The following is a 57,671-nucleotide window of genomic DNA, read 5'->3' on the forward strand; positions in this document are numbered from 1 at the left end:
ATTAGATAACTTTCATATTATACCACACATCCTCTTTAAAAGCGTCACGTTTTTCTGTAAACTGAAAGTATGACGTTAAAGGGGATGGAAATATGAAAAAATTGAATTGGCTCTTATTATTATTTGCATTCGCAGCAGTCTTCAGCATGATGCTGATCGGCGTATCAATCGCTGAGAAAAGCGCATGGGGTGTCATCGGAAGCATTGTTCTCGTTATCGCCATGATGGGAAGCGGTTTCACTGTAAAGAAAAAAATGCGCGAACAGGGACTGCTTGATTAAAAGCATGACCCTTTGCAAAATTCCGTAAACATGAAAAGCACAATATTGTATGAAGCCTGAATGAAAAATTCAGGCTTTTTTGCATCCTCAAAACCGGCGGGATGTAAGGCTTATCTCCCCCGCCGCCTAGTCAGGAAGCCGGAAACAGCGGCATGCATCCTAGTGACAACAGCAGAGTCCGTCAGAAAAGGCAGCCGGAATTAGTCCGGCATCGTTATGCAGAAAATACCAAACTTCCTATTTCAATTCCATCACTGGCTTTTTATACTTGTGGCTGTAAGCAAATACACATAACAAGGAGAGAACGAAATGAAAACATCTTTTTTGAAGAAAACCGCTGTAACTGCCGCTGCAACCGCTTCAGCCGCCTTGCTTGCATTCAGTCCGCTTGAGTCTGCCGGTGCAAAAACAATTCAGGCAAATGAACCGCCTGTCTTGCAGGCTTTTGCCGAGAAAACACCGGAAGATGCGGCAAAGCTTTTAGACATCATCAGCCAATCCATTTACGAAAAAGACGGCGTCTATTATTTTGACAGTGAAAAAGCGGTTGAATTGGGATTAGATAAAGAAGCCGCACAGACCATTCAAAAGCTGTGGGACAGCTCAACGGAATTTTTAACCGTCCTTTCCCAATGTATCGAGAAAACGGACGGCGAATATACATTTAATAAAGAAAAAGCAGTGGAGCTCGGCTTTACGGAAAAAGAAGCTCTTATCGTTGATCAGCTGTTCACCGCTTTCTCCCAGAGTCTTCATATTCTTCAATCTGCACTGGTTGAAGAAGACGGCGTGTATACGTTTGATCAGGAGCTTGCTGAAAAAGCAGGTGCAGGTAAAAAAGAAGCAAAGCTGTGTGCCGGATTCTTTAATTCACTGCCGCAGGAATTACTTGAAGGCATTTATACAGCCTTTCACCCGGCTGAGTAAACGAAAAAACGCCCGGTCATTCGGGACTGACCCCCGTTTTTGAGACAGGGATCAAAACACCTTTAAGCAGCCAGCTGTCGGTATGTGACCGGCGGCTGGTTGTTTAGTTTCGTTTGAATACGAATGTGGTATAATAGTGTATATAGGTTTCGACAGTTTGTTCTACGATGGTCGTCGTAGTGCTTTCCAACCTGTCGAGGTAGAACGTTTCAGACTTTAGTGAGGAATGAAACGATTCGATGGAGGCATTATCAGCGGGCGTCCCTTTGCGGGACATGCTCATGGTAATGCCTTTTGTTTTAACAGCTTTCTGATACTCATAAGATGTATAAACAGAACCTTGGTCACTATGTAACACGCAGTTCTCTGGCAGTGCAGGCAGCTGATCAAGTGTGTGTAAGACAAAGTCTGTGTCCTGTCTATCGCCAATCGTAAAAGCAATCACTTCTCCATTGTATAAATCCAATATACTGGAAAGATACAATTGTTTCTGCCCATAAGGCAAATATGTGATATCCGTTACTAGCTTTTCCAGAGGGCGATCAGACTGAAAGTTCCGATCCAATATATTCTCGGCCACGGCATATGGCTGCCCATTCTTCTTGCGCTTTTTCACCTTAACCCGGCATTGCCACTGATTCTTCTGCATAATGCGCTGAACCGTTTTATGATTTATACGCATTTCCTTTTTTAATATGGCTGTGATTTTCCGATAGCCATATCGATACTTGTGTTCTCGGCACAACGTGCCGATTTGTTTTTCTAAATGGTATTTAGGGTTATCTTTCATCAGATTCTTCTTCCAACGATAATAAGATGCTCGTGAGATACCTAAATGAATACAGATATCCTTTATGGTCATTGTGCCGCGCAATGCTTCTACAAGCTCGACTGGCGTTTCGCTATCAGCTTCCTTTCCAATTCGTTGTACTTTTTTAACACTTCATTCTGTTGTCTCAGATAACGATTTTCTGCCTGCAGTTTCTCTAATTCGGAAGAATACTCTGGACCTTTTCCATAAGAATATTGCTTTCCGACGGGTTGTTCGAATCGATGTGTATCCCCAGCTTTATACCACCTGACCCATGTCTGCACCTGCGTCTTATTCTTTATATTCAATTCCTGCATGATCTCCTTCACAGGCACGCCCGCCAATCTCATTTCTACAGCCTTCTGTTTGACTTCAACCGGATAACTCACTCTTGTCCTCATAGAAAAACACCTCCAAGTCTAATTTCGGATAACAACGATCCGTTTTCAAACTTGAAGGTGTTTTTTGTTTGTCTCATATTATGGGGTCAGTCCCATTCAGCCGGGCGTTTTTTTAATTCAGCAGTTTAAGCGCAAGCATGATGAGAAATACAGCCCCGAACATACAGGCGGCTTTTGTCAGCAGCCTCCCGTAATATCTTTCCTGAAACCGCCTCTCCTCCTCTTCATAACCGTCTGGCGCCTTCATCTCAGCTTCGCCAAAGTCAAGCGGCTCCTTCATCATATGATATACCCTTTTGCACTCACCGCATGTATCAAGATGGCGGGAAATATACCGCTCTGTTTCTGTTTCACAATCGCCTTCAATATATAAAGGGAGTAAATCTCTCACTAAACAGCAAGTCATATGTGTCCGTCCTTCCTTTTTACCGCCAAGTGCTGTTTCAGCTGCATTCTCGCCCTGTATAAGGTGCTCTTCACCTTCGGCAGGCTCCAGCCCAAAATATCAGCAATCTCTTCGTATGACAGCTCTTGAAATTCCCTTAAAATTAAAACGGTCTGCTGATCGTTTTTCAGACGCTGAATCTGCCCGGCCAGCGCGTTCTTTGTCTCTGTCCGGTCAACGTAATGCTCCGGCAGTTCATATGTTGTTTGCTGAATCCCTTCATTCAAGGTGATATCTGAAAATTGGTATTTTCTGTCCCGTCTGTACCAATTGATGAAGGTATGGTGGGCAATTGCATAGAGCCACGTACGGATAGACGAGTGCCCCTTAAACGACTCAAGCCCGTTAAATGCTTTCATAAATGTATCCTGAGCGAGATCTTTAGCTGTCTCAGCTTGATGTGTGCGTCTGTAAAGGTAATACATAATATCTTGATAATGTTCACGGTACAACTGTTCAATTGACATCTTGTTTTTCATTTAAAAATAAAACCACACTGTCATCCAGATTGAGAGCACAATGAAGAAACCATACAGTCCATACGTCAGGCATTTCATATATTTAATTTGGCGGATGTCGTCCGGCGGCGGCTTTATACCATGTCCATTCTGTCTTTTTCTGTTTTCCGCCTCTGCTCCGAATTCCGGTTCATGTTCTTTCATCCATTGAAGCGTGCCGCCTTCAAGTTCCCCTTCCTTATACAGGTCGTATAAATCGAAGAAGACAGCCTTTCTTTCTTTATTGTTCATAAAGGTTCACCACCTCGTAAGTATCCGCATTCACCACATATGCGTCATGGCGGTTTGAACCGAACGGCTGAATAATAACAAGCCATGCGTTATATGTTACGCCGTCTTTCACCGCTATGACAGGCTTTACCCGCTTTTTGTAAATGATGCCGTTATATGCCCCCGCCACTCTTTTGAAGGCTGTTTCCCCGTCTCTGTATGTATGCGGGAATGTTTTGGCGCTTACCTGTCCGCAGGATGAGGCCTCTATCATGCCTTCTTCATTCCGGAGCGTAAAAACGGACGTTCCTTCAGGTTTTTCAAAAACGAGGCCGTCTTCCGATTTGTCCATTTGTTTAAGCTTTGAAGTATCCGCGCCCAGCAATGTAAAAAGCCTCTTCTGAAGTTCTTTTTTTGTCAAAACGGTGCTGCCTGATGAGATTCTGATTTTCATAAGGCGTCCGGATTCGGCATTAAATCTCAGCTCCGCCCCGTTATTCGCTGTTACGGTCACACTGCTGCCGATCAGGCTGTTGATATCTGTATTTATGATTTCAAATGTCTGATCAGGCATTTGCAGCGTATGAAAGGCGGCTTTTGATGCTTTCATTATGTCTTTTTCCGTCATGTGCACCTGCGGCAGCGACTGAAGCTGATAACTAGACGGGTCTTCTGAAAAACCCATGATGGTTTCTTTTTCCCAGTAAAATACAGAACCCGTTTGTTCGTGATGCTTCCCTTGTCTTTTCGGCGCGATCTCCACGACAAACTGTCCGTCTTCTTTTCTCACTGTTGTCTGAATGCCTTGTGTTTTTAGTTTTCGGCCGTGCGCCGACAAGAAATCCAGCGACTTTTTCCGGTACTCATCTTCTGTTAATGTCCGGCCTTCCGGTTTTTTAAGATATTGATAATTTGTAATCATTCGGGAAACCTCGTCCACTTCCGCTTCATAATCTTCCGTTTTAAAGCGGTAAAAGTAATGGAGATCCTGATTGGTTTCTGTCAAATAAATCGGATTCTCCGCCGGAAAAAATGACGTAAGGATCCGTTCCGCCTGGTCTGAAGTAATATGTTCGCCCACATAATCAACAGAATCTTCAGCTATCGGTTTCGAAACCGCAAATGCGGCATCTCCCGCGTTGTACACCGGATTCAAAAAGACGATAAAACCAGCGGCAACGGCCGCCGCAAGAAAGCTTTTCGTCCGCCGTCTGATCCTGTCTGACCGATGAAATAAATGATGGGTCATCAGAAAACCCGCCATTGTTAAATACACCGTAAACGGGAGAAGCCTGCCGTAATCTTTTGATACCCCGGCCGAGGACGGAGAGAGCACCCACACCAATAGCCCGATGACCGCTGCATAAAACACGCCGATAAAAACCGGCCTCGGTTTCCAATACATTTTAAAAAATAAAACATTCATAGAAATCAGAAGGAGTAAAACAACCGCAACGGAACAAAGCGAGGAGACTATATCCTCTGCAGCCATCGTGTCACGATTGCTGTTCCAGAAAGCAAAAAAACTGAAAATCAGCTGAATGACGGGCAGTGTCACCACAGTGAGATCAAACGTATAAAACATGCCCCTTCCTCTCTGCTCCTGCGGCATCAGCATATAGTGAAACGCAGTGAGCAGCACATATCCGTACATTAAGAGATGAACGATCGGAAGAAGCTCTCTTTCTTCCGTTGTCAAATAGTGAGCGCTAAAATGAGTGCTCTGCACCTGATGAACCAATTCAATCGTTATGCCAGCCAATAATACGGCCCGGAGCATGATCCCGCCATAAAACCAAACTCTTTCAGGGCTGATTTTCGGATGGAAAGTCAGCCCGTATAAAACAGCAAGGCAGACGGCCGACCACTGGATGATCAACACACTCTGTCTGCTCAAAATGAAATATCTGTCGAAGTGCTGAATAAAATGACTGAAAATCTCTGACATCTGTAACAATCCTTTACGTTTATTAAGGCCTCACCCATTTAGACAACCGGCATTAAAAAAAGTTTTAAAGATCCTAACATTTTTCCCCTATCATTTTTCCCGTCTTCATCTGTCATTTTTTTCAGAAGAAATCGCGTCATTCGACTCATGTCTATTCCGACACGTGCCTCTCGGCTTATCCCCTGACACCGCCTCCCAGGAGCCTGTACGGGACGATTCTATCAATTCAGCTGCGGAGTCTAGTTTTATATTGCAGAATGAGAGATTGCTGGTTTATTATAACAATATAAGTTTTCATTATTTTCAAAAAGGGGGATTTATTGTGGGTTTAGGTAAGAAATTGTCTGTTGCTGTCGCCGCTTCTTTTATGAGTTTAACGATCAGTCTGCCGGGTGTTCAGGCCGCTGAGAATCCTCAGCTTAAAGAAAACATGACAAATTTTGTGCCGAAGCATTCTTTGGTGCAATCTGAATTGCCTTCTGTCAGTGACAAAGCAATCAAGCAATATTTGAAACAAAACGGCAAAGTCTTTAAAGGCAATCCTTCTGAAAGGCTGAAGCTGATTGACCAAACGACCGATGATCTCGGCTATAAACACTTCCGTTATGTGCCTGTTGTGAACGGTGTGCCTGTGAAAGACTCTCAAGTCATTATTCACGTTGATAAATCCAACAACGTCTATGCGATTAACGGTGAATTAAACAACGATACTTCTGCCAAAACGGCAAACAGCAAAAAATTATCTGCAAATCAGGCGCTGGACCATGCTTTTAAGGCAATCGGCAAATCACCTGAAGCCGTTTCTAACGGAAACGTCGCAAACAAAAATAAAGCCGAGCTCAAAGCAGCAGCTACAAAAGACGGAAAATACCGCCTCGCCTATGATGTAACGATCCGCTATATCGAACCGGAACCTGCAAACTGGGAAGTAACCGTTGATGCGGAAACAGGGAAAATCCTGAAAAAGCAAAACAAAGTGGAACATGCGGCGGCAACCGGAACAGGTACGACTCTTAAAGGAAAAACGGTCTCATTAAATATTTCTTCTGAAAGCGGCAAATACGTGCTGCGCGATCTTTCTAAACCTACCGGAACACAAATTATTACGTACGATCTGCAAAACCGCGAGTATAACCTGCCGGGCACACTCGTATCCAGCACCACAAACCAGTTTACAACTTCTTCTCAGCGCGCTGCCGTTGATGCGCATTACAACCTCGGCAAAGTGTATGATTATTTCTATCAGAAGTTCAAACGCAACAGCTACGACAACAGAGGCGGCAAGATCGTATCCTCCGTTCATTACGGCAGCAAATACAATAACGCGGCCTGGATCGGCGACCAAATGATTTACGGAGACGGTGACGGTTCATTCTTCTCGCCTCTTTCCGGTTCAATGGACGTAACGGCCCATGAAATGACACACGGCGTTACACAGGAAACAGCCAACCTGAACTATGAAAATCAGCCGGGCGCTTTAAATGAATCCTTCTCTGATGTATTTGGGTACTTCAACGATACTGAGGACTGGGATATCGGTGAAGATATTACGGTCAGCCAGCCGGCTCTCCGCAGCTTATCAAATCCGACAAAATACGGACAGCCTGACAACTACAAAAATTACAAAAACCTTCCGAACACTGATGCCGGCGACTACGGCGGCGTGCATACAAACAGCGGAATTCCGAACAAAGCCGCTTACAATACGATTACAAAAATCGGCGTGAACAAAGCGGAGCAGATTTACTATCGCGCCCTGACGGTATACCTCACTCCGTCATCAACCTTTAAAGATGCAAAAGCAGCTTTGATTCAATCAGCACGGGACCTTTACGGCTCTCAGGATGCTGCAAGCGTAGAAGCGGCCTGGAATTCAGTCGGCTTGTAAATAAGAAAAGAGACCGGATGTCCGGTCTCTTTTTTATATCTGATACATTTCACAATGGCTTCACCATGATCATATATGTCTTTTCCCGATCGTCTTTTTCAAGCTTCAGCTGTTCAAAACCGCATTGGCTTAAAAACAGAACCCATTCCTGCCTGTCCAGGGGAACGGCTGCAAACATCGCTTTATGCGCCGCTCTCAGCCGGCCGGCAATTTCTTCAATGACCGCCCGGCCGATTCCTTTCTCTTTTGCCTCTGGAGCGACGGCCACAGTCCCGAGCCACGGTTTTCCGTTTGAGGGCGCCCATTCTAAGTGAAAGCTGACGGCGGCAGGAGCGCCGTCAAGCTCCCATACGAGCCACGTTCCATTGTACATGGAGTATGCAAGCATAAACTCCGCCGCATTTTTTGTTCCGAATTCTTCGGCTCTCCACACCGGGTGTGCCGCCGCCAGCTGCTCCAGAAATTCCAGATCTTCTTCTTCAAACTCCCTATCTGTCAGCATGTAAATAGTCGTCAAAGATGATTTTATGTATCGCCGGATTTCCCGCAAGCACGCTGTGGTTATCTAAAAACGTAAACGGTTCGCCGTCTGTTGTCGTGTAAATGCCGCCGACTTCGTTCAGCAGCACGCAGCCGGCAGCGTAATCCCACGGCGCGAGCCTCATTGTGATGTATGCGTCAATGCGGCCGGCCGCAACACTGGCCAGCTCAAGTGCAGCCGAGCCGTAGGAACGCGTTCCTCTTACCCGTTTTACGAGCGGCGCCAAAATACTCGGGTCGATTCTTCTGTTTTCCGTCACCCATGTGGCATTGATTGCAATAATCGATTCTTCAATGGAAACCTTTTTTAAAGGAGCAAGCGGCGTGTCGTTCAGATATGCCCCTTTTCCGCTGAATGCATGATACAGCTCGTCCTGCATCACATCATAAATTAAGCCGATTTTGCCTTTTCCGTCTTCAAAAATACCGATGGAGATTGCGAAATGCCGCTTTTGATGGACAAAATTCATCGTCCCGTCAATCGGATCAATGATCCAGACAATTCCTTCAAGGGAGCGGAGCTTATCTCCCTGCCCTTCTTCGCCGAGGATGCGGTGTCCGGGAAAAGTTCCCTGTATACGGTCAATGAAAAAGCGTTCCGTCTCTTTATCCATATTTGTGACTAAATCATTCGGATTTGATTTTGTTTCAATCGTCAAGCTTTCCTGCATGGATTGTCTGATTCTCGTTCCGGCTTCTTTTACCCATTGTTTTGCGATATCATCAATTTCCGTCCAATTTGTCATACCGTGTACCTCTTTTCTATGTATAGCTTACTCTATAGCATACTGATAAAAACGATTAAAAAGCAAGGAAAATGAAAAAAATGCCTTCTCACGTAAAAACGAACCATTTCCTGCGGTTCGTTTTTACTATTCTTTATCCGTTAAGACGAATCCATTCTTTTCTGAGACGTTCCAGTTTTCTTTTACTGAGATCGATTTGATCTTCATTCTCTTTTTGCATGGCCTCATAAAGGGTTGCCAATTCATAATCAACCTCTAGTCTCCAGACAGCTACACGGTTATTTTTTTCCTCCCTGAATCCTTCCTTCACCACTTGCCTCATTGTCTTTCGCCCCTTCCAGAGATCATTTGTTAAAAAAGCATCCCATTTTCCAATTCATTATTAATGATACTTCTTATATCCTATGGAAACTTATATTCGGCTGTAACAACATTCTTAAAATTGTGTGTTTACCTATTCATTTTTTACCACCACTCCCCTCCGCTCAAACGTTCTCAATGTTTTTGCGGCCGGCAGGGGCTGTGGTAAAATATGAATACTTACGATAAGGAGGAAAAAGATGACTCAGATGCGTTTTACAAAAGAAGACTTTGACACATTTACAATAGAAGGATTAGATCCGCGCATGGAGGTGTTAAAAGAACAAGTGCGTCCGAAGCTGACTCTGTTAGGAGAACATTTCGCACCGACATTGTCGGCATTGACGGGAGATGAAATGTTCCCGCATGTCGCCAAGCACGCGAGAAGATCTGTCAACCCGCCGGCTGACAGCTGGGTTGCCTTTGCAAACAGCAAACGCGGCTATAAGAAGCTCCCCCACTTTCAGATCGGACTATGGGACACTCATATGTTTGTATGGTTTGCCATCATTTATGAGTCTCCGATAAAAGAGGAGTACGGCAGATTGCTGGAAGCGAAGCAGGATGAAATCACAAAACAGATTCCCGGTCATTTCGTATGGTCGCCGGATCACACGAAGCCCGGTGCGTACAAGCAGTCGGAGATGGATCGGGAGCAGCTGAAAACATTATTTGAACGTCTGCAGACCGTGAAAAAAGCAGAGCTTTTGTGCGGCATCCAGCTTCAAAAAGAAGACGTGATCAACATGAACAACAATGAATTCCTGCAAACCATTGAAGATACTTTTAAGAAGCTTTCCTTTTTATACACGCTGACTCAGAAAGTCTCATAACATAAAAAGCGGGCCGGTTTCCGGCTCGCTTTGTTTACATTTTGATAACCGCTTGATCTGATTGTTTCGCCTCTTTCACAGTCCGATACGGGGAATAGGTGCTGTCCGCTTCAAATTGGCTGCAGATTTTCTTTTCCTCCGCCTTTCCGGGAACGATTTCTTTAAAGCGGCGGTACGCATCCAGAAGTTTGTTGCGGTCAGCTCCTTTTTCATAGGCGTTTTCCACCTGCTGAAAAAACGCGATGACATCCACGGCCTCCTCTGTCGTCCAGTCTTCATTCATCGGATATTGATATTCCAAATGTCTTCACTCCTTTATAATCATGCTCAAAATAAGCATCTTCCATAGATCATAAATTGTTCTTTACTTTCTTTCAAGTTCATAATATAATTCATTTGTTTTACGTTTAAAAAACGGGTAATCATACTGAATGTAATACAAACTAATCCGTAGGTATTATGATAAAGGTGGGAAAACAATTGCCGCAACATGAAACACCCCTGTACAGCGGACTGAAAAAGCACGCGGACAGACAGCCTGTCCAATTCCACATTCCGGGCCATAAAAAAGGCGCGGGAATGGATCCGGAATTCAGACAATTTATCGGAGAAAACGCGTTAAGCATAGATTTAATTAATATTGAACCTTTGGATGATTTACATGCGCCAAAGGGCATCATTAAAGAAGCGCAGGACCTGGCCGCGGAAGCATTCGGCGCAGACCACACCTTCTTTTCCGTACAAGGGACGAGCGGCGCCATTATGACGATGGTCATGGCCGTATGCGGACCCGGAGATAAAATCATCATCCCGAGAAACGTTCATAAATCTATTATGACGGCCATTGTATTTTCCGGAGCGGTGCCGATTTTTATACACCCTGAAATTGACGATGAGCTCGGGATTTCTCACGGCATCACGCTTGAGTCTGCCGAGCGGGCTTTGACTGAGCACCCAGACGCAAAAGGTCTGCTTGTCATCAATCCGACGTATTTCGGTGTGGCGGCTGACCTGAGCAGCATCGTCAAGCTCGCGCATTCTTTCAATGTGCCTGTTCTTGTCGATGAAGCGCACGGCGTGCATATTCATTTTCATGATAAGCTTCCTTTGTCCGCCATGCAGGCGGGCGCTGATATGGCAGCCACAAGCGTGCACAAATTAGGCGGCTCTCTGACGCAGAGCTCCATTTTAAATGTGAGAGAAGGCCTTGTGTCCAAAGAAAGAGTCCAGTCGATTTTAAGCATGCTGACGACAACGTCAACATCCTATCTGCTGCTCGCTTCACTGGATGTCGCAAGAAAGCGGCTCGCTACAGAAGGCCGCGGCCTTCTTGAAGATACGATTCTGCTGGCGAATCAGACACGGGAACGCCTCAATCAAATTGAAGGCATCCGCTGTGTCGGCGAAGAAATCACAGGATCTAAAGCCGCCTTCAGTTATGATCCGACTAAATTAATCATTTCGGTCAAAAATCTCGGCCTGACGGGGCATGACGTTGAAAAATGGCTGCGCGAATCATATAATATCGAAGTCGAGCTGTCCGATTTGTATAACATATTATGTATTTTCACCCCCGGAGACAGAGCAGGAGATGCCGACCGCCTCGTAAACGCGCTTACAGACATTTCAAAGCAAGCTGCTGCCAATGAATATGCTCATCAGCAAACAGAGGTTCTGCTTCCTGAAATTCCTCTCTTAGCGATGACGCCAAGAGACGCGTTTTACGCAAATACGGAAGTCATTCCGTTAAAAGAATCCGCGGGACGGATCATCGCAGAGTTTGTCATGGTGTATCCGCCGGGAATTCCGATCTTTATTCCGGGCGAAATCATTACTGAAGAAAACATCAGCTACATTTTCAAAAACCTGGACGCCGGCCTTCCCGTGCAGGGTCCTGAAGACGCGACGCTTGAAATGATCAGAGTCATCAAAGAACAAAAAGCCATCCAATAAACATAAAGAAGCCCGAAACGAAATCGTTTCGGGCCTTTTTTACGCTTTTTACTCTTCTTCAAGATGACACCGGCATTGTCCGCAGCATGTTCCGTATAACGTCGTTACCTTCTCATCCTCAAAGTAATGAATCGCTTCGTTACAGTCTTGGCAAACAATCGTACCCATCTCTCATTCCCCATTTCTCAGAATTTGAAAACGCTTAACTCTTACTTGTTGTTATTATATTATTATGTCACATTTAATATGTCAACCGATAAATTGTATAACACATTTATTTTTTACGGTCTTTTTATAGCTCGAGGATCAATCACGGTATATCCTTTAGTACGCAATCCTTTTACAATGTCCGGCATGGCTTCGGCCGTCCACTTCCGGTCATGCATCAATATGTTGGCCCCGTCCCGCAGATAAGGGCTGCTCAGCGTGATATCGGTAAGCGCTTTTTTGGATTGATATTTCTGATCCCAATCGTAGCCGAAGGTCCAGTTCATTTTCACCATACCTTCTTGTTTTATAAGTTTGTCACTATAGTCCGTATTGCTTCCGAAAGGCGCCCTGAAAAAAGCTGGTTTCTCCCCGGTTATCTTTTCAACGGCTTTATTGACGCCGATGATTTCTTCCCGTTGTTTTTGTTCGGAAAGGTCTTTTAAATTTTGATGAGTCATTGTATGATTTCCGATCATAAAGCCTAACTCATGAATATGCTGAAGCGCTTTCTTATTTTCATCTTTTTTTAAAAATTGGCCGTTCACAAAAAAGATCGCTGACGCATGGAGATCATGCAGTTTGTCCGCAATCTCAGCGGCATGCTGATCGGGTGCATCATCTATCGTTAACAATGCAATCGGTTTTTTGTCTTTCTGGTCATCCAGTTTTTCCGCGGCAAAGGTTTTCGGATTGATATAGTAACGGGGCTCTGCCTTCTGTTTTTTCTGTTTTTCCTCTTTTGTATGAGTGTTTTCCTGTTTAGCATGATTGACCGCAGCTTGAGAATGGGGTTGTTTATTTGTTTGCGTTTTTTCAGTTGATTGGCAGCCGACGAGCAAGCACATCCATATGACGGCGGCAGCGGCTTTATACATGACAATCCCTCCTGATATGGTTTTGCCCACAGTATAACGAAAAAACAGCGCTCTCACGAAACATAATGTGCCTTTTTTACACATCGGCTTCACAAGTTGTCACACGTATTATTTCTTCATTAAAAACGGTTTCAATTATATAACAATTAAGTAACAAGCCTTAGGTTTTTCACCTCTCGTGATACACTTGATATAGTCCTTATAAATGGATGAACCAATATATTATATAAAACAGAGGAGTAAGATAGATGCGCTACCGTACGGTGATTCCCTTTTTTTTGATGCTGTTCGTTCTGTCAAGCTGTTCGGTTTCTACTGTCAGTCCATTCAAAAATAACCGGATCGACAGCATTCATCACACTCAAATCTTGTTTTTTTCCGATGAAAATCATATAGATAAAGAAGTGCCCTACTACGATGCGATTCTTGATTTAGAAAAGAAATATCCCCATCATGTTGATCAAATGAAAGTTTATGATAACAGAAAGGGCTGGGAAGAAGAAATCAACACATTCCCGGCACTGATGGTGGTCAATCACCGGCATGTCGTCATGAAGATTGAAGGCGCGGTAAAGAAAAAAGAGGATATTATCAAGCCTATGCAGCATGTGCTTGCACAATAAAAACAGCCCCCGCTTTTAAAAGCGGGGGCTGTTCATTTTCTTGCAATGATTATTTTACGATATGGATCGGGCTTCCGATTGCCACTTCGGCAGCTTCCATTGTGATTTCGCCCAATGTCGGGTGAGCGTGAATTGTCATTGCGATATCTTCAGCAGTCATTCCGCCTTCGATCGCCAGGCTCAATTCAGAAATCATGTCAGAAGCGCTCGCGCCGGCAATTTGCGCACCGATTACAAGACCGTCTTCTTTACGAGTGATCAGCTTCATGAAGCCGTCAGTTTCGTTAAGAGACAGCGCGCGTCCGTTTGCAGCAAACGGGAACTTAGCAGCAACGACTTCAATGCCTTCTTCTTTCGCCTGTGCTTCAGTGTAACCGACAGAAGCCAGTTCAGGCTCAGAGAATACAACCGCCGGAATACCGAGGTAATCGATTTCAGCAGGCTCTCCCGCAATAGCTTCCGCAGCGATTTTACCTTCGTAAGACGCTTTGTGAGCCAATGGAGGGCCGTCAATGATGTCACCGATTGCGTAAATGTTCGGTACGTTTGTGCGGCACTGCTTGTCTGTTTTAATGACACCGCGGTCAGTCATTTCGATACCGACTTGCTCAAGGCCGAGCTCATCAGTGTTCGGACGGCGTCCGACAGTGATTAATACGTAATCAGCATCAACTGTTTTTTCTTCGCCTTTTACTTCGAACGTAACTGTTACGCCGTCAGGTCTTTCTTCAACGCCTTTAGCCATAGCGCTTGTATGGATTTCAACGTTGCCTTTTTTCTTCAGTCTGCGGGTAACGAGAGAACTCATTTGTTTTTCGAAGCCAGGAAGAATTTCATCTCCGCCTTCTAAAATAACCAATTCAGTTCCGAAGTTCGCATACGCTGTTCCAAGCTCAGTGCCGATATATCCGCCGCCGATAACAACGAGCTTTTTCGGAATTTCTTTAAGCGCAAGTGCGCCTGTAGAGTTCAGAACGCGTTCGCTATATTTGAAGTTTGGCAATTCGATAGGGCGAGAACCAGTAGCAATGATTGCGTTTTTAAATGTGTATGTTTGCGCAGAGTTCTCATCCATTACACGGACAGAGTTGCTGTCTACGAAATAAGCTTCCCCTTTTATAACGTCCACTTTATTTCCTTTTAAAAGACCTGCAACACCGCCGGTAAGCTTATTTACAACAGAAGCTTTCCATTCTTGGACTTTTGTAAAGTCAACTTTTACGTTCTCAGCAGTGATTCCCATGTCATCTGAGTGTTTTGCATTCTCGTAACGATGGCCTGCATTGATAAGCGCTTTTGAAGGAATACAGCCGACGTTCAGACAAACGCCTCCAAGAGTTGCTTTTTCAACGACTGTTACTTTTTGTCCAAGCTGAGCAGCGCGGATGGCAGCTACATAGCCGCCAGGTCCCGCACCAATCACAAGAGTATCTGTTTCAATAGGGAAATCTCCTACTACCATAACATTACGCCTCCATTAAAATAAGTTGTGGATCGTTCAGTAAACGCTTGATGTGGTTTAACGCATTTTGTGCAGTTGCTCCGTCAATCATACGGTGGTCAAAGCTGAGAGAAAGAGCTAAGACAGGAGCAGCTACAATTTCACCGTCGCGGACGATCGCCTTTTCAGCGATGCGGCCGATACCGAGAATCGCAACCTCTGGGTGGTTGATAACCGGTGTGAACCATTGGCCTCCGGCAGAACCGATATTTGTGATTGTGCAAGAAGCGCCTTTCATTTCCGCAGGTGCAAGCTTGCCTTCACGCGCTTTTGTAGCAAGGCTGTTAATTTCATCAGAGATTTCGAAAACGGCTTTACGGTCGGCATTTTTCACTACCGGCACAAGCAGGCCTTTTTCAGTATCCGCTGCAATTCCGATGTTGAAGTAATGTTTTTGGATCACTTCATCTGTTTTATCATCAATAGATGTATTTAAAACAGGGAATTTTTTCAGAGCGGATGTTAAGGCTTTTACGACGTAAGGCAGGTAAGTCAGCTTGATGCCTTGATCAGCAGCAACTTGTTTGAACTGTTTGCGGTGAGCAACAAGATTTGTTACGTCAACTTCATCCATAAGAGTTACGTGCGGTGCAGTATGCTTAGAGTTCACCATTGCTTTCGCGATCGCTTTACGGATACCGCTCATTTTTTCGCGTGTTTCAGGGAACTCGCCTTCAGGAGCCTGAGCCGCTGCAGGTTTAGCCGTTTCCTGAGGCGCCGCTGTTTCTTGCGGTGCCGCTTCTTGAGCTCCGCCGTTTACAAAGCTGTCGATATCTTCTTTTACAACACGTCCGTTATTTCCTGAACCTGTTACTTTACGGATATCCACGCCTTTTTCACGGGCATATTTGCGTACGGAAGGCATCGCGATTACGCGTTTGTTCGGATCAGCTTCCGCTTGGTCCTGCTGTCCTGCGCCTGTTTCTTTTGCAGGCTCTTTAGGAGTCTCTTCTTTAGAGATATCCTGCCCTGCTTCAGCAGACGACTGAACTTGAGCTTCAGTTTTCGCCTCTCCTGAATCATGGCTTCCTTTAAATTGAAGATCTTCGTAACCAGGTGCGTCAAACGTAATAATCGTTTGTCCAACAGTTGCAACTGTTCCCTCTTCAACTTTTAATTCTAATACTTTTCCTTTAACAGGTGAAGGAATTTCTACCACTGCTTTATCATTTTGCACTTCAGCCAGAACATCGTCTTCTTCTACCTCGTCGTTCGGCTTAACAAACCATTTTACGATTTCGCCTTCGTGGATACCTTCCCCGATATCCGGAAGTTTAAATTCAAATGCCACAGTTTTCGACCTCCTAGTTGATTAAGCAAATTTTAGTTATGCATTCGCAAGCATTGAACCTAGTAAACAGACTCCTTCATAATAAGAGAAAAGGACTCTCTTTACCGTCTTTTATGATGCCTGATTAAAATTCAAGAACTTTTTTCGCAGTTTCAAGAACGTCTTTATGGTTTGGAAGCCATACGCTCTCAGCAAGCGAGAAAGGAAATACTGTATCAGGCGCCGCAACACGCAGAACCGGAGCTTCCAAGCTCAGAATCGCGCGGTCATTGATTTCAGCTACAACGTTGGCAGCGATGCCGGCTTGTTTTTGAGCTTCTTGCACGACAATTGCGCGGCCTGTTTTTTCAACAGAAGCAATAATCGTATCAATATCAAGCGGACTTACAGTGCGAAGGTCGATAACTTCAGCAGAAACGCCTTCTTTTTCAAGCTCTTCAGCAGCCTTAAGCGACTCATGAACCATCGCGCCGTATGTGATGATAGAAAGGTCAGTACCTTCGCGTTTCACATCAGCTTTGCCAAGCTCGATTGTGTATTCCTCCTCTGGAACTTCCTGACGGAAAGAACGGTAAAGTTTCATATGCTCTAAGAAAACAACCGGATCATTGTCTCTGATAGAGGCAATCAGCAGTCCTTTTGCATCGTAAGGAGTGGAAGGGATAACAACTTTAATACCCGGCTGCTGAGCGATAAGGCCTTCCAAACTGTCAGCGTGAAGTTCAGGTGTATGAACCCCTCCGCCGAATGGAGAACGGATTGTCACCGGAGAAGTCCAGCGTCCGCCGGAACGGTAGCGGAGACGAGCCATTTGTCCTGAGATTGAATCCATTACTTCATATACGAATCCGAAGAATTGGATTTCCATAACAGGACGGTAATCTTGCAGGCCTAAACCGAGAGCGAGACCGCCGATACCGGATTCAGCAAGCGGCGTGTCAAATACGCGGTCCTCACCGAATTCTTTTTGAAGGCCTTCAGTTGCACGGAATACGCCTCCGGCAACGCCTACATCTTCCCCGAAAAGCAGAACGTTTTCATTGTTTTTCAGTTCTGTGCGTAACGCATCAGTGATTGCTTGAATCATTGTCATTTGCGCCATGGCTTACTTCGACTCCTTCGCTTTGTAAATTTCAAGTTGTTCTTTCAAGTTGAACGTCGGCTCTTCAAACATATTCTCAATCAGCTCTGTTACTTTCGGTTTTGTTTCGCCGTCAGCCTTTTTGATAGCTTGTTTGATTTCTTCTTTGGCCTGTTCAATCACTTTGTTCTCTTCTTCTTCAGACCATAGTCCTTTGTTTTCCAAGAACTTGCGGAAACGTACGAGCGGGTCTTTTTGCTCCCATTCATTTTCTATTTCTTTCGTACGGTATTTAGTCGGATCGTCACCGGACATTGTATGAGGTCCGTAACGGAATGTAAGAGTTTCAATCAGAGTCGGACCTTCACCGTTAATTGCGCGCTGGCGTGCTTCTGCGGTTGCAGCATAAACGGCTAGTGCATCCATTCCGTCTACTTGAACACCTGTAATACCGACGGCAACTGCTTTTTGGGCAATTGTCTGTGCGGATGATTGCTTTTCTACAGGAGTTGAAATCGCATAGCGGTTATTCTGAACAACGAAGATCGCTGGCGCTTTAAATGCTCCGGCAAAGTTCATTCCTTCATAGAAGTCACCTTGAGAAGCTCCTCCGTCACCAGTGTAAGTAATAGCTACCGCTTTTTTACCGCGCTTTTTAAGACCTAAAGCTACACCTGCGGTTTGAATAATTTGAGCACCAATAATAATTTGAGGTGATAAAGCATTTACTCCCTCAGGCATCTGATTACCTTTAAAATGGCCTCTTGAGAACAGGAATGCCTGATGTAAAGGAAGACCGTGCCAAATCAGCTGAGGAACGTCACGATAACCCGGAAGGATAAAATCGTCCTGTTCAAGCGCGAAGTGTGATGCAATTTGAGAAGCTTCCTGGCCCGCTGTCGGTGCATAGAAACCTAAACGTCCTTGACGGGAAAGAGAAATTGAACGCTGGTCTAAAATGCGGATATACACCATTCTTCTCATTAATTCCTTTAACTGATCATCTGAAAGATCAGGCATTGCGTCTTTATTTACGACTTCACCTTCAGCATTTAAAATTTGGAACGTTTCAAACTGCTTATTAATAGCATCAAATTGTTTTTTGCTATCAACAATTGAAGTTTTTGTCTTTGCAGCCATTTTTTAAACCACCTCTTCTTTTGATTTAACAGGGTTAGGATACCGTTTAGCCATCCGTATTAAAAACAGTCTTATCATGCTCTGCAATTCTAAAATTAATCATTCAGAAATTCACATAGCGCTTAAGCAAAGATAATGACGTTTAAACTGTACTAATAAAAAAAGATTTTTTATTAGTACAATATGATCAACAACCATAGTTTACAGTAATTAAACAAAGCCGTCAATTGTTTATAACCTCATTTTGAAACCGCTTATAAAACTTAAGATCATATTGCGCCAAACTGTACTATAAAAGACTTTAAACTGTATTATAAAAATGCTCTACTGTACTATAATTTAAAAAAATTACAAAGAGTAAATTAAGTTATTTAACTTAGGGGCGGGCTTTGAAAAGATGCTCGGGATAAAAACGGGCAGTTAGCAATCGTCCCGCCTGCCGAACAGACGGGACGATGCTTTTGTCTAATTATTCAATACCCGCCCACACGATATTCAGCGGCGTCAGCACGGCATGAGGATGAAACTCGGAAACCGGAGTGAAAAATACATACGTAAAATCTTCGGCTGGATCAGAAAACATGCCGCACCAACCCATTCCAAGATGTGAGAAGGTGCCTTCTGTCATGAAATAATGGTCACCGGCCGGCCACAAATTAATGCCTAAACCAAAGCCGCCTTCCTCTCTGGGCGCTCCGAAGAAGTAAAAAGGAAGACCAGGCTTTATTTGATTTCTCAGCATCGCTTCGACTGTTTTTCTTCCAAGCAGCTTCTTATCTTTCAATCTGCCTTTATTTCTAAACATTTCAGCTAACTTCCAAATATCTCGCAACGAAGAGTACAGACCGCTTGTCGCTTTATTCGGAAAATACGGGTGATGACTTTTTTCCAGCTGTACGCACTCGTGCTCATTGATCACACAAACTTCTTCTTTTAAAGCATCAGGCACATAAAAATACGTTCTTTCTAATCCGAGCGCTTCAATAATATGCTTTGTTACATACTGTTCGTAGGATACGCCTGTTACTTTTGAAATAATGATGCCAAGTATAACAAAACCGGTTCTGGAATAGTTCCATGCTTCATCCACTCCGTACTCCAAAGGCGTACTGACGAGATAGTTTATCCATTCTTCCTCATTCGTTAAGTCAATGCCTTCAGCCTTTTGAATATCCAGCTCAAAACTTAATCCCGCCGTATGAGTCAAAAGGTGCAAAATTTTAATTTCTCCGAAACCCGGTTTATCAAACGCAGACAAAATGAGCTTGACCGGCATTTTCAGATCGAGCAAACCTTTTTCGACGAGCTGCATGACGGCTACAGCGGTAAACACTTTTGTCAAAGAACCGATTTCTCTGATTGTATCAAGCTGAAATGTTTGCTTTTCGTTTTGTCCGCCGGTAAATTCCCCTAACGACTCAGCTGCAAAAACCTCACCTCCTCTTGACATCATATAACTCGCACATTGCAGAACTCCATTGTCTATCATCGTCTGATAATGGCTGTTAAGAGCGTTAATTTGTTTCATATCAAATGCCGGATTGCTTATTGTTTGTTTCATTGTTTTCTCCCCCTGTACTGTATGTATCGTTTTCATCCTTTACTTACCGATTTCTTGATGAATTCTGACACCGCTTTATTAAATTCTTCCGGATGTGTGATGTTCGGAAGATGCCCCGCTCCCTTAATTTTCTTTAATTCTGCATTGCTCAGCAGTTTCCGCAGCCTTTTTGTTTCTTTCTGATCAACTACGCTTTCCTTCTCACCTGTAAGGATAAGCGTTCTTGTATGAATGTCTTTTAAAAAGCCGATTGTAGAATAGCCTTCTTGTTGATGTATCTTCATAAAACGTTCAATAGAAGCATTTAAGAATTGATTACTGTATAAACTTTCATATTCATGCGACTTTCCTATAGCTATAAAATCATTTTTCAGTTTTTCCTCGACACTGCTTTCAGGGTCTTCTTCGTATTCGGTGTAACTTCCGGAAAGAATGAGTGTTTTTACTTTTTCGGGGTATTCATAGGCTATCCTCTGCCCTATCATGCCTCCCCAAGAAGCAGCCGCAATGTGGATCGGCCAAGCAACCCCTATCTCGTTCAGCACTTCGATAAAAGTCTGAGCCAGCCCGCTCAGTGTAAAATCGGCGCTCCCCTCACTCAGCCCGTAACCCGGTGTGTGTATGACAATTACATTAAATTGATCTGCCCACTCCTTCATTTGTTCTTTCCACATGTAAGCAGTGGTAGCGAAACCGCAAATCAGTAAAATTGTTTCGCCCTTACCGCTCATCAATATTTCCATATGCCGGGCATTTTCTGTGTTTGCCAGAAAATGAACGGTTTCCGTTTCTTCTGTCTGGTAAAAAGCGATGAGTTTTTTTGCGGCATCGCTTTGATCGTGCTGAAGGGCTCCTTTCTTCAGTCTGCTCCAATAATGCAAATAATCGTCGAGATGACGATTGGAGGCCGTGCCGAGTATTCGGAAAGGACTTTCAGCTTCTTCCGTAACGAACGACGAAGCATCAAAATCGGCTGCAAGCGCTGAATCTCTTACTAGAGGCGGTGCTGAACGGGCGGATAACGGCTTGAAATCGTTTTGTATTTTTTCTTTTTCCCCGTATAACACGATCAGCTGGTGGGCTTGGCCGAGAAGCGAGTGTTCAAATGCTTTGATTCCGGCAGTATTTTCTAATGGGTGAAGTCCGTACTCCATTTTCATAATATCTTGAACACCGGGATCAACTGACATGCCTCCGTCTTTCCAGAAAGGCCAATTTACAGCGATAGTTTTTCCTGATCTTCCCCCCGCCTTTCTCATACATTCCCTCCACTCGGCAAAATGCTCCAGAAAACGATTGGCGTAGGCGTAATCGGCTTGACCCAGACTTCCGATTACTGAGGAGATGGAAGAAAACAAAACAAAAAAGTCTAAAGGCATATCTCTGAGCGCTTCATCCAAATGAATCACACCATTGACCTTTGATTGCAGCACCGCTTGAGCTTCCGCTTCTGTTTTATTCATAATGAGGGAGTCTTTTAACACGCCTGCACTGTAAATGACCCCGTTGATTTCGGAATAATCAGCATGAATTTTTTCCGCTAACTTGATTACCTGCTGCTTATCTGACATGTCAGCCTGAATATAAGAAATGCTTGCCCCGTCATAGCGGATGCTGTCTAATTTTTCTTCCATGTCTGCTGTCATTTTCGATCGCCCGGCAATGATAACGCTGGCTCCGTGATTTGCATAAAGAAACGCTGAAATAATCCAGCCGATGCCGCTTAACCCTCCGATGATGAGATACACCCCGTTTTTTGCAAACTTTGCGGCCTTTTGTCCTGTTTGCAGCGAAGCGTCTTTATATGCTGTCACCCACCTTTTTTGATCGCCGTCATATTTCACAGCCTGATGATGTCCGGCACTTAATTCATTGAGAAGCAAAGGTGCTTTTTTAATGGTTTGTCTTGAAGAAATCTCAACCGTTTTACACTTTATATTCGGCTGCTCCGCATTCAGCGTTTTAAAAAAGCCTCCAATCGCGGCGTAAACCGGATTTGTATATTGACCCTTGTCATGTACGTACAGAATGTTGATGTTTTCTTTTACTTTTTGATGGATCAAAGCTTTGCTCAAATAAAGAATTGAATAAAAGCTGTGAGTCAGATCTAACGCTGCCTCAGTATAAGCTTTTTTTGACAGGTAATGAATGATTGACGCCGGAAACGCTCCGGACTTTTTCAAATCTTCTAACAGTCTGGTGTAATGAGCAGACTGCTCCGGATTAAATTTATAATGCTTTTCATTTACCATTTCATATTCATCGGCGGCTTCCGCATAAATAACATTTTCACTGCCGATGTACTTTCGGATTTCATCACTCAATGAACTGTCGAAATCGAAAATCAATGTATTTTCCTTAGGTACTTCTCCGGACTTTAATGGCGATTCTATCCATTCTTTTTGTAAATACAAAGATTCAAGCATCGGCTTTTCAGACGGCTCTTTCGTTTGCGTTTTTTCTTTAAAAGCTGCGGCCGGCGTATTACGCACATCATATTTTTCTTCTAAATAAGCCGCTAAATCATGAATATTGTTATAATCAAAAAGCAATGTCGGATACAATTGTGTATCCAATCTTTCCTCGAGAATTTTCGATATATGCAGCAGCTGTTTTGAGTCAAGACCCATTTCGTAAAAAGATTGGTGTTTGTCCGCTTTATTTGGCGGTGTGTTTGTAACCTCTCCAATAATGGATGACAGCTCATCTGTTAATGTTTTATGACTGTCTTGGTGCTGAACTGTAACAGAGATAGAGTCTGTAATGTCGGCTCCGTATTTCTCCTGCAGATATTCCGTCAATTCACCGATTGTGGAGTAATCAAATAATAAAGTCGGGTACAGCTTTGTATCTAACATCAGTTCTATTTTTTTGGATAAGTCTAATAATTGTTTAGAATCCAAGCCCAACTCATAAAAGGAAATATCATTCTTCACTGTTTCAGCAGGTTTTTCAATCATGCCGGCTATCTCTTGGATCAAATTATTTCTGATCATTTCATTATTGTTCGTTGCGCTGCCGACCTCTTTACCTTTTTGGGAATGCTCCAGCCTTTGTATTGATTTTTCATTTCTGACTCTTTTCACACCGAATCGCTCATAATAAAAAGCAAGCTCTCCATCAGGTCTGTATACTTCTATGTCCGCATATAAAATGTCTTTAGAAGGCGGCTGCGTTATACTGTTTTTATCAATATACACAAAACAAGACCCAGTTGTTTTATGCAGTGCCCGGAATGTCTCAATATATATAGGGATAAACGCATTTGTTCCTTCATCCGGCAAGTCTGATGTAAGGATTCCCAACAAGCTGAGAGACCCATCCAAAAATGCGGGATGCATGTAAAAGTCATCTGTATATTCTTTTGAAAGTCCGCTTAAACTGACCTCTCCCAGAATATAATTTTCACCTTCATATACCGTACCTTCCAATTTCATAAAATCTTTATGAATCAGGCCGCCCCTGCGCAAATTACGATAGGCGGCTTCAGCATCCGAAATCCGGACGGCCCCTTTCTTTAATGCTTCGATTGAAATTGTCTTTTCGTTTATCGCATTTTTTCTTATGATTTCCGCCTGCAAGTTGACTGACGCTTCACCTTCCGCCTTTTCAGCGACCCATTTCCTGCTTGTTGTTTCAACAAGCCAGCCGTTTTCTTGTTCCGTAAACTGGAAGGTGACTTTTTTAGCAAAATGGACTGACGTCGCAACAGGTTCACGGAATAAAACATGTTTGATTTCAAAACTTCGGGGTGATATCCCTTTCTCAGCTAAAAATCGTGTTATTAAATCCAGATACGTTACGCCGGGTATCGTACGCACTTGATGAAGGACATGGTCTGAAACAATATAATCGTCATGTTTGACTAATACGCTGAACCTCATGCAACTCGACAACCTTTCTTCTTTTACAAAGTAAAGAAACAGAGCAGGTGCTACTCTGTTTCATCAATAATTTCAAGAAGCCGTTTTTTATTCTGTTTGATTTGTTTTTTCCGATTTGAATCCGGCCAGTACTCTTTTCTGACAAACTCGGCAGGCGGCAGCGGAGTTCTGACGGAATGATATGAATCATCCAGGCCGCTTACCAAAAGGTGGGCGTTTGTTCCGCCAAAACCGAAAGCGCTGATGCCCGCCCACCGTTTTCCATCTTTCCAGCTTCTCAGCTCTGTATTGGGATAAAAAGGCGACTTTTCAAATTCAAAGCGGGGATTTGGCGTTTCACAATTCAATGTAGGCGGAATTTCCTTATGCCATATTGATAAAATCACTTTAATGAAACTTGCCGCTCCGGCAGCGCTTAATAAGTGTCCGATATTGGTTTTTACACTTCCTACTCCGCAAAATTGCGTTTTGTTTGTGTCTCTTCGGAATACTTTTGTCAGAGCCTGTAGCTCAATCGGATCTCCAATCATCGTGCCTGTGCCGTGAGTTTCGACGTAGCTGACTGATCCGGGAGTGATATCGGCTTTTTCAAATGCATCTTGAATAACCTGCTCTTGAAGCTTAGGATTCGGGGTCGTAATTCCCATTGTCGCACCGTCGTTATTAATAGCTGATGCTTCAATGATACCGTATATCCGATCTCCGTCAGCTTTCGCTTTCTCCAGCGGTTTTAACAGAACAGCGCCAAAACCCTCTCCGGGTACAAAGCCGTTTGCCCTTTCATCAAAAGTAAAACACTGACCGTCCGGCGAAAGAGCTCCTCCTTCTGTTAACATCAGGTAAGGAATTTCATCCAAAAGCAGATCCGCCCCTCCTGCCAGCGCCATCTCTGAATCACCGTTTTTTATGCTTTGGCAGGCTAAATGAATGCTGACTAATGAAGAAGAACAAGCGGTATCAGAAACCATGCTTGGACCGTGAAAATTAAAGAAATGCGACACATGTGAAGCAATAAAGTTTTGACTAAGCCCGACGATGTGGCTGCTGCTTTCTTTCGGCAGTTTGTGACCGTAGCCGCCCATTCTGGAACCGACAAATACGCCGACTTTTTTTCCCGATAATTCCGTTTCTTCATAACCGGCATCCCGTACAGTCTGTACACTCGTTTCTAAGAAATGTCTTATCAGCGGGTCCGTTTGGATGGCTTTCTCCTCTTCCATGCGGAAATACTCCGGATCGAAGCTGCCGATCCCATTGATAAACCCTCCCCATTTGCTGATGCTTTTTCCCTTTTGCTGCACCGGAGAGTAATTTTCTTCTATATTCCACCGGGAATCAGGTACTTCTTTAATATGATTCTTCCCTTTTCTCAGATTGTCCCAAAATTCCTCTTTATCAGCCGCTCCAGGGAACTTACATCCGATTCCGATAACAGCTATCTTTGCAGAGGAAGCCGTCTGCGGTTCTGTATTTCGGCTCGTCACAGACTGCATTTCTTGCTGATTGCTGCTTTGAGAATCAGTCTGTTCGATTTGTTTTTTCAACGGCGGCGCCGTCTTACCGATATATTCCGCAAGACCATGAATCGTGTTGTGTTCAAGAAGCACAGTAGGGTCAATTTTTTTCTGAATCATTGCTTCTATTCGATGTATAATGCTGACAAGAAGTATAGAATCCACACCGTATTCCTGAAAATCCGTATGTGGGTTAAGCTTTTCAAGGGGAATGCTCAATTCCTCGGCAAATACGGCAGAAAGTTCACTGACAAGCCCTTCTGAACGATCAAAAGTGTCGGGAGTCTCCTGTCTTCGGACTGGCACCGAAGCTCCGCCGGTTTTATTGATGTTCAGGAGACTGTCTGCATGAAACACTGTTCCTTTTTTCACGATAGGAATGATATTGGCCGATTTTCTCTCCAGTGCATGATACAAAATCGCCAGTCCTTCCCGTGTGGAAAGAGAGTCCAATCCCAATTCATCATATAAAGGACTCGTCACAGTACCCATTCCGACTTCTTTCCAGCTCGGCCAATTGATGGACGTGAAATACGTTCTCCCCTTTTGAAAATGATAAGCCGCGAAATAGTCCATATATGCGTTTGCAGACGCGTAATCAGTCATTCCTTTCGACAGTTTGGGTGACTGTGCAGCAATTGATGAAAATAGAATAAAGAAATCCAGCGGCCTATTATTAAAAATCCGCTCCAAATTCTGAAGTCCAGTGACTTTCGGCCCGTACACCGTCTTAAATTCACTCATTCTTTTATGAATAAAGGCCGGATTTCCGCCGCTATGCAGTCCGGCACAGTGTATGACACCGCTTATATCTTTAAATTCAAGGCTTACTTGGTGAAAGAATGAACGCAGCTTCTCTTCATTTGTGAGAGAACCGCTGTAATACAGATAGTTGACACCTTTCTCTTCAAAACTTTGAAACAGTTTTATATTGCTGACTGTCTTTTCGTCCTGTCTGCCCTCTTTCAGCAAATGATCCCATTCACTTCGCAAAGGTAATGGACGCGTACCCGTCAGCACGAGTTTTTTCACTCCCCGTTTCACCAAATCTTCAGCTATTGCTCTGCCAATGCCCCCTGTCCCGCCGGTAATCACGATGGCTTTATCCGCAGGAAATGAAACAGGCCCGCCGGTATGGATTCTTTCTTCTTCAAAATACGGAACATATCTGATGCCGCTGCGGTAGCATACTTCATTCTCTGCGGTATATTGCGCCCTTTCATTCTCAAAGATTTGTTTCAGCTCATGCGTTTCTTTCATGCTGTCTATATCTATTGTTTTCACATGAACAAAGCCGTATTCCGCAGAAAGGGCTTTCAGAAAAGCCGCTGATTCTGCCCCCGTCAGCTTTGGTTTTTCCGCTTTAAATACCTGCAAGCCATTGGTGATTTGTAAAATGGATAATGGTGTTTCCTTTTTACTCCTCTTAATTATTTCTTGTATAAATAAGAATTTACCATATGGGATGCCGTTCTGATTTTCACTCTGGTTTCCGATATCTGAGAAATCAAATATATTTTCGACCTGCCGCTCACCGCCCGAGAAGATCTCACGGATAACGTCGTATGCGTGGTTTTCATCTAATAAAGAACACTCAAACATTTGATCAGAGTGTTTTATAAATGAAGAGTGATGTTTTATGACAATCAGATTCTCCTGATCTATATCCGAACAAATGGTGCGGGCAATTGATTCTGTGTCTTGATTTACAAATGCTACTGTCAGTCCGTACTCTTTTGTTTCGGATGGATTTACAAACGGATTCTCTCTCCATTTTTTTTGCAAGTGATGTTGAAAGGAATGTTGAGGGATCTCTGTCTTCTCAGTCCTGGACGGAACCCAATAACGTTCTTTCGCAAACGGATAAGTCGGAATTGAGATCCGTTTACCCGGCTGCTGTAAATGTTGGTGAACAGATTTCCAGTCGATATCCGCCCCCCAAACCCATAATTGAGCCAGCTTTTCCGCTTCACCGTTCTCAATAATGGTCTTTACAAACAATTCACCTGCTCTGCCTTCCGTTAACGCCTTCATTTTTTCAGCAAATGCATCTGCTGATTGCTGATTAACATATACGCCTGGAACTTGCTTGTCACCGCGGCAAAACTCAAATAATTTATCCTTAATTTCTTTAAGAGAGGTACCGGTAATCGCCGCTCTGGCCTCCATCGCTTCTCTGCCCGATTGTGTAGTGTAGGCCAGATCCCGTAAAACGACGCTTTCCGATTGGCCGGCTTCCATCACTTCATTCGGGAACAGGTTTCTTATCGCTCCGGCATATTCCTTCAATAAGTATTCAGTAACCGCTTGAATGGAGGGGCAATCAGTTAATTCATACATCGTGAGTTCAATATGAAACATTTCGTTAATAAAATCCGCCATCCGGCTTAATTCCAAAGGCCCTACGCCAAATTCACTCAGGTGATCAGCAATATTAATTTCTTCCGGATGGATATGAAGCAATTCCGAAACAAACGGTTTGAGTACTTCATTCACCTTTTCTTTCATATCAGGCTGTTTATCCTTTACTTCAGGACTTAGTGAACGTTGAATAAAATCTCTCATGTTTTCGGCATACTCAAGAAGACGTTCATTGTCTTTAGCAGATAACAGGACAATACGCGGTTCATTCTCAACATGTTCTGTTGAGACGTTTGTTTCTTCATATTCTTCTATAATGATATGAACATTCGTTCCTCCCGCTCCGAATGAGCTGATTCCCGCTCTTCTCGGAACAGTTACTGTTTTTCCGTTTTCCTGCAGTTTCGGTTTCTTCCAGTCTTGCAATGACCGCTGTACATAAAAGGGAGATGCTTTAAAATCAATATTTGGATTCAACGTCTCCGCATGTATGGAAGGAAACAGTTTTTTCAGTTTCATTTGCAAAAGAACCTTTGTCAAACCGGCAATTCCCGCTGCGGCCTCAAGATGGCCGATATTTGATTTGACAGAACCGATGGAACAATATTGAGTGTGCTCCGTAAATTCCCGAAACGCTTTTGTTAATCCGGTGATCTCAATCGGGTCTCCCAGAGAAGTTCCCGTTCCGTGAGCTTCAATATAACTAATTGTACGAGGATCAATACAAGCTTTCTGAAGCGCGTCCTGTATCAGTTCAGACTGACCATTCGGATTAGGAACCGTAAAACCGTTTGTTCTTCCTCCGTGATTGACCGCTGTCGCTTTAATCAGCGCATAAATATGATCTCCGTCCCTTACCGCTTCCGCCGCCGGCTTTAAAAGTACGGATCCCACTCCTTCTCCCGGTACATAACCGTCACCGCCCTCGCCGAATGTACGGCATCGGCCATCACTTGCAAAGAAGCGGCTTTGATTTAATAATGTATATTTATTCGGATGAAGCGTAAGATTGACCCCGCCCGCAACAGCAAGTGTGCTTTCTCCTCTTCGTATACTTTCACAGGCTAAGTGAATGGCGTTAAGAGAGGAGGAACACATTGTATCAACCGCCATACTCGGCCCCTTAAAGTTAAAGAAATACGATATTCTGTTTGCTATTGCAGAAAATGGAGACCCGACGGCCAGTTCATTTCCTTTAAGTGATTCTTCAACGCCGAAAAATTGATAGCTTCCATATGTGACGCCTGCAAAAACTCCGACCTTTTTGCGGGTCAGATCTGAAGGTTTATAACCCGCATCCTCTATGGTATTGTACACTGTCTCTAAAAAGAGGCGTTCCTGAGGATCTAGAAAAGCCGCTTCTCTCGGTGATATCCGGAAAAATAAAGGATCAAACCGGTCTGGATTTTTCAGAAAACCTCCCCACTTATAGCAGCTTCCCTCCAGCATTTCTTTCCGGTCATCAGGAATTTCGCTTACGCAATCCCGTCCATTCATCAGCACATTCTGGAACTCCCTGATGTTTTCCGCACCCGGATACCTGCCGCTGACACCGATAATGGCTATATCAGCAGAAAGGGGATCGGCCGCAATGTGCTCTTTTGAACCTTCTCCTTCAGAGCGTACCGGCGCTTTTGTTTCCACTGGTTTTCTTTTTGGCTTTTTTTGATATGAGACAAGTTCAGATGTGCCGGCCGGTTTCAGCAGTTTCATCATTCGTTCGCTGTGATGACTCAGGAAATATTCAGCTAACTGAGATATTGAATGATATTCAAAAAATAATGTTTTCGACAATCTGCCGATACTTTGCTCCAGCTTTTTGGTCAGACGCATGATCATCACTGAATCAATGCCGTATTTCTCCAGGTATTGTTTTTCATCTATGAGTGAGGCAGGTAATTTCAACTCTTCGGACATTATATTTTTCAGATAACTGATTATATTTTGTCTTAATTCATCGTTTTTCAAATCAGCATCTTCCTGCTGCTCTGAATGAAAGTTGATTGTGCCGGCACGCATCAGCACATCCTCAATCTTTTCTTTTCGGCCTTTCAGGGCAATCAGCTGTTCAGATGATTGACACAAGCTGTTCTCCAGAGCCTGTATTCCGTCACTGTCATCTAACGGGTCAAGACCGAGTTCCTGTTTCATGTAGGATATTCCTTCATCGTCAATATTCATCCCGCCGGAAGTCCATAGCGGCCAATTGACTGACACTACCCTTCCGGCAGACTCTTTTGCAGTCATAACTGCTGCATACTGATCCAAACAGGCATTGGCGAAAGCATAGTCACATTGGCCGGCTGAGCCGAAGACTGCCGATGTGGATGAAAACAAAACAAGTAATTCAACTTTCATTTTTTTGATTTCTTCCGCCAGCCACAACGTGCCATAAACTTTCGAACCTGTGACTTGATCCATTTCTTCTTTTGTCTTTCTTAAGATAAAAGAGTCACGGAGTACGCCGGCACTGTGAAATACTCCATGTAAGGTGCCGAACTGCTCTTTTGCAAAAGCAAACATCCGTTCAGCATCACTTTGTTTTGAAACATCAGATCGGATATATACAACTGTTGAACCTGAACTTCTTAAATATTCGATCTTTTTCTCCTGCTCTTCAGTTAAATCAGAGCGCCCCGTCAATATGAGGTTCGCTTTCCATTTTTCCGACAGATGTTTTGCCAATATATAACCGAGACCGCCCAGGCCTCCTGTAATCAGATAATTCCCATGATGTTTCAGCGGCTGGGTTAAATCGAATGAGCCGGCTTTATTATAGCTTTTCGTAAAACGTCTGCCGTTTTCATAGCGCACTTCAAAATGGATATCCCGTTTTTCGTCACACTCTCTCTGATATATATCCGCTATTGCTGGAAGAGCGGCTCCCGTACCCTCTGATTGCGTGATATTGATAATCTGATAGTGAAAATTGGGGTGTTCCTGGTGAACGGTTTTCACCAATCCGCCGAGAGCATGATGCAGCGGCAGTTGTTCTTTATTCTCAGTTTGAAAAATATGCGTCAGTTTTATTATCTTTTTCCATTTCAGTTCAATCAGCGCCTGTGTAATATACAGAAGAGAAAACAATCCGTTTTCCAATTGTTTCTGTATACCTCCCTTACTCATGTCAGCCTGAGAATCAGACCACAAGTGAAGAATCTTTTCGGGCAGCTGATAATGATCATAAATGTACCGGAACAGCTTTAGATGATCGTCTTTTTTCACGTGATTCATACAAATCGTATCATCATGTAAAACAGCAAATTCTTTTCCGCGGATAACAAACAAGAGAGTACAGTCCTTAAACAAACCGCTCAATTCTTGTATTTGCCGTTCATTTTCTGCAAAAATCAGGAGCAATCCCGTCAAGGGTACGCTCTTCTTATTCGGAATGAACGATTCTGTCCATTCCGGCTTGTAATAAAAAAGCGGATGGTTCGATGCCCGTGATTTTTGATTCTGAATGGATGTCACACGGGCATAGCCTTCGTCAGCCGATATCTGTCCTGATTGAATCAGATCAAGAATATCGCTGATTTGTTCACGTTTTCCGTTCATCATTCTTCCCCCATTAATTGTTTCAATACAGCCTTCTGATCAATATCATTGGTTTCCAATTGACGCAGGAGACGAATGAGTTCGTCGTCCGTCTGAACAGTGCCTTTTTTATGACCATATCTGAATCTCACATCTCTGCACTCCGCCAGAATGCTTCCGTTTTCATCTGTAAATGTCATATGACACGTTACATCACGGCTGTTCTGCCGGTTCTCTTTTTGAGTATAGACATAAAAATTTTGAGCGAGAGGCTGATAGACATCCGCTGCTCCCATTCCGATCAATTCCGGAAAGGTTTCTCCGCTGACAAAAAACGCACTGGCTTCAATCGCGGACTCAAGCGCTTCGGGAGAGATCGTAAAATTCTCTCTTTTTGCATAAAGCTCATCCGGCAATGAATGAAACGACAGCATTCCGTCACTGTTTTTCGCTGATTCAATGACAAAAGGCGATTCAGCAGGATGTTCAGTCATTTCTGATTTGACTTCAGCAATATCAAGCGCTTCAGGAAGCATACCGCTTTCAGGCTTAACAATATGCGCATTTCCCCTGGCAAGACGTACTTTATTCTCATTTTGTGTGTTTGCATATATGTCAAACCGCGCAAAGTCGCGCTCAGGCGTCAGCGTAATCATCAGTTCCCGTATATCAGTCATTCCGTTCATCCTTTCAGTCCACAATAAATCAGTTAATGTATGAACTGGTTGTCCAAATGCCTCCGCTGCATTGACGATAGCCATTTCAGCCAAAGATGCATAAGGGAAAAAGGACACGTTTCCTTCAGACAGACTTAGTGCGAACGGATGATTACGGCTGATTTTTTTCGTGAAACTGAACTGATTAAAATCGGACGTGTTACTCCCCAAGAAAGGGTGAGTCGGCTTACTCACATCTGTTGAAACAAGCGTTTCCCCTTTTTCCGCTATCCAATACCGCTGTTTGATCAGCGGTTGTCCCGGAATAGAAATCCTGCGAGCATTCCAATTCACCTCAAAAGTCTCCCAATCTATCTTTCTTCCATTTACCCATTTGGATGCTGCTTCGGCGTAATCTGAACAAACGTGAGGCATTTCATTGTGAACTTCTGATTCGAATGTATTACCGGTATAGCTCAAGCTGCTTTTTTCTCCCCTGATATAAGCTGAGAGCTCTTCAGCAATGACCTGCCCGGAATCTGCCACTATCGCCAGCCGTTCTTCCATATGATCGCGTCCCGTCTGAAGTGTATAGGCAATATCCTGAAGACGCAGTTTATGATTGTTATCCTTCGATTCATTTTCTGATAGAAAATCAGCCATAACCTTTGCATATTTTATCAGCCGTTGTTTGTCTTGAGCCGATAAAACAAAGATCACTCGGCCGCTTTGATGATCAAAAGCTTTTGGCGGCTCATACGCTTCCAATATAAGATGCGCGTTTGTCCCTCCTGCCCCAAAAGCGCTTACCCCGGCTCTCAAAGGATGAACAGCATTGCTGTTTTGCGGAATATTCCATTCAGCCGCTTTCCGCTGCACTTGAAAAGGAACCTGATCAAAATCTATAAACGGATTAACAATATCGGAATGCAGAGAAGGAACAAGCTGCTTATTCTTCATTTGGAGAAGCACTTTCGTTACCGCAGCGATTCCTGCCGCAGATTCTAAATGTCCGATATTTGATTTCACCGAACCGATGGCGCAAGGATGATTCAGTTGATAGGAATCTTTCAGTCCTTGAATTTCAATCGGATCGCCTAATGACGTACCCGTTCCATGCGCTTCAATATAATTGACGGTATTCGGATCAATGTCAGCTTTACGAAGCGCTTCTGAAATGACCTCCGCCTGCGCATCCGGATTCGGTATGGAATACCCGCTCGTCTTTCCTCCGTGATTAACGGCGCTTCCCTTAATCACACCGTATATTTGATCTTGATCTTCTATTGCTTTTTTCAATGGTTTTAACAATACGGCTCCGACTCCCTCACCGGGAACATAACCGCTTCCGTCTTTTCCAAAACTCCGGCACCTGCCGTCACTTGATAGAAACTGTCCCATGCTGAGGAACTTATATTTATTCGGATGTATTGACAAATTCACTCCGCCGGCTAATGCCATATCGCTCTCTCCGCAATGTATGCTTTGGCATGCGTAATGAATAGAGGTCAGTGATGAAGAGCACATTGTATCCAGAGCCAAACTCGGACCTTTTAAATGAAAATAATAAGACACCCGATTGGCAATTGAAGAATAGACGGATGCCGGCGAGAAAGCCACTCCATTTTCTTCTCCTTCAAATAGTTGATATTGGCCCCACATTGCACCGACAAATACACCGACTTTCATCTTTTCCAGCATGTTTCTCGGGTATCCTGAGTCTTCAAAACAATTTTTGGCCGTTTCTAAAAAGAGCCTTTCCTGGGGATCCATAAGTTCTGCTTCCCTTGGGGAAATATGAAAGAAAAGCGGATCAAATTGATCGGCTCCGCTGATAAAACCTCCCCACTTGCTGTAAGACTTCCCTTTCATATCTCTGTCTTCGCTGAAGAAATCATCCATATTCCAGCGGTCAGGCGGGATTTCTGTAATACAATCTTTTCCGCTCTTTAAATTCTCCCAAAATTCAGGTAAGTTTTCAGCCATCGGATACTTCCCGCTTAATCCGATAATGGCAATGTCCTCATGCCTTGTATCAGCTGTTTCATTTATTTGGATCTCACGGTTTTCATCCTCCATGAAGGTATCTTGAAGTGCAGATTTCAGTTTTTCTTTGTCACCTTCAAACACTATCAGCTGTGATGCGTTCAGAGAGAGTGAATCTTGAAAAGCTTTGATCCCATTGGTTTTACTAAGAGGAACCATACCGATTTTTTGTTTCATCCATTTTTCAGTTTGTTTATCCACTTTCATGCCGCCGTCTTCCCATAGCGGCCAGCCGATGGCTACTGAGACGCCGGAGCGTTCTTTTTTCCGCCTCATTCCTTCACGCCACTCAGCAAAAAGATCGATGAACCGGTTGGCCAATGCGTAATCCGTCTGTCCGATATTCCCGTACATCGAGCTGCTTGATGAAAACATCACAAAGAAGTCCAAAGGTTCGGTTTGCAGCAAGCTGTCCAATAAGACCGTCCCATTTATTTTCGGAGCGATCACTTCCTTGATTTCATCTTTTGATTTTTGAATCAATAAAGCGTCGTGCGTCACACCGGCACTGTGTATCACACCGTTGATTTCTCCGAATTGCCTTTTAATGGTTTTTATGATTCGCTCTGCATCGCGGCTATCTGAAAAATCACCTCTTATATATTGAACCGAAGAACCGCCTGCTTTCATTCGGCTGATTTTGTTCTTTTTGTCTTCCGTAAGTTCAGAACGGCCCGCTAAAATAATATTGGCTTTTGTTTGGGCTGCGATATGTTCTGCAAATATAAGGCCTAAGCCGCCGGCCCCTCCTGTAATCATGTATACTCCGTTTTCTCTAAAGGAGAAACCTGAGTTTTGAGCCGGTTCCGCTTCCCGTAAGGCACGGACCCAGCGCACATTTCCTTCATAATAAAGATCGGTTTCTCCCGGATGCGCTTCAGTTGATTCGCATCTGATGATTTCAGCTGTGAGATCCGGCAACGATGACTTGTCTGAAACTGATATCCCGATTGTCTTAAGGGCCAGTTTCGGGTTCTCAAGCAAAATAGACTGCCCTGCACCATGGACTGAAGCGTAAAGCGGCTGATCATTTTTATGGTCCGCCGGATAAAGGAAAAGCGATACAACCTTTTTTTCCGCCTTGCTACGCATCAATGCCCGGCTGAAAAAGAATAGCGGGTAAGCCCCTTTAGAAAGCTGTTCATTTATTTTTTCCGGGCTGGCAAATGCCCCTTCCGGCCACCCGTAAACCACGGTGTCGGGCATTTGCCCCCTTTTTTTCAGATCAGCTGCAAGCCTGTCAAAGTGAGCTTCCTCCCTGTGATCTATCTCATAAACACCGTCTCCGTGATAGGAGAAACGATTCCCTGATAAAACGAGAATGATCTGTGTATTTCCGAATCCATTTTCAGCATTTTCCCGCATAAAATGAAAAAGCTCTCTGTCATATTGAAACAGCAGGTATGTTCTATTCTTTTTATTTCCGCAATTTGGGTCCCAAGCGGCAGCCTTTTGTCTCCAATGCGGCGTTAAATAGGTCAGAGCCGTATGATTCTCTGCATGATGAAGAGGGAGGTCTTTTTCAACGGAAGTTTTTTCGCCGCTCTCTGCAAAATAGTTTGCAAGTTTTTGAATCGTCGGATACTCAAACAATAAAGTAGGGTACAGTTCCCTGCCTGTTTTCTCTTCCAATGCCTTTACGGCTTGCATAAGTGTTACGGAATCGAGGCCTTGTTCATAAAAACCTTTTACCACAGAGAGTGTTTCAGGGGCAGTCCCTTTGATATCTGCGATCAGCTGCTGAATGTCTCCTTCTGTTATAAGAGCAGAAAGATTTTCGTTCTTACTTTCTTTCATGTCAGGCTTTTCAGCCGGTTGATTTTGCGTTAAGAAATAATCGGACATTTTTTGATTTTCTTTAATATATGCGGCGAGTTCCCGGATCGTTTTCTGCTCAAACAGGAGTGTAGGATACAGCTGTTCCCCTGTTTTGTTTTCAAGTTCTTTGACAATGGCAAGCAAAGAAGCTGAATCCAGGCCCTGTTCATAAAAACCAATGTCTGTCCTTATGTCACACAGATCTATATCTGAAACCCCGGATATTAATTCTTTAAGGTCTGTCTCGATGTTTTCGCTTCGATTTATGATTGAATCTTTTCTGACCAGGCTGTCTTTTGGCTGAGAAGCCGCTTCAGTTTCCAAACGAGTCTGCTTCAGGTTTTCAATTAAATCTTTTGAGCGAATATGTTTCACAGACAGCCGCGTAAAATAAGCGATCATCTCCCCGTGTGCATCGTACAAACCGTAACTTACTTGGATGACATCCCCTGAATCATGATTTTGGTCTTGCTTCTCTATGTACACATAACACCTGTCTTCCAGGCGCTTCGTCATACGGAAAGATTCAATATGAATGGGAATATACGTTTTCATCCGGCTTGCCGGAGATCCTTGTGTAAAATATTCGGGACATGCCTGATAAAGGATCGATATGATGGTAGACGCATCAAGAAAAGTGGGATGCAATTGAAAATAGCCGGTATATTGATTTGCAATTTGGCTGAGCGTCAACTCTGCAAGTACAGAATGGTCAGACGCATAAACCTTCCCCAGACTCTTCATAAATTCAAAATGCTCTATATCAACCTTTTTTAAATAGTCATAACATATCTCCATATCAGCTTCACGGACGGAGGCATGTTTGATTTCATGGATATGAATTGAACTCATGCTTTCCGGGATTTTCGGCATGAGCCTGCAGTTCATATTCTCATCCCAGCTTTCATCCAGAATGCGGTCATCTTTTACCTTTCTGCTCTTCGCCTGAATTTCCCATCCCTGTTCCAATCCCTGAAAACGGATGCGGATTTCTCTGTCAAAGGTATCCGATGTTGCTACAGGTTCCAAATACAAAATATTCTGACACTCGAGTTCTTCAATAGGCAAACCTTTGCTCAGCGCCATACGGTATATCATATCTAAAAATGTGACACCGGGTATAATCCGGGTGCCATGCACCCGGTGATCCCTGACAATATAGTCCGTATGTTTAATTGTTAATGTGAACTGATAGTTTTGATTACTGGCCACCTGTCTCATTCCTTTTCTTTTCTTTATAATTCTTTGAAATCAAGTAAAGGAATCAGCAATTCTGACTCTTCCTTTTCTGGAGTTTCTCCATTGTCGATCCAGCATTGTTCCTTATTGAATATAATCGGAGAAAGCGGGTGTCTTTTTGTCTCTCCATATCCTAATATGAGATGGCTGTCGCTTAATATCATATGTGCGTTCGTGCCCCCGAATCCAAAAGAGCTGATTCCGGCTCGCAAAACCCCTTTTCTGGGACACCATTCTTTTAAAGACGTGTTCGGAAAGAATGGCGACTGATCAAATTTAAAACGCGGATTTGGCGTTTTACAATGTAATGTCGGCGGGAGCATCTGATTTTTTATGGATAAGGCAACCTTTATAATACTCGCTATCCCCGCTGCACTCATTAAATGTCCGAAATTCGTTTTTACGCTGCCCACTCCGCAAAATTGCGTTTCTTCCGTAACCTCCCGGAACACTTCTGTCAGCGCTTTTAATTCAATCGGATCTCCTATCATCGTACCGGTGCCATGCGTCTCGACATAACTGAGAGTATCTGCATCAATTCCGCCTTTTTTCAGGGCTTTTTTTATCACTGCGCTTTGCGCTTTCGGATTAGGTGTTGTCATTCCCATTGTCTGTCCGTCATTATTAACCGCGGATGAGTCAATTACCGCGTAAATTCTGTCACCTTCGGCAAGGGCGTCATCAAGTCTTTTCAAAAGGACTGCGCCGCATCCCTCTCCCGGTACAAATCCATCTGCCTTCTCATCAAATGTATGACACTTTCCTTCAGGTGAAAGCGCCCGAGCCTCACTCAGCATGACGTAAGGCTTTTGATCCAGCAAAATGTCAACCCCGCCCGCAATCGCCATATCTGACTCTTTTGACATCAGGCTTTGACAAGCGAGATGGACGCTGACCAATGAAGAAGAACAAGCCGTGTCTACAACCAGATTCGGTCCTTTCAGATTAAAAAAGTGTGAGATATGCGCACCTATGAAATTTTGTCCTATACCCACGATCGTATTTTTTGAAGGGGAACCTATTTTGGACATAAACGTCCCGGTCCGCGAACCGATGAAGACGCCGACTTCTTTGTTTGATACTTCTTCTTTTGTATAGCCGCCGTCTCTCAATGTCTGGACGCTGACCTCAAGGCATTTTTTGATTAACGGATCAAGCTCTGATGCCTCACTTTTGTTCATATTAAAAAACGCGGGATCGAAAGACTCAATATCTTGAAGAAATCCGCCCCACTTACTGATACTTTTTCCCTTTTCATAGGTGTCAGAGTAGTATGAAGAAATAACCCATCGCGACGCCGGGACTTCGCGGACACTATTTTGTCCTTTCTTCAAATTTCTCCAGAACGTTTCTGTGTCCGGAGCATCCGGAAACTCACAGCCCATTCCGATAATAGCGATTTGGTTCAGACTGGTTTGTTGTATTTGAGATCCGCTGTCCCGTACTTCGGAAGCATTTTGATTTATATGTTGCTCTTTTTTCCGAATCTCAATGTTTTCTGAATCAATTTGAGGACTGATCCCCTCACTTGCAAATAATTCGTTTAAATAGACGCCCAGTTGTAAAAAACTCGGATACTCCAGAAAAGCTGATGGTTCAATTTTTATTTGAAATGCATCTTCCGCTTTTTTGACAAGCTGAACCAGTAAGATTGAATCAACTCCGTAATCCGCAAAAGACGTATCCTGATCTAAATTCTCGTAAGGTATTTTCAGCTCCGCGGAAAAAATCTCCATTAACTTCCTGATCATAGCTTCATTGTCTCCCTGACCAGAGATCTCTTTTTCTTCAGCATCCGGGTTATTTTTAGCAGCTTGAATTCTTGTCTGAAGCAGCTGCTCCAGCTTGAATTTCTCCGGATGTGTCTTTGCCGGTATAAGGCAGGGGTATCCGTTTATCGTCATCATTTCATCCAGCATGGCAATACCTGTTTCTGTTGAGTGTGAAAGTAAACCAAGTGCCTGATATGATGGACTTGTCACCTCGCCCATCCCAATGTCCCTCCAGCTCGGCCAGTTAATTGATTGATAATATGTTCTGCCGGCTGCATGCTGATACGCCGCAAAGTAATCCATAAAAGCGTTCGCTGCGGCATAGTCACTTGTTCCGGCGCCTAATAAAGGAAAGGCGCTCGCAACAGATGAAAACAAAATGAAGAAATCAAGTTTGTCATCAATAAAAATGTCATGGAGTACCTGCATCCCTTGCACCTTTGGCTCAAATACTTCTCTTATTTCTTGATCAGATTTATGAATAAAAGCCGGATTCGAATGATTGGCTGCACCAGCGCAATGAATGACCCCGCCGATTTTGCCGAACTTCAGTCTCACCTCTGAAAAGAAGCGTTGTAATTTTTCTTTTTCCGTGAGCGGCCCGGAATACACTTCCACCTGAACTCCCTTTTGATCCAACTCATGCAGCAGTTGTAATTTCGAATAAAGAGGTGACTTTTCATCGGTGTCTTTTAACATGCCGGCTATTTTATCAGATTCCGGAAGGTCGGTTACTCCCATCAACACAAGTTTTTTGACTCCCTTTCCGGCATAATGTCTGGCAAGTTCTGCCCCGATCCCTCTTGTTCCCCCTGTAATAACCAGGGTTTGATCCGTACGGCATACCGGCAGGCCGGATAGTTTCCGGTTTATTTCCGCTGCATGTAATTTCTCGACGTATGGAATATAACGTTCACCGTTCCGGTAGCAGATTTCACTATACAGCCCGTCAGCACAAGCTTCATCTGTGATTACCTGTCTCAATTCCGCCGCAGTCCCGACATGCCCGTCTACATCTATTGTTTTTGATTTTATCTTTTGATACTCCGCACTCAGCATTTTATATAGTCCGGCTGTTTCGGCTCCGGCTAACGACGGCTTGTCATTCAGAAATGTCTGCAGCCCTCTGGTCACATGTAAAACGAAAAGCTGTTTACGTGTCTTTATGATTTCCTGCAGCAGTGTCAGCTTCCCGATTGTGCCGGTGCGTGCCCCGTTTTGATCACTCCGCAAATCTGACAGGTCAATTATGCCGATGATTTCCGGATTTTCTTCTATGACTGCTAGAGCCGTTTTTTTGGCTTCCCCATCCGAAGGATCCCAGTTATCTGCGCAAATGACAGCGGATTCAATCAGAGGATCTGAATCAAACAATTTGAATGCAAGCCGCTCACTTTCACTATTAGCCAGGATCATCACCTGTCCTTTCATAAAAGCGGAAGGCGCAGCCTTTTGTTTTTTCCATGATTTTTTTAATACATCAAATGATAAGTCAATCGGTGCATGGGGCAGACTTTGCGGTACACCTGTTTTTTTCTCTTTCTGTGCTGCTTTTGCGGCAGGCACCCAATATCTGTTCCGTTCAAAAGGATATACAGGAAGAGAGATAAGCTTCGGTAATTCCGCAGTGTACATCTCTTCCCATTCAACGTCTCCTCCGTTCACCCAGTGAATGGCCATTTCTCTTGCACTTTTAAAGTGAGCGGCTGACAGGGCATTCTTTTGACCAGCGCCTCGGCGGGCCTTTCCCCTATATAAACCGTTTACCTTCTGATCTGACCGCAAATACATCGTCAGCTTATTGCGAAGATCGTCAATGCTGCTAACCTCAACAGCGAGCCGCTCTTCCATAGCGTTTCTCCCGGTCTGCGAAGTGTACGCAGCATCAGCTAGTGACGTTTTTGGCTCCAGTTCTTTTATATATGCATCAATCAAGAGTCTGAGCCGTTCTTCATTTTTAGCAGAAAGCAGAATAATTTGCGTCTTGTTGCTCTGTACCGTTTCCATCTTTTCTTCATTCTTATACTCTTCGATGATAATGTGGGCATTAGATCCTCCAGCGCCGAAAGAACTGATGCCTGACCTTCTGGCTTGATTTTGCGGCGTCTCCCAATCGGTCAGTTCAGACTGCACGTAAAACGGTGTTTCCTCAAAATCAATATTAGGATTTAAGTTACCGGAATGAAGGGAAGGAGCAAGCTGTTTATATTTCATTTGCATCAGCACTTTTGTGATAGAAGCAATTCCCGCCGCAGCCTCTAGGTGTCCGATATTTGACTTAACCGAACCAATTGCACAACGATAATCGCTTTTCGAGCTGTGCAAAGCTTTGATTAAACCTGAAATTTCAATCGGGTCTCCCAAAGATGTTCCAGTGCCATGCGCTTCAATATAACTTATGCTGTCTGCATCAATCCCCGCCTTATCAAGAGTTTCACTGATGACGTTTGCCTGCTCGCCCGGATTTGGCACAGTGTATCCGTTTGTTTTTCCGCCGTGATTTACAGATGTTCCCTTAATCACACCGTAAATCCTGTCCCCGTCAGCCTTTGCGGCAGAAAGCGGTTTCAAAAGAACGGCCCCGACTCCTTCTCCCGGCACATATCCGTCTCCTCCCGCTCCAAAGCTTCTGCAGCGCCCATCGCTTGAAACAAAATGATTTTGTGAAAGCAAAGTATATTTATCCGGGTGTAAGGATAAATTCACTCCTCCGGCTATGGCGAGGGTGGATTCTCCCCTTTTTAAACTTTCACATGCAAAATGAACAGCAGAAAGTGAAGAAGAACACATTGTATCAATTGCAAGGCTGGGTCCATGCAGGTCAAAGAAATATGATACCCGGTTTGCGATAGACGAATAAGAAGACAGGAGCGCCTGACGTTCCTCATCATCTGAAGCACCGGCTGCAAATAACTGATAGTGGCTGTAGGTGACACCGACAAATACACCTGTCTTATGCCGTTTCAACTTTTTCTTTGTGTAACCCGCATCTTCAAACGTGTGCCACGCTGTCTCTAAAAATAACCGTTCCTGAGGATCAATTAACTCGGCATCACGGGGCGAAATTGAGAAGAACAGCGGATCGAATTTATCAGCGTCTTTTATAAACCCCCCCCATTTGCTGTCATGACGGGCATTGTCACCTGTGTGATAATATTTCCGAAAATCCCAGCGCTCTTTCGGTATTTCCGTTATACAATCTTTTCCGGAAGAAATATTTTCCCAAAACTGTTCCACATCCTTCGCCATCGGGTAGCGGCCGGATATACCGATAATTGCAATATCTTCCTCGGAAGGTGCGGATGGTATGCGGGAAACGGAAAGCTTCTCTCGTTTCGCCGGCGCCGAATGATCAATTCGCTGTTCGGCTGCCGGTAAAAACACCTTCTTCAACTCATGATGATAGTGTTCAAGAAAATACTCTGACAGCTCTTCAACACTGCTGTATTCAAAGAAAAGAGTCTTAGACACTCTTCCAAAATATTTTTCCAGACGGGAGTTAAGACCTAAAATCGTTAGAGAATCAATTCCGTAACAGTCAAACGTTTCCTCGGGTAAAATACTGTCCGCCGGTCTTCCCGTTTCCGCACCGACGATCTCTGTCAAAAGACGGATCGTTTGCTTTTTCAGATCTTTTTCATTTAATTGCAGCAGATTACTGTTGTTTCCAGGCACAGTCTCTATTTCTTTATGATCCGTTGAGAGTAATTCATTTACTCTATCTTTGTCTCCGCTGATAACAGCCAGCTGAGAAGCAGAGCGGCTCATACTGTCCTGAAAAGCGGCAAGCCCGGCTTGAGCGGATAAAAGTTCCAGCCCTGCATGTCTTAAAGCCTGCAGCTCTCCCGGCCCGACTGTCATATTCCCCGCATCCCATAACGGCCAATTAATAGAAAGTGTTTTCCCGGGACGTCCTTTAATGCTTCGATACTGGGTGAATCCGTCCATACATCCGTTAGCGAAGGCGTAGTCGCTTTGACCCGCATTAGGCAGAACGGCCGAAAGGGACGAAAACATAACGAAGAAATCAAGAGGCTCTTCTTCAGCTGCTTTATCCAGCCAAACGGTTCCGAATACTTTAGGCGCTATAACTTCTTCTATGCTTTCTTTAGTTTTTTTTATGATAAATGCATCTTTAACAAGTCCGGCGCTGTGCAAAATTCCGTTTAATTCTCCGAATGTCTGCTTAATGTGCTTCATTAACGCGGCCGTCTCTTTTTCCTTTGAAATATCTGCCGGGACATATAAGGCTTCAGCGCCAAGATTTTCAAGAGCGCTCAATTTTTGCGCCGTTTCACGGGAGGCCGGGGAACGCCCGGTTAATATCAGCTTGACTTCTGCCTGTTTCGCCAGATATTCCGCAAACAGGTACCCGAGACCGCCGGCTCCTCCCGTAATTAAATACACACCGTTCTTTTTTACACTGAAACTATGTTTCTCCCCATCTTCTTTTTTTACTCTTTGAAGCTGCCTTTTATAATAATGCCTCGGCTCATAACAGGTAACGTGGTTCGTCTTACATTGATTGTTCCATTCAAAAGAGATGACATCTGCAACATGCTGCTTTGTAAACGGCTCGTCAAACATTGATTTCAGCTCTGCAGCCTTACATGTGAAATTCGGATTTTCGGTCTGTACGGTCTTAAGAAAACTTTCAACCGCGTTATAAATCGGCTGAACCTCGCCCTCGGTATTTTCATACAGGTACAAAATTTCTGCTTTCGGACAAAGTTTGTTCGCCATGAAGGCCTGAAACATGTGAAACAAGGAATACAGACTTTTATTGAGCTGCTTTCTCATTGCATCTTCTGTATTTTTGAAGAGCCCGGCAGCCAAAAAATGAATAATATGACGGGGTCTTATATTTTGAGAACGCAGAACCCCGCATAACGCATCATAATCCTCATCTTTTGCAAAGTTCATTGTAAAACGACCGTTCCGGCAATCTTCGAAACGCTCGCCGGAAGTCACGTAAATGAAAGGTGCCTCATAGCCTTCAAGCTGCCTCTTCATTACGGTATACATGCTGTCGTCTTCGCAAAAAAATAAAATTGGCTCTTTCGTATGCGGGAATTTTTCACTGCCTTTAAATTCATGTCTATCCCATACCATTTCATATAGATGGGTTTTCCCCAAGCTCTTAATTAATTCCAGCCCTTCTTCAGGCGTCAGGCTGCATTCTTTCACCTTTTTCACGATTTGCTCAATTTGCATCGTTTTTTCATTCATGGAAAAGCAACTCCTCTATCAGCTCTGACGTCTCTTTCGTATTCATCTCACCTGTTTGTGCTTTTTCAAGAAGCGACATGATTGTTCCATCTGCTGCATCTTTATTTGAGTTGTGAAGCTCAGTACCCGAGAAAGCCTCAGCCTTCTGCGCTTCATCTTTATTTAAATGAATCCAATGCCTGTTCTTGCTGAAAGGATAAAGAGGAAGAGACAGTTTAACCGGTTTGAGTTCCTCCTCATACAAGTCTTCCCAGCTGATTTCACAACCGATCGTCCACAACTGAGCCAGTTTGGCCGGCTTGTTTTGCTGAATCAGTGATTGAACATATGCATGACCTTCGGGGCCGCCGAATAAAGGAGCGTACAGACTATCAAAATCCGTTACATTTCCTTCATAAACACCTTGCAGCCTGCTCCCCCGGATGTAACCGTTTAATTTTTCAAGAAGATCTCCGGTATTCGAGCAAGTAATCGCAAGGCGGCATTCAAATGGTTCCCTTCCGGTTTGCAGCGTATATGCTATTTCTTCAAGACCGATTCCGGACTTTTCTCTAAAATTGCCGTTATGCGGTTTATCAGCTGATCGATTCCGGACGCTGCTGATATAGCGGCACAGCTCGCTCAGGGTCATTAATTCCTGAAATATGTCTAGTGATATTTCTGTGCCGTACATTTGGTTTATATAAGAGATTAGTTCGGAATAAGCCAACGGATCAAATCCGAATTCAGAAAGAGGTATCTTTGCATCTATATCTGCGGTATCTAAACGCAGGATACCCGCTGCCGCTTCCCGAACCGCCTCTTGCAAATCACGTTCCTGCACCTCTTGCTGACTGAATTGAACTGATAGTTCTTCATGTAAAAACGTTGTTAACTCTTTGGCTTTAACCATCAGCCTTTCCTTTGTTTTGGCCGATAGAACAATGATTTGTTCCCGCTCGGCAGTTACTGCTTTATCTTGTCCGTATTCAAATTCTTCCACGATGACATGAGCATTTGCCCCGCCGAATCCAAAGGAACTGACTCCGGCACGGCGCGGAATTTCATTTCCTTTTCGATCTATTAATCTGGCCCACTTCATTGTTTTATTGACAATATGAAACGGCGTTCCGCTTAATTGAATGTAAGGGTTCAGTTCCTTGACATGTAGTGTGGCAGGCAGTGTTTTATACTTCATGGATAGTAATACTTTAATCAGCCCCGGCATTCCAGAGGCGGGCTCTAAATGACCGATATTCGTTTTTACTGAACCGATGCCGCAATATTGATCATGATTCTTTCCTGAATGCGGCTCAAAAGATCCAAACGCTTTTTTCAAGCCTTCAATCTCAATCGGATCTCCCAGTTCTGTCCCGGTTCCGTGTGCTTCAATATAAGATATCGTATCAACAGGAATATCGGCATTTTTGTAAACAGACGTTAACAGTTCTGCCTGAGCTTCCGGGTTCGGCGCGGTCAATGAAGCAGATCTTCCTCCGTGATTTTCTCCGGTTCCTCTCAGGACTCCGTAAATATTGTCTCTGTCATTCATTGCCGCTTGCAATGGTTTCAATAACAGAACAGCTGCACCTTCACCGCGGACATAACCGTCGGCAAGTTTATCAAACGTCTTACACCGGCCGTCCCTAGACAAAATACCGAGTTTATCAGTATACATATGCGTGACTGGATCTAAGAGCAGCGAAACCCCGCCTGCTACCGCCAGCTCACTTTCACCATTTTGAATCGAGCGCACAGCTCTGTGGATTGCTACAAGACTGCTTGAGCAGGCTGTATCAATGGACTCACTCGGACCTCTGAAATTAAAATAGTGGGATACACGGTTGCTGATGAGCGCCTGACTGTTTCCGGTTCCCGCAAACGCATGCGCCCCGTCCGAATGCCTCATCAGCAGCTGGCGGTAATCATTAAATTGAATGCCCGTAAACACCCCGATATTTTTGCCAGACAGCTTTGAAGCTTTGTAGCCCGCATCTTCTATCGCTTTCCAGGTTTCCTGCAAATAAATTCTGTGCTGAGGATCCATGAGTTCTGCTTCCCGCGGATTAATATTGAAAAATGCCTCATCGAATTTATCGGCATCTGTGATAAAGCCGCCCCATTTCGAATGTACTTCGCTGCTTCCTTTGCCTTCGGCGTATTTTTTCCAATCCCAGCGATCCGGGGGAATTTCCTGAATCAAATCTTTTTCATTGATTAAATTGATCCAAAACTCATCTGCATTTTTTGCTCCCGGAAAAACACAACTCATCCCGATAATAGCAACTGGCGGCTTCTCTGGATGATGGTCAGCCTGTCTTGTTGTCTTTTTTTCAAACGGAAAACTTCGCGGCGGCTTCACGTTTTTCCCGGTGGTTTTCCCAGCGTGCACTACTTTCCTTTTTTCAGAAATGTTTTTTTCTGCATCTGTATTCCCCTTTGCAACAGTACGCAGTTCACTGTTTAGAAATTCTGAAAGAGATTTTATATGGCTGTAAGTAAAGAAAACGGCAGGTGTCAGCTTAAGCTTGTATTTTTTATTCAGTCGGACGGCTAATGTTTTCAAACTGATAGAATCAAAGCCGAGATTGCCGAAATTCTCTGCCATATTCAGCTGTTCAATGTTAATTTTCAATAATTCCGATACCATTTGCTTCAGTTCTTCCAGGACATTGTCTGCAGACACCGGTGCTGTATAAGAAATTTCCTCTTGACGAACCGGAAGCGTATTTACTTTTTGATGCGGCAGATCTTTTTTTGCTGGTGTTGTTCCGGCATCCCCGGTAACAACCGAAATTTGCGGACAGTCATTTGCCAAAATCGTCTCAAAAGCCGCTATCCCTTCTTCCGTTTCCAAATAGTCAAACCCGGATGCGGAAAGATAAGCTTCTTCCGCTTCTTTGTTTAAATGCATTCCGCCTTTACGCCACAACGGCCAGTTAATCGAAATGCTCTTGCCTTGTCTCTCTTGCCGGCGGCTCTGTTCGGATCTCCAATTTATATATTGATCTTGAAAATAATTGCCCAACGCATAATTAACCTGTCCAAAATCTCCGAAGACCGAAGAAATAGAAGAAAATACGATAAAGAAATCAAGCGGCTCATCTTTCGTTAATTCATCTAAGCATACCGTTCCTTCAATTTTAGCAGTCATGCCTTCTGAAAAATCAGTCAGATTCATCTCTGTAAATAACCGATCATCGGCATGACCAGCTGAATGAATAACACCTTGAATGGAGCCCCAAGTCCGTTTCGTTTCTTCTATGACCCGTCCCATCGTCTTTTGATCTGCGGCATCAGCTTGATAATATACAGCATCTCCTCCAAGTGCCTGCAGCCGGTCAATGTTATGGCGTTTATCAGCTGTTAACGGTGACCTTCCCGTCAATACTAATTTTGCTTGATACTGAGAGGCTAAATATTTTGCGAAAATCAGGCCCAGACCGCCTAAACCGCCCGTTATGAGGTAAACCCCTTTCTGTTTCAGCTGATGAGAGTGCTCTGTATGATTGAATACATACTCCTTTAATGTCTTAACATACCTCTTGTCATTTATATATTTAACTTCTTCCGCCTGCCGTTCCATGCCTGAAACCATTTCGTTAAGACAAAATTCAGCCATTTTTTCAATTGATATACGTTCTGAAAAACCGATTGACTTCACATTCTCTGCGGATGGCACCAACATATTTTCCGTTTTTAAACAGCCTGCAAGAGCGCCCGTATACGGATCATTCACGCCTTCTTTAAAAGAGTGAACAAGAAGCAGAGAATGAAGATAAAGAGAGGCATCACTGCGGGCGCTCAGAGCTTTTAATAAATAAAAAATTGATTCCAGGCCGCTGAGAAGGTGGTCACCCGCGTAAAATGTTTCTCCCGTGTGTAAGATGACATCAGGAGCAAACCCCTTTTTCTCTAATTCTTCGAATAAACGAATGTAATCTGACGTCACTTCCGGGTTTACACAGAATGTCAGCAGATTTTGATCGGTCTGCCGCTGATCCGGCGTGACGAGAATGACACGGCTGTCTGATTGATTTTTCAGAGCTCCAGCCAGTGCTTCATCTTTTGCAAAGACCAGAATTGTTTTTGGCTCCCTATCTTTGATTTCAATCAGAGGGTTTTTTTGATCCCACTTATGCTCATAAAAACGTGCATTTTTATTAGGCTTTTCGCCAAAAACCAGCCCGCTCAGTTCCATCAAAATCCCGCCGGCATTGTCTAATACATACACATCATAAGCCGAATCGGTTTCTCCAGTTTGTTTTGCATATACATAAACGGGTTCAGTCTCATGATCAAAAATCGTACATTCTTTAATATTTTCCGGGAGCTCTCCGGCATTTTCCCCCGCAAGGTATATGACGGCTTGATATACGCTCTCAATAACTTCCGGTTTGATTATGCACCCTTTCGGCCCGGCCTTTGCTTTTATCTTTAAAAGTACCTGTCCGTTCCTGCTGACACATTGCTCTGCCGCTTTCAGACTGTCACTGCAGCTGTATCCGAATTCGGCAAGCCGCTGATAAAACGCTTCGTACGGTATGCGTTCTGCGCGCTGAGACAGAAACGGCTCAAGATGAATATTTCCGTTCTCGTACGCCCCGCCTTCTAATTCGAGCCGCCCTGAGGAATAAATGGATGAGTCGCTCTGTTTTTCTATAGAATACGATGCACCCTGATTATCCGGGGTTAATACAATCCGGATCTGCTCATTGCTTCCGCTTTGTAACATCGGTTCTCTAAAGGAGAGCTCTGTTAATTTAATAATCGGATTCCCTGAAGCCATCGCTCCGGCAGCTCTCGCCATTTCAATCTGGCTGAGAAACGGAAACATTTCCTTGTCTTGATACTTTGTTTTTATATATAAACCAGTATCGCTTACATTGATAAGAAACTTCTGTGCTTTAAAATCAGATATATTGCATGAAATGTAAGGATGCAGATCGTTATTAACGTTCATCCGGCGGCTTCCAATATTTTGCGCATCTATTCTGCACAGCTCTTTGGCAAATGGATATCCGGGTGCTGATACCCGTCTCAGAGTGGCATCTTTATAAAGTGACGGCCAATCTACTCCGTTACCGGCAACCCAGTATTCAGCAATCTTCAAAAGATCTCTGTTTGCGGCTGCTTCTTCAATTTCAGCTTTGTTCATCCTTTGAGCTTCTGTTGTGTCTTTGCCGCTTGTAAAAATATGATCCATCGCGTTTCCGAGAGTATAGCCTGTCAGTCTTTTAAGCAATTCCTCTCTTGTGGAGGCGATAACAGCCAATCTGTGCGGCATTTCTTCTCTCCCGGTTTGTAAAGTAAATGCTGTATTTCTAAGTATTTCTAATGGATAATCTCTGGCTGCTATATGTTCTTTTGCGCGTTTTGCATATTCTTCCAGCCTGTCGGCATTTTTTGCAGAAAAAACAAATAAAAGCTGTTCAGGTTCTTCAGCCGCGAGAGGAGAGATAGCTTCATCCGCAAATTCTTCTAAAATAACATGGGCATTAGCTCCTCCTGCCCCGAAAGAACTGATTCCGGCACGCCTGGGAACGGATGACTCCCATTTTTCGGCACTGTCCGGTACATAAAAAGGTGTTTTTTGAAACGGTATATTTTCATTCAATTCAGCAGAATGAGTCAGTGACGGAACAATCGTTTTATGTTTCATTTGAAGAATAACTTTCGTAATGCCCGCTATGCCTGCAGCAGCCTCAAGATGTCCGATATTTGATTTAATCGACCCGATCGCGCATGTTTTCTTATCGCGTTCGGCACCTGAAAATGCTCTGGTCAGACCGGTGATTTCAATCGGATCTCCTAACGCGGTGCCTGTTCCGTGAGCTTCTATATAGCTGATGCTTTTTGGATCAATTAACCCTTTTTTTAAGGCTCTCGTAATGACCTCACTTTGAGCTTTGGGATTCGGTACGGTATATCCATTCGTCTTAGCACCGTGGTTGATGGCTGTTGCCTTAATAACTGAATAAATCTGATCACCGTCCGCAATAGCCTTTTTTACAGGTTTCAGCAGCACGGCACCTGTCCCTTCTCCCGGCACATAGCCGTCTCCTCCGGAACCGAAGCTTCTGCACCGGCCATCACTGGATAAAAATCCGCCTTGGGTCAGAAGTTCATATTTATGAGGATGAATGGATAAATTGACGCCTCCTGCAATTGCAATTTCACATTCATTCCTGATTAAACTTTCACAGGCAAAATGAACAGCCGTTAATGATGAGGAACACATCGTGTCCAAAGCAATACTTGGCCCGCTGAAATTAAAGAAGTAGGATACCCGGTTGGCGATTGATGCATACGAGGAAGAAACGGCCGCTTCGTGACCGACACTGTACAGCTGATATTGGCCGTACATAACCCCTGCAAAAACACCGACGTTTTTTCTTTCAAGCGTTTTCTTTGCGTACCCCGCATCTTCTATGGTGTGCCAAACCGTCTCTAAAAACAGTCTCTCCTGCGGATCAATTAATTCAGCTTCGGCAGGAGAAATATTAAAGAACAACGGATCAAAATGATACACATCGTCAATAAATCCCCCCCATTTGCTTTGGTTTTTTACTTCATCGCCTGCTGCGGGCTGATAGTGCAGCCCCGAATCCCACCGATCCTTAGGTATCTCAGTTATACAGTCTTTACCGTTCAATAAGTTTTTCCACAGAGTATCAAGATCATTTGCCATCGGGTAACGTCCGCTGATACCGATAATCGCGATATCATTATCATGATACTTCTCCTGCTGCACCTGATTTTTCATCTGGATTTTCTGTTTCCCGTTAACATCTGCTGTCTGTTTATTATCTTTTTTCTTCTGAGATGGGGTGCTGCTCCCGTTTTCTCCCAACCGGAGTTTATGAAGAAGAGTATCCCTGTGCTCCTCAACGAAATACTGTGACAATTCTGCCGCAGTCTGATATTCGAATAACAGCGTTTTTGAGAGCGCGCCGAAATGTTTTTCAAGCTCATTCGTAATATTGATAATCATAACGGAATCAAGTCCGTATTTTTCCAGTGCCTCTTCTGCATCTATTTTGTCCGCAGGCATCCTGAATTCTGCAGCAATCATTTTTATGATGAAATCAGATGTTTCAGCTGTCAGTTTCTCTGAATCAAATGATTCGATATTTCTCCCTGTTCCTTCATCTGCCTGAATGCTGTCTTTTCGTTCATATAATTGATGAACATGATTGTCAATTTGCTCATCTCCGTAAAATACAGTAAATTGCGAAAAACCGGAGGACAATGCGACTGCAAACGCTTCTTTACCTTCTTCTTTTTCTAAAGGATAAAAACCCGCCTTTTTCATTGTCTCTACCGTTCGCTCATCCACTTGCATGCCGACTTCTTTCCACAGCGGCCAGTTCAGAGAGAGAGAAATCGTATCAGAATCCTGGGCAGAACGCATATTCATGAAATGATCCATATAACTGTTTCCGAACGCGTAATCAGATTGCCCGACATTTCCCAACACTGCGGAAGTAGAGGAGAAGCAAATGAAAAAGTCAGGATTTTCTTTCTCAACAGCATCATTCAGCCACATCGTACCCAATACTTTCGGTCTGATTACCTGATCGAATTCCTCTCGTGACTTGTTAAGAAGGAAAGAGTCACGGATGATTCCCGCGCCCTGAATGACCCCGTTTACTTTTCCATAAGAAGTTTTGGCTTTTTTGACTACATATTCGGCTTCTTCCTTATTGGTAATATCAGCCTGAACATAAACAGCTGAAGAACCGGCATCCTCCAATCGTCTCAGCTGTCTTCTTATATGGTCTGAGAGCGGAGACCTCCCCGTTAAAACAAGGCAGCATTTTGTTTGAAAAGCCAAATATTCTGCAAAAGTAAATCCTAATCCGCCCGCGCCTCCTGCGATAATATATACTCCATTTTCTCTCAGCGGCACATCTCCGCTTCCGGAATTTTTTTCGGGTTCATACGTTTTGAGCTGTTTGACATAACGCTGCATGTCTTTATAACGGATCTCTACATCTGAAGGCTGGAAATCACTCAGCTCATTGCGTATGATATCAGCTGCGTGAACGGCTGCTATTGACTGCTCCATTTCAATGCTTTTTGCTGAGATTAACGGATTTTCCAGCTGCAATGTCCGCAAAAATCCGCTTGCCGCCGCGTAAAGAGGCTGTTCTCCAGAAAGATGCGAAAAATATCCATATAACAGCTTGATCGGTTTGCGGCAGTTATTTTTGAAGAGCGCCTGTTGTAGTAAAAACAAAGAATAGACTCCGCTGTCGCATTGTTCACGAATCGCTCTCTCTGTCTTTTCAAACGGCATGTCTGACCACAAATGCACCGCTTCCCGTATATCTGACTTCTCTTCTTCTATAAGCCATCCTAACAGGTTTATGTAATCTCTTTCAGAACGGGGATCGATTTCAAATACACCGTCCCCGATTTTTCGAAACTCTTTCCCCGGCTTAACCAAAATAACCCTTGTATCATGCAATGCAGCAAGTTCTTTACTCACATCTTCACTTTTATCAAATAATAAAAGGCTGCCCTCACGTCGGCCGCCTTTTACATGAATGCTGAGATCTGTCCGCTGCCAGACCATCTGATAATATATCGCCTGTCCGTTACCCCCTGCGGAATGAGAACCAAGCTGCTGTATCCGCTTTACTCCTTCTTCCAAAGAAATGATGCCGCTTTCTATGTCAGAAAGTACTTTTTTTCTAATATGACGGGCTTCTTTCATAAAAATCTTCATCCCCTTTACAAATGGCACTGCCGCAAAATGATAAACTAATCCTGCATACGCTCCAGCGCATAATCTGCTTCCTCCGCAGTCAGTTCGCCCGCTTTTAATTGTCTGAGGAGCTCTTTTACTCTCTCGTTCTTTCGATTGGAATCCGCTGTTGCATGATTCTGTGGCTCCGCGGAAAACGTTTCTTTTTTACGAATGGTTACATCCTTTAAACCTGCAAGTCTCTCTCCGTGTTCATTAAGCAGCTGAATATCGTAAATAAGCTCGGATTGACCTTTTTGGCCTGTTTTACGCGCATAAGCCCAGCATTCTGCTGAAACTTTTTTCCGAATCGTAATCTCTCCTATTGAAAAAGGAACATAAACAGATGCCTCTTCTCTTCCGTCCGTAATGCCGAACAAAGATTGCAGAGCCCCATCAATTAAAGACGGATGCAATGTATAATTTTCAAGAGCATATGCGGCTTCTTTTGGCAGCAATAAGTGTGCAACCGCTTCCGTTCCGCCGCCCCATAAACGTTGAATCGGCTGAAAAGCGCGCCCATACAGGAACCCGTTTTCCCGAAAATACTCGTAACATTCATCTTGTTCACGGACAAAAGCACTTCTGTTTATTATCTCTTGTCTGTCCGTATTCTCTATATCATCATCACCGTAATCATGATCATAATCTAATTCACCCGTCACAAATCCAGTCCTTACAGCAGCATCCTCGTCAGGTGACATGTTAAATAATATGCTGCCGTCTTTTACGGAAATGTGAGTGTAAATGGTCAGGCTCGCTTGCAAAAGCATGGCCGGTCTGGCAAATATCACGTTTTTTAAACGAGTGACCTTTTTCTTTCGATATGACCGTGTTCCCGCTGCGCATGCCATTTCAAGAAAAGCAGCTGCCGGGAGAATGCTCTTGTTTTTTACAATGTGGTCTTTTAACCAAATCTCTTTGTCTCTTAATGTCGTTTTAAAAAACTGCTGTTCCAGAGTAGATTCATTCGAATCCAGAAGCGGGTGCAGTGAAGACTGCTGCGGCAATATTTCTGGAAATACTGCACTTTGGTTTCCAGGCACCCAGTAAGACTCCTCAGCAAATGGATATAAAGGAAGCTTGACCTTTTGCGGGGTATATTCTTCATATAACTCTCTCCATTGAATATCAGCCCCGAAAGACCATAATTTTGCAAGAAGATTCAAGTCCTTTGTCTCCATCATCACCTCGAGGAATTTATCTTTCATCTTTTGATCATGAAAGATAAAGACTTTATCAAAATCTTTCGTAACATTGCCTTTGTATACGCCCTCTCCAATTGTTCCTTCAGTACAGAAAGTTCTCAGCTTCTCCTTAAGTTCCGGCAAATCAGAAGCTACAACAGCGAGTCTGTCTTCCATCGGTTCCCTGCATGTCTGCAATGTAAAAGCGATATCAGCTGCCGAGGCCTTTGTCTCCCGCTCTGTGAATTGCAGAAGGCGCCGAGCGTATTCTTTCAGTCTGTCTTCATTTTTGGCAGAGAGAACTGCGGCAAACGGACCGCTTATTGTTTGTGTGTCCGCATGGTTTTGATATTCTTCCACAATGACATGGGCATTTGCTCCTCCCGCTCCGAACGAACTGATTGCTGCTCTCCTGTTGGAGGCGCCTGATTCTTTCCGCCACTCTTCTTCTTTCTGCTGAACGTAAAAAGGCGTCTTTTCAAATCGGATATTTTGGTTCAGCTGTTCCGAGTGGATGGATGGCGCCAATTTCTGGTGCTTAAATTGTAAAAGAACTTTTGTAAGGGCTGCTATACCTGCAGCAGACTCCAAATGTCCGATATTAGACTTCACTGAACCTATGGCACAAAATTGTTTATCGTCCGTAAATTTCTCAAAAGCTTTTGTCAATCCTGCGATCTCAATCGGATCTCCGAGCGAGGTACCCGTTCCGTGTGCTTCCAAGTAGCTGACGGATCGCGGACTGATGCCCGATTTCTTGAAATTTTCAGCAATCAGCTCAGCTTGTGCATTCGGATTCGGAACCGTAAATCCATTGGTTTTTCCGCCATGATTTACAGATGTTCCTTTAATTACTCCGTATATATGATCCTGATCAGCAATTGCTTTTTCCAGAGGTTTCAACAGGACGGCTCCCGAACCTTCTCCCGGGACATAGCCGTCTCCGCCCTCTCCGAAACTTCTGCACAATCCTTCCGTGGAAACAAAATTACCTTGACTCAGCCAAAGGTATTTGCTGGGGTGTATGGACACATTAACGCCGCCCGCAAGCGCAATTTCACTTTCCCCTCTTTTAATGCTTTCACATGCCAAGTGAATGGCCGTCAGCGATGATGAACACATCGTATCCAGTGCAATGCTCGGGCCGGAGAGATTAAAAAAGTATGAAACCCTGTTCGCAATAGATGAAAAGAAGGAACTGAGCGCAATCGGATTGCCCCGCGCAGTTTCTTCTGCGCCGAATAATTGATATTGTCCGTACATGGCTCCGACAAACACACCGGCTTTCATACCGTTAAGCTTCTCTTTTGTATATCCTGAATCTTCAAACGTATGCCAGGAGGTTTCGAGAAAAATTCGCTCCTGAGGGTCCATCAGCTCAGCTTCTTTATGAGAAATGTGGAAAAACAGCGGATCGAATTGATCAACACCGCTGATAAAACCGCCCCACTTACTGTTGATTTTCCCCTTCTCCATTCTGTCGGGACTGTAAATCGATCTGAAATCCCAACGTTCCTCGGGGATTTCAATAATACAGTTTTTCCCTCCGGCAATGTTTTCCCAGAACTCCTCAAGAGTATCGGAATTCGGATATCTTCCGCTCACACCGATAATGGCAATATCCTCACCCGGCTGAACCATGCTCGGTGCAGCTGCAACTCTATGCTGCCGGTGCTGTTTTTTACTCAGATTTTCTCTTTTCTTCGGCACTCTTGTTACCGGAGCTGCCCCTGCGGCCTTAAGCACTTTTTCTTTAAAAGATGTTAGGAAGAAGTTTGAAAGCTCTTCAATGTTCTGATATTCAAAAAAGATTGTTTTTGGAAGATCCCCGAAAGTATCTTCAAGCTTTGAAATAAGTGACATGATCATAAGTGAGTTGATTCCGAATTTCTCAAAAGAGTCTTTCGCATTTATTTTATGAGCTTGTATTTTCAAGACACTGCTGATGATCTTGATTAAATAGTCATTGACTTTTTCTTTCGCAGCATATTCCTCTTCTTCATTGTGTTCCGCCGTGAGTGTATCTTGATCTGCTGCAGCTGTGTTTCTTTGAATCGAAAGCGCTTTTATCATTTTATCCCGCTCTCCTTCTGCAGGCATTAAGCTGGTAAATGAAGACCGCAGCATTTTCAGAAACGCTTCCAGAACAGAGGAAGTTCGCATCGGAGTCATTCCGTATTTTTCTTTTATTTGAATGATTCCATTGCTGTCGAGACTCATCCCGCCATCTTTCAATAACGGCCAATTGATTGAAAGGGTTTTTCCGTTTCGGGAGAGCTGAGATCGAAGCATTGCAAAACTGTCCATAAAATGATTTGCGTACGCATAGTCACTTTGGCCGGCATTTCCGTAAGCGGAAAAAGAAGAAAAGAGAACAAAAAAATCAAGATCTTCGTCTTTTGTCAGCTCATCCAGCCAGATTGTCCCGTAAACTTTCGGTTTCAGTACGTCCGTAAAATCACTGAGACTTTTATTTACAAGAAATGAGTCACGAAGGATGCCGGCAGCATGAATGATCCCGTTTATGCTGCCGTACCGCTGTTTAACGCCGAAAATGAATCGCTCTGCCTCTGTTCGATCTGTTATGTCCGTCCGCTGATATTCAACAATAGAGCCGCTCTCATTAAGCTTACCGATCCGTTCTTTTTGATCAGCTGTTAAAACAGAACGGCCTGTAAGTATAATCACGGCTTGGTTTTCTTTAGCGATGTGTTCCGCAAACAGCAGCCCGAGTTTTCCGGCTCCTCCGGTAATGATATATATGCCGCCTTTTTGATACGTTACAGATCCTTTATTGTGTTCCGGAATATCAATATGCTGCAGCCCTTTCACAAAACGGGTATGTGAGTCTATTAAAATCTCACATTCATCGGATTGAAAGCGCTGTATTTCACTGATTGCAGCACCCCATATCTCAGAAACCGGAGGATTTATGTCAGAATGCTCATGGCGAATCTGTATGGTTTTCGCTTTAAGCTTGGAGCTTTCCATGTTTACCGTTTTAATGAAACCTCCGACAGCTTCATGAAACGGCTGATTCAGACCCCTTGTCCAATAAATATGCAATAACGTAACAGGTTCGTTTCTCCGCATTAAAGCTTTTGATAATAAAAAGAGCGAGTTTATCCCTCTGCAAAGAGTTTCATTAACGGATTTTTCAGTAAATTCTCTGATTTCTCCGTTCCATAAATAAAGCACGACATCAGGTGTAAATCCGTTTTCATCCAAATCAGACAGCAGCATTTCGACATGACTTTCATCAGAAGGATTGATTGTGCATCTATTCCGTTCAATTCTATAATCAGAATCGGGCGTTACGAGAATGACACGGTTATGATCTCCATTCATCATCTCGGCATGCTGAAAAAGACGGTTATCCTGATCAAAAATCAGCATATTCCCCGGTGCCTGCTGATTCGGCATATCAATGTTATTTGTCCTTACCCAATCGTTCTTTAAAAAAATGGTTGGGGACGGAGCTTGCTCCGCCTTTTTTTCCATTTGTTCTTTTCTGTAAGTGCGAATTAGCTCCAGTCCTGCATCAGGAGACATTT

The 57,671-nt window shown here is 43.9% G+C and carries 27 protein-coding genes and 1 pseudogene (1 of these 28 only partly in view); 6 read left to right on the plus strand and 22 right to left on the minus strand.

All coding sequences use genetic code 11. The features are described from left to right. The first annotated feature begins 92 nt into the window (after positions 1 to 92). A complete protein-coding gene (locus ACXN9U_RS07195; RefSeq protein WP_016936245.1) occupies positions 93 to 281 on the plus strand; it encodes a YlaF family protein in 189 nt (62 codons plus the stop codon). 309 nt (positions 282 to 590) lie between these two features. Next, positions 591 to 1,208 carry a hypothetical protein gene (locus ACXN9U_RS07200; RefSeq protein WP_060962867.1) on the plus strand — a complete coding sequence of 206 codons (618 nt, stop codon included), beginning with the start codon at positions 591 to 593 and terminating at the stop codon, positions 1,206 to 1,208. A 62-nt stretch (positions 1,209 to 1,270) separates the two neighbouring features. On the opposite strand, the pseudogene ACXN9U_RS07205 reads toward ACXN9U_RS07200, so the two are convergent. The 5 genes and pseudogenes from ACXN9U_RS07205 to ACXN9U_RS07225 form a co-directional block, all read right to left on the minus strand. Continuing rightward, positions 1,271 to 2,420, minus strand: a pseudogene (locus ACXN9U_RS07205) (IS3 family transposase). Positions 2,421 to 2,532: 112 nt separating this feature from the next. Then, positions 2,533 to 2,826: an anti-sigma factor family protein gene (locus ACXN9U_RS07210; protein WP_047475184.1), complete on the minus strand. Its 294-nt coding sequence runs from the start codon at positions 2,824 to 2,826 to the stop codon at positions 2,533 to 2,535. Continuing rightward, on the minus strand, positions 2,823 to 3,344 hold the full coding sequence (locus ACXN9U_RS07215; protein WP_060962869.1) for a sigma-70 family RNA polymerase sigma factor: 522 nt from the start codon (positions 3,342 to 3,344) through the stop codon (positions 2,823 to 2,825). Before ACXN9U_RS07215 ends, ACXN9U_RS07210 begins: the two co-directional genes overlap by 4 nt. After that, on the minus strand, positions 3,345 to 3,614 hold the full coding sequence (locus tag ACXN9U_RS07220) for a hypothetical protein (protein WP_060962870.1): 270 nt from the start codon (positions 3,612 to 3,614) through the stop codon (positions 3,345 to 3,347). It abuts the gene before it with no gap. Further along, a complete protein-coding gene (locus tag ACXN9U_RS07225) occupies positions 3,604 to 5,541 on the minus strand; it encodes a hypothetical protein (protein ID WP_060962871.1) in 1,938 nt (645 codons plus the stop codon). The genes ACXN9U_RS07220 and ACXN9U_RS07225 overlap by 11 nt, the downstream gene beginning before the upstream one ends. Before the next feature lie 322 nt (positions 5,542 to 5,863). Between ACXN9U_RS07225 and ACXN9U_RS07230 the strand changes: the two genes are divergently transcribed. Beyond that, positions 5,864 to 7,429, plus strand: a complete 1,566-nt coding sequence (locus tag ACXN9U_RS07230) for a M4 family metallopeptidase (RefSeq protein WP_060962872.1) — start codon at positions 5,864 to 5,866, stop codon at positions 7,427 to 7,429. Between the two features lie 49 nt (positions 7,430 to 7,478). Here ACXN9U_RS07230 and ACXN9U_RS07235 read toward each other — a convergent pair whose 3' ends face one another. The 3 genes from ACXN9U_RS07235 to ACXN9U_RS07245 all read right to left on the minus strand — a co-directional run bounded on the left by ACXN9U_RS07235 (position 7,479) and on the right by ACXN9U_RS07245 (position 9,037). Further along, entirely contained in the window at positions 7,479 to 7,931 is a 453-nt protein-coding gene (locus tag ACXN9U_RS07235) for a GNAT family N-acetyltransferase (protein WP_060962873.1), read from the minus strand. After that, a complete protein-coding gene (gene suhB, locus ACXN9U_RS07240; RefSeq protein WP_489202365.1) occupies positions 7,918 to 8,715 on the minus strand; it encodes an inositol-1-monophosphatase in 798 nt (265 codons plus the stop codon). Before suhB ends, ACXN9U_RS07235 begins: the two co-directional genes overlap by 14 nt. A 133-nt stretch (positions 8,716 to 8,848) precedes the next feature. Then, positions 8,849 to 9,037: a hypothetical protein gene (locus ACXN9U_RS07245; RefSeq protein ID WP_003154513.1), complete on the minus strand. Its 189-nt coding sequence runs from the start codon at positions 9,035 to 9,037 to the stop codon at positions 8,849 to 8,851. A 238-nt stretch (positions 9,038 to 9,275) separates the two neighbouring features. On the opposite strand from ACXN9U_RS07245, the gene ACXN9U_RS07250 reads away from it, so the two are divergent. Further along, positions 9,276 to 9,908 carry a DUF1054 domain-containing protein gene (locus ACXN9U_RS07250; RefSeq protein ID WP_047475190.1) on the plus strand — a complete coding sequence of 211 codons (633 nt, stop codon included), beginning with the start codon at positions 9,276 to 9,278 and terminating at the stop codon, positions 9,906 to 9,908. A 34-nt stretch (positions 9,909 to 9,942) separates the two neighbouring features. Here ACXN9U_RS07250 and ACXN9U_RS07255 read toward each other — a convergent pair whose 3' ends face one another. Next, positions 9,943 to 10,209 (minus strand): UPF0223 family protein, encoded by a 267-nt coding sequence (locus ACXN9U_RS07255; protein WP_489202366.1) that lies wholly within the window; start codon positions 10,207 to 10,209, stop codon positions 9,943 to 9,945. A 179-nt stretch (positions 10,210 to 10,388) separates the two neighbouring features. On the opposite strand from ACXN9U_RS07255, the gene ACXN9U_RS07260 reads away from it, so the two are divergent. Next, positions 10,389 to 11,861, plus strand: a complete 1,473-nt coding sequence (locus ACXN9U_RS07260) for an aminotransferase class I/II-fold pyridoxal phosphate-dependent enzyme (RefSeq protein ID WP_060962877.1) — start codon at positions 10,389 to 10,391, stop codon at positions 11,859 to 11,861. A 48-nt stretch (positions 11,862 to 11,909) separates the two neighbouring features. Here ACXN9U_RS07260 and ACXN9U_RS07265 read toward each other — a convergent pair whose 3' ends face one another. After that, a complete protein-coding gene (locus ACXN9U_RS07265; protein WP_076982563.1) occupies positions 11,910 to 12,029 on the minus strand; it encodes a GapA-binding peptide SR1P in 120 nt (39 codons plus the stop codon). Between the two features lie 113 nt (positions 12,030 to 12,142). Beyond that, the gene (locus ACXN9U_RS07270) at positions 12,143 to 12,946 is read right to left on the minus strand and encodes a polysaccharide deacetylase family protein (RefSeq protein WP_489202367.1); all 804 of its coding nucleotides are present in this window, start codon (positions 12,944 to 12,946) and stop codon (positions 12,143 to 12,145) included. 248 nt (positions 12,947 to 13,194) lie between these two features. Between ACXN9U_RS07270 and ACXN9U_RS07275 the strand changes: the two genes are divergently transcribed. Further along, positions 13,195 to 13,569, plus strand: coding sequence for a hypothetical protein (locus ACXN9U_RS07275; RefSeq protein WP_016936259.1), 375 nt, complete (start codon positions 13,195 to 13,197; stop codon positions 13,567 to 13,569). 49 nt (positions 13,570 to 13,618) lie between these two features. Here the strand turns inward: ACXN9U_RS07275 and lpdA are convergent, their stop codons facing one another. From lpdA to ACXN9U_RS07330, 11 genes are all read right to left on the minus strand, one after another. Next, positions 13,619 to 15,031, minus strand: a complete 1,413-nt coding sequence (gene lpdA, locus ACXN9U_RS07280) for a dihydrolipoyl dehydrogenase (protein WP_489202368.1) — start codon at positions 15,029 to 15,031, stop codon at positions 13,619 to 13,621. 4 nt (positions 15,032 to 15,035) lie between these two features. Then, positions 15,036 to 16,361: a pyruvate dehydrogenase complex dihydrolipoyllysine-residue acetyltransferase gene (gene pdhC, locus ACXN9U_RS07285; RefSeq protein WP_438421843.1), complete on the minus strand. Its 1,326-nt coding sequence runs from the start codon at positions 16,359 to 16,361 to the stop codon at positions 15,036 to 15,038. A 124-nt stretch (positions 16,362 to 16,485) separates the two neighbouring features. Continuing rightward, positions 16,486 to 17,463 carry a pyruvate dehydrogenase complex E1 component subunit beta gene (gene pdhB / locus ACXN9U_RS07290; RefSeq protein WP_003154528.1) on the minus strand — a complete coding sequence of 326 codons (978 nt, stop codon included), beginning with the start codon at positions 17,461 to 17,463 and terminating at the stop codon, positions 16,486 to 16,488. Between the two features lie 3 nt (positions 17,464 to 17,466). Beyond that, positions 17,467 to 18,582, minus strand: coding sequence for a pyruvate dehydrogenase (acetyl-transferring) E1 component subunit alpha (pdhA, locus tag ACXN9U_RS07295; RefSeq protein ID WP_060962879.1), 1,116 nt, complete (start codon positions 18,580 to 18,582; stop codon positions 17,467 to 17,469). A gap of 469 nt (positions 18,583 to 19,051) precedes the next feature. Then, positions 19,052 to 20,143 (minus strand): serine hydrolase domain-containing protein, encoded by a 1,092-nt coding sequence (locus tag ACXN9U_RS07300; protein WP_060962880.1) that lies wholly within the window; start codon positions 20,141 to 20,143, stop codon positions 19,052 to 19,054. A gap of 32 nt (positions 20,144 to 20,175) precedes the next feature. Continuing rightward, positions 20,176 to 24,027, minus strand: coding sequence for an alpha/beta fold hydrolase (locus ACXN9U_RS07305; protein ID WP_489202369.1), 3,852 nt, complete (start codon positions 24,025 to 24,027; stop codon positions 20,176 to 20,178). A gap of 50 nt (positions 24,028 to 24,077) precedes the next feature. Then, positions 24,078 to 31,460: an SDR family NAD(P)-dependent oxidoreductase gene (locus tag ACXN9U_RS07310; RefSeq protein WP_489202370.1), complete on the minus strand. Its 7,383-nt coding sequence runs from the start codon at positions 31,458 to 31,460 to the stop codon at positions 24,078 to 24,080. Next, the gene (locus tag ACXN9U_RS07315; protein WP_489202371.1) at positions 31,460 to 37,171 is read right to left on the minus strand and encodes an SDR family NAD(P)-dependent oxidoreductase; all 5,712 of its coding nucleotides are present in this window, start codon (positions 37,169 to 37,171) and stop codon (positions 31,460 to 31,462) included. The genes ACXN9U_RS07310 and ACXN9U_RS07315 overlap by 1 nt, the downstream gene beginning before the upstream one ends. A 23-nt stretch (positions 37,172 to 37,194) precedes the next feature. Continuing rightward, a complete protein-coding gene (locus tag ACXN9U_RS07320) occupies positions 37,195 to 44,199 on the minus strand; it encodes an SDR family NAD(P)-dependent oxidoreductase (protein ID WP_489202372.1) in 7,005 nt (2,334 codons plus the stop codon). After that, positions 44,192 to 52,900, minus strand: coding sequence for a type I polyketide synthase (locus tag ACXN9U_RS07325; RefSeq protein ID WP_489202373.1), 8,709 nt, complete (start codon positions 52,898 to 52,900; stop codon positions 44,192 to 44,194). The genes ACXN9U_RS07320 and ACXN9U_RS07325 overlap by 8 nt, the downstream gene beginning before the upstream one ends. A 47-nt stretch (positions 52,901 to 52,947) precedes the next feature. Further along, a protein-coding gene (locus ACXN9U_RS07330) for a type I polyketide synthase (protein ID WP_489202374.1) crosses the window boundary here: on the minus strand, positions 52,948 to 57,671 show its 3' portion. Its footprint extends 40 nt past the window's final position; only the last 4,724 of its 4,764 coding nucleotides appear in the window; its start codon lies off the right edge, out of view; it ends in the stop codon at positions 52,948 to 52,950.

The sequence above is a fragment of the Bacillus sp. BACIII genome (genome assembly GCF_057836745.1).

What these genes read in the sequence shown, in the direction of transcription:
- ACXN9U_RS07195 (WP_016936245.1), top strand. Translation starts at nt 93, where the DNA reads ATGAAAAAATTGAATTGGCTCTTATTATTATTTGCATTCGCAGCAGTC.
- ACXN9U_RS07200 (WP_060962867.1), top strand. Translation starts at nt 591, where the DNA reads ATGAAAACATCTTTTTTGAAGAAAACCGCTGTAACTGCCGCTGCAACC.
- ACXN9U_RS07210 (WP_047475184.1), bottom strand. Translation starts at nt 2,826, where the DNA reads ATGACTTGCTGTTTAGTGAGAGATTTACTCCCTTTATATATTGAAGGC.
- ACXN9U_RS07215 (WP_060962869.1), bottom strand. Translation starts at nt 3,344, where the DNA reads ATGAAAAACAAGATGTCAATTGAACAGTTGTACCGTGAACATTATCAA.
- ACXN9U_RS07220 (WP_060962870.1), bottom strand. Translation starts at nt 3,614, where the DNA reads ATGAACAATAAAGAAAGAAAGGCTGTCTTCTTCGATTTATACGACCTG.
- ACXN9U_RS07225 (WP_060962871.1), bottom strand. Translation starts at nt 5,541, where the DNA reads ATGTCAGAGATTTTCAGTCATTTTATTCAGCACTTCGACAGATATTTC.
- ACXN9U_RS07235 (WP_060962873.1), bottom strand. Translation starts at nt 7,931, where the DNA reads ATGCTGACAGATAGGGAGTTTGAAGAAGAAGATCTGGAATTTCTGGAG.
- suhB (WP_489202365.1), bottom strand. Translation starts at nt 8,715, where the DNA reads ATGACAAATTGGACGGAAATTGATGATATCGCAAAACAATGGGTAAAA.
- ACXN9U_RS07245 (WP_003154513.1), bottom strand. Translation starts at nt 9,037, where the DNA reads ATGAGGCAAGTGGTGAAGGAAGGATTCAGGGAGGAAAAAAATAACCGT.
- ACXN9U_RS07250 (WP_047475190.1), top strand. Translation starts at nt 9,276, where the DNA reads ATGACTCAGATGCGTTTTACAAAAGAAGACTTTGACACATTTACAATA.
- ACXN9U_RS07265 (WP_076982563.1), bottom strand. Translation starts at nt 12,029, where the DNA reads ATGGGTACGATTGTTTGCCAAGACTGTAACGAAGCGATTCATTACTTT.
- ACXN9U_RS07270 (WP_489202367.1), bottom strand. Translation starts at nt 12,946, where the DNA reads ATGTATAAAGCCGCTGCCGCCGTCATATGGATGTGCTTGCTCGTCGGC.
- ACXN9U_RS07275 (WP_016936259.1), top strand. Translation starts at nt 13,195, where the DNA reads ATGCGCTACCGTACGGTGATTCCCTTTTTTTTGATGCTGTTCGTTCTG.
- lpdA (WP_489202368.1), bottom strand. Translation starts at nt 15,031, where the DNA reads ATGGTAGTAGGAGATTTCCCTATTGAAACAGATACTCTTGTGATTGGT.
- pdhB (WP_003154528.1), bottom strand. Translation starts at nt 17,463, where the DNA reads ATGGCGCAAATGACAATGATTCAAGCAATCACTGATGCGTTACGCACA.
- pdhA (WP_060962879.1), bottom strand. Translation starts at nt 18,582, where the DNA reads ATGGCTGCAAAGACAAAAACTTCAATTGTTGATAGCAAAAAACAATTT.
- ACXN9U_RS07300 (WP_060962880.1), bottom strand. Translation starts at nt 20,143, where the DNA reads ATGAAACAAACAATAAGCAATCCGGCATTTGATATGAAACAAATTAAC.
- ACXN9U_RS07305 (WP_489202369.1), bottom strand. Translation starts at nt 24,027, where the DNA reads ATGAGGTTCAGCGTATTAGTCAAACATGACGATTATATTGTTTCAGAC.
- ACXN9U_RS07310 (WP_489202370.1), bottom strand. Translation starts at nt 31,460, where the DNA reads ATGAACGGAAAACGTGAACAAATCAGCGATATTCTTGATCTGATTCAA.
- ACXN9U_RS07320 (WP_489202372.1), bottom strand. Translation starts at nt 44,199, where the DNA reads ATGAATGAAAAAACGATGCAAATTGAGCAAATCGTGAAAAAGGTGAAA.
- ACXN9U_RS07325 (WP_489202373.1), bottom strand. Translation starts at nt 52,900, where the DNA reads ATGAAAGAAGCCCGTCATATTAGAAAAAAAGTACTTTCTGACATAGAA.